46 protein-coding genes and 6 pseudogenes (1 of these 52 running past the window's edge) are annotated in these 57,671 nt (G+C 39.7%); 46 read left to right on the plus strand and 6 right to left on the minus strand.

Annotated elements, in window-relative coordinates:
- Positions 1-545 precede the first annotated feature (545 nt).
- From BLW54_RS21020 to BLW54_RS15570, 18 genes and pseudogenes are all read left to right on the plus strand, one after another.
- Positions 546-777, plus strand: a pseudogene (locus BLW54_RS21020) (ArdC-like ssDNA-binding domain-containing protein); the annotation flags it as partial.
- Complete coding sequence (locus BLW54_RS21025; protein WP_244153535.1) at positions 766-1,083, plus strand: zincin-like metallopeptidase domain-containing protein; 318 nt, start codon at positions 766-768, stop codon at positions 1,081-1,083. The pseudogene BLW54_RS21020 and the gene BLW54_RS21025, both read left to right, overlap by 12 nt.
- A gap of 496 nt (positions 1,084-1,579) precedes the next feature.
- A pseudogene (locus tag BLW54_RS15495) lies at positions 1,580-1,849 on the plus strand (phage major capsid family protein); the annotation flags it as partial.
- Between the two features lie 20 nt (positions 1,850-1,869).
- Positions 1,870-2,271: a hypothetical protein gene (locus tag BLW54_RS15500; RefSeq protein ID WP_035508000.1), complete on the plus strand. Its 402-nt coding sequence runs from the start codon at positions 1,870-1,872 to the stop codon at positions 2,269-2,271.
- Positions 2,272-2,275: 4 nt separating this feature from the next.
- Complete coding sequence (locus tag BLW54_RS15505) at positions 2,276-2,611, plus strand: phage head-tail connector protein (RefSeq protein ID WP_035508002.1); 336 nt, start codon at positions 2,276-2,278, stop codon at positions 2,609-2,611.
- Positions 2,611-2,922, plus strand: coding sequence for a hypothetical protein (locus BLW54_RS15510; protein WP_035508003.1), 312 nt, complete (start codon positions 2,611-2,613; stop codon positions 2,920-2,922). The genes BLW54_RS15505 and BLW54_RS15510 overlap by 1 nt, the downstream gene beginning before the upstream one ends.
- Positions 2,913-3,260, plus strand: coding sequence for an HK97-gp10 family putative phage morphogenesis protein (locus BLW54_RS15515; protein WP_035508005.1), 348 nt, complete (start codon positions 2,913-2,915; stop codon positions 3,258-3,260). Before BLW54_RS15510 ends, BLW54_RS15515 begins: the two co-directional genes overlap by 10 nt.
- 8 nt (positions 3,261-3,268) lie before the next feature.
- Positions 3,269-3,658, plus strand: coding sequence for a hypothetical protein (locus tag BLW54_RS15520; RefSeq protein WP_035508006.1), 390 nt, complete (start codon positions 3,269-3,271; stop codon positions 3,656-3,658).
- 11 nt (positions 3,659-3,669) lie between these two features.
- Entirely contained in the window at positions 3,670-4,218 is a 549-nt protein-coding gene (locus BLW54_RS15525; protein WP_035508007.1) for a phage major tail protein, TP901-1 family, read from the plus strand.
- A gap of 67 nt (positions 4,219-4,285) precedes the next feature.
- Positions 4,286-4,675, plus strand: a complete 390-nt coding sequence (locus BLW54_RS15530) for a tail assembly chaperone (RefSeq protein ID WP_074735703.1) — start codon at positions 4,286-4,288, stop codon at positions 4,673-4,675.
- 65 nt (positions 4,676-4,740) lie between these two features.
- Positions 4,741-5,040: a hypothetical protein gene (locus tag BLW54_RS15535; protein ID WP_167358828.1), complete on the plus strand. Its 300-nt coding sequence runs from the start codon at positions 4,741-4,743 to the stop codon at positions 5,038-5,040.
- Positions 5,041-5,044: 4 nt separating this feature from the next.
- The gene (locus BLW54_RS15540) at positions 5,045-7,543 is read left to right on the plus strand and encodes a phage tail protein (RefSeq protein ID WP_074735705.1); all 2,499 of its coding nucleotides are present in this window, start codon (positions 5,045-5,047) and stop codon (positions 7,541-7,543) included.
- Positions 7,544-7,554: 11 nt separating this feature from the next.
- Entirely contained in the window at positions 7,555-9,090 is a 1,536-nt protein-coding gene (locus tag BLW54_RS15545) for a distal tail protein Dit (protein WP_035508011.1), read from the plus strand.
- A 44-nt stretch (positions 9,091-9,134) separates the two neighbouring features.
- A complete protein-coding gene (locus tag BLW54_RS21205; protein WP_035508012.1) occupies positions 9,135-11,888 on the plus strand; it encodes a phage tail spike protein in 2,754 nt (917 codons plus the stop codon).
- A gap of 315 nt (positions 11,889-12,203) precedes the next feature.
- Positions 12,204-12,350, plus strand: coding sequence for a hypothetical protein (locus BLW54_RS20780; RefSeq protein WP_155996984.1), 147 nt, complete (start codon positions 12,204-12,206; stop codon positions 12,348-12,350).
- Between the two features lie 102 nt (positions 12,351-12,452).
- Complete coding sequence (locus BLW54_RS15560; protein ID WP_035508016.1) at positions 12,453-12,689, plus strand: hemolysin XhlA family protein; 237 nt, start codon at positions 12,453-12,455, stop codon at positions 12,687-12,689.
- Positions 12,690-12,980, plus strand: coding sequence for a holin (locus BLW54_RS15565; protein WP_244153530.1), 291 nt, complete (start codon positions 12,690-12,692; stop codon positions 12,978-12,980).
- Entirely contained in the window at positions 12,980-14,074 is a 1,095-nt protein-coding gene (locus tag BLW54_RS15570; protein ID WP_051744098.1) for an N-acetylmuramoyl-L-alanine amidase, read from the plus strand. The genes BLW54_RS15565 and BLW54_RS15570 overlap by 1 nt, the downstream gene beginning before the upstream one ends.
- A 334-nt stretch (positions 14,075-14,408) precedes the next feature.
- On the opposite strand, the gene BLW54_RS15575 is transcribed toward BLW54_RS15570, so the two are convergent.
- Positions 14,409-15,896, minus strand: coding sequence for a potassium/proton antiporter (locus tag BLW54_RS15575; RefSeq protein WP_035508017.1), 1,488 nt, complete (start codon positions 15,894-15,896; stop codon positions 14,409-14,411).
- A gap of 948 nt (positions 15,897-16,844) precedes the next feature.
- Here BLW54_RS15575 and BLW54_RS15590 point away from each other — a divergent pair.
- The 8 genes and pseudogenes from BLW54_RS15590 to BLW54_RS15630 all read left to right on the plus strand — a co-directional run bounded on the left by BLW54_RS15590 (position 16,845) and on the right by BLW54_RS15630 (position 26,338).
- A complete protein-coding gene (locus BLW54_RS15590; RefSeq protein WP_035508022.1) occupies positions 16,845-17,378 on the plus strand; it encodes a hypothetical protein in 534 nt (177 codons plus the stop codon).
- A gap of 69 nt (positions 17,379-17,447) precedes the next feature.
- The gene (locus BLW54_RS15595) at positions 17,448-18,506 is read left to right on the plus strand and encodes a hypothetical protein (RefSeq protein WP_035508024.1); all 1,059 of its coding nucleotides are present in this window, start codon (positions 17,448-17,450) and stop codon (positions 18,504-18,506) included.
- A gap of 1,269 nt (positions 18,507-19,775) precedes the next feature.
- Entirely contained in the window at positions 19,776-20,339 is a 564-nt protein-coding gene (locus tag BLW54_RS15605; protein ID WP_035508027.1) for a tyrosine-type recombinase/integrase, read from the plus strand.
- 55 nt (positions 20,340-20,394) lie between these two features.
- Positions 20,395-21,900 (plus strand): DUF1538 domain-containing protein, encoded by a 1,506-nt coding sequence (locus BLW54_RS15610; RefSeq protein ID WP_074735708.1) that lies wholly within the window; start codon positions 20,395-20,397, stop codon positions 21,898-21,900.
- Entirely contained in the window at positions 21,884-22,552 is a 669-nt protein-coding gene (locus BLW54_RS15615) for a P-II family nitrogen regulator (RefSeq protein ID WP_035508030.1), read from the plus strand. Before BLW54_RS15610 ends, BLW54_RS15615 begins: the two co-directional genes overlap by 17 nt.
- Positions 22,553-22,820: 268 nt before the next feature.
- Positions 22,821-23,069 (plus strand): annotated as a pseudogene (locus BLW54_RS21395) (tyrosine-type recombinase/integrase); the annotation flags it as partial.
- A 521-nt stretch (positions 23,070-23,590) separates the two neighbouring features.
- Positions 23,591-25,446 (plus strand): annotated as a pseudogene (locus BLW54_RS15625) (cation:proton antiporter).
- Positions 25,447-26,062: 616 nt separating this feature from the next.
- Positions 26,063-26,338: a hypothetical protein gene (locus tag BLW54_RS15630; protein ID WP_035508037.1), complete on the plus strand. Its 276-nt coding sequence runs from the start codon at positions 26,063-26,065 to the stop codon at positions 26,336-26,338.
- A gap of 298 nt (positions 26,339-26,636) precedes the next feature.
- Here BLW54_RS15630 and BLW54_RS15635 read toward each other — a convergent pair whose 3' ends face one another.
- Both BLW54_RS15635 and BLW54_RS15640 read right to left on the minus strand, forming a co-directional pair.
- The gene (locus BLW54_RS15635) at positions 26,637-28,133 is read right to left on the minus strand and encodes a potassium/proton antiporter (RefSeq protein WP_035508040.1); all 1,497 of its coding nucleotides are present in this window, start codon (positions 28,131-28,133) and stop codon (positions 26,637-26,639) included.
- A 73-nt stretch (positions 28,134-28,206) separates the two neighbouring features.
- Complete coding sequence (locus BLW54_RS15640) at positions 28,207-28,386, minus strand: hypothetical protein (RefSeq protein ID WP_392387199.1); 180 nt, start codon at positions 28,384-28,386, stop codon at positions 28,207-28,209.
- Between the two features lie 517 nt (positions 28,387-28,903).
- On the opposite strand from BLW54_RS15640, the pseudogene BLW54_RS21040 reads away from it, so the two are divergent.
- Positions 28,904-29,047, plus strand: a pseudogene (locus tag BLW54_RS21040) (IS5/IS1182 family transposase); the annotation flags it as partial.
- A gap of 284 nt (positions 29,048-29,331) precedes the next feature.
- Here BLW54_RS21040 and BLW54_RS15650 read toward each other — a convergent pair.
- Entirely contained in the window at positions 29,332-29,718 is a 387-nt protein-coding gene (locus tag BLW54_RS15650; RefSeq protein WP_035508043.1) for a hypothetical protein, read from the minus strand.
- Between the two features lie 102 nt (positions 29,719-29,820).
- On the opposite strand from BLW54_RS15650, the pseudogene BLW54_RS15655 reads away from it, so the two are divergent.
- The 4 genes and pseudogenes from BLW54_RS15655 to BLW54_RS20505 all read left to right on the plus strand — a co-directional run bounded on the left by BLW54_RS15655 (position 29,821) and on the right by BLW54_RS20505 (position 36,001).
- Positions 29,821-31,328: pseudogene (locus tag BLW54_RS15655) on the plus strand (spore germination protein).
- Positions 31,321-32,436, plus strand: a complete 1,116-nt coding sequence (locus tag BLW54_RS15660; protein WP_074735710.1) for a GerAB/ArcD/ProY family transporter — start codon at positions 31,321-31,323, stop codon at positions 32,434-32,436. Before BLW54_RS15655 ends, BLW54_RS15660 begins: the two are co-directional and overlap by 8 nt.
- Complete coding sequence (locus BLW54_RS15665; protein WP_035508045.1) at positions 32,426-33,508, plus strand: Ger(x)C family spore germination protein; 1,083 nt, start codon at positions 32,426-32,428, stop codon at positions 33,506-33,508. Before BLW54_RS15660 ends, BLW54_RS15665 begins: the two co-directional genes overlap by 11 nt.
- Before the next feature lie 2,286 nt (positions 33,509-35,794).
- Positions 35,795-36,001, plus strand: a complete 207-nt coding sequence (locus BLW54_RS20505) for a hypothetical protein (RefSeq protein ID WP_139254205.1) — start codon at positions 35,795-35,797, stop codon at positions 35,999-36,001.
- A 105-nt stretch (positions 36,002-36,106) separates the two neighbouring features.
- On the opposite strand, the gene BLW54_RS15675 is transcribed toward BLW54_RS20505, so the two are convergent.
- Positions 36,107-37,435 carry an MmgE/PrpD family protein gene (locus BLW54_RS15675; protein WP_074735713.1) on the minus strand — a complete coding sequence of 443 codons (1,329 nt, stop codon included), beginning with the start codon at positions 37,433-37,435 and terminating at the stop codon, positions 36,107-36,109.
- A gap of 41 nt (positions 37,436-37,476) precedes the next feature.
- Complete coding sequence (locus BLW54_RS15680; protein ID WP_167358829.1) at positions 37,477-38,334, minus strand: MurR/RpiR family transcriptional regulator; 858 nt, start codon at positions 38,332-38,334, stop codon at positions 37,477-37,479.
- Positions 38,335-38,517: 183 nt separating this feature from the next.
- On the opposite strand from BLW54_RS15680, the gene BLW54_RS15685 reads away from it, so the two are divergent.
- The 15 genes from BLW54_RS15685 to galT form a co-directional block, all read left to right on the plus strand.
- Complete coding sequence (locus BLW54_RS15685) at positions 38,518-39,570, plus strand: ornithine cyclodeaminase family protein (protein WP_074735719.1); 1,053 nt, start codon at positions 38,518-38,520, stop codon at positions 39,568-39,570.
- Between the two features lie 69 nt (positions 39,571-39,639).
- The gene (locus BLW54_RS15690) at positions 39,640-41,187 is read left to right on the plus strand and encodes an L-glutamate gamma-semialdehyde dehydrogenase (RefSeq protein ID WP_074735722.1); all 1,548 of its coding nucleotides are present in this window, start codon (positions 39,640-39,642) and stop codon (positions 41,185-41,187) included.
- Positions 41,188-41,211: 24 nt separating this feature from the next.
- Positions 41,212-42,366 carry an aromatic ring-hydroxylating oxygenase subunit alpha gene (locus BLW54_RS15695; protein ID WP_074735724.1) on the plus strand — a complete coding sequence of 385 codons (1,155 nt, stop codon included), beginning with the start codon at positions 41,212-41,214 and terminating at the stop codon, positions 42,364-42,366.
- A 20-nt stretch (positions 42,367-42,386) separates the two neighbouring features.
- Positions 42,387-42,716 carry a Rieske (2Fe-2S) protein gene (locus tag BLW54_RS15700; protein ID WP_244153531.1) on the plus strand — a complete coding sequence of 110 codons (330 nt, stop codon included), beginning with the start codon at positions 42,387-42,389 and terminating at the stop codon, positions 42,714-42,716.
- A gap of 10 nt (positions 42,717-42,726) precedes the next feature.
- Positions 42,727-43,962 carry an NAD(P)/FAD-dependent oxidoreductase gene (locus BLW54_RS15705; protein ID WP_074735727.1) on the plus strand — a complete coding sequence of 412 codons (1,236 nt, stop codon included), beginning with the start codon at positions 42,727-42,729 and terminating at the stop codon, positions 43,960-43,962.
- 26 nt (positions 43,963-43,988) lie between these two features.
- On the plus strand, positions 43,989-45,548 hold the full coding sequence (locus BLW54_RS15710) for a BCCT family transporter (protein ID WP_074735729.1): 1,560 nt from the start codon (positions 43,989-43,991) through the stop codon (positions 45,546-45,548).
- Between the two features lie 682 nt (positions 45,549-46,230).
- A complete protein-coding gene (locus BLW54_RS15715; protein WP_074735732.1) occupies positions 46,231-47,271 on the plus strand; it encodes a LacI family DNA-binding transcriptional regulator in 1,041 nt (346 codons plus the stop codon).
- 140 nt (positions 47,272-47,411) lie between these two features.
- Positions 47,412-48,644: an ABC transporter substrate-binding protein gene (locus tag BLW54_RS15720; protein ID WP_074735735.1), complete on the plus strand. Its 1,233-nt coding sequence runs from the start codon at positions 47,412-47,414 to the stop codon at positions 48,642-48,644.
- Positions 48,645-48,763: 119 nt separating this feature from the next.
- Positions 48,764-49,597, plus strand: a complete 834-nt coding sequence (locus tag BLW54_RS15725) for a carbohydrate ABC transporter permease (protein WP_074735894.1) — start codon at positions 48,764-48,766, stop codon at positions 49,595-49,597.
- Complete coding sequence (locus tag BLW54_RS15730) at positions 49,597-50,421, plus strand: carbohydrate ABC transporter permease (RefSeq protein ID WP_074735738.1); 825 nt, start codon at positions 49,597-49,599, stop codon at positions 50,419-50,421. The genes BLW54_RS15725 and BLW54_RS15730 overlap by 1 nt, the downstream gene beginning before the upstream one ends.
- 22 nt (positions 50,422-50,443) lie before the next feature.
- Positions 50,444-52,633 (plus strand): alpha-galactosidase, encoded by a 2,190-nt coding sequence (locus tag BLW54_RS15735; protein ID WP_074735741.1) that lies wholly within the window; start codon positions 50,444-50,446, stop codon positions 52,631-52,633.
- A 95-nt stretch (positions 52,634-52,728) separates the two neighbouring features.
- Entirely contained in the window at positions 52,729-54,048 is a 1,320-nt protein-coding gene (locus tag BLW54_RS15740) for an alpha-glucosidase/alpha-galactosidase (protein WP_074735743.1), read from the plus strand.
- Between the two features lie 380 nt (positions 54,049-54,428).
- Positions 54,429-55,601, plus strand: coding sequence for a galactokinase (locus BLW54_RS15745; protein WP_074735745.1), 1,173 nt, complete (start codon positions 54,429-54,431; stop codon positions 55,599-55,601).
- A complete protein-coding gene (galE, locus tag BLW54_RS15750; RefSeq protein WP_074735747.1) occupies positions 55,598-56,587 on the plus strand; it encodes a UDP-glucose 4-epimerase GalE in 990 nt (329 codons plus the stop codon). The genes BLW54_RS15745 and galE overlap by 4 nt, the downstream gene beginning before the upstream one ends.
- A 22-nt stretch (positions 56,588-56,609) precedes the next feature.
- Positions 56,610-57,671, plus strand: partial view of a UDP-glucose--hexose-1-phosphate uridylyltransferase gene (gene galT / locus BLW54_RS15755; RefSeq protein WP_074735749.1) — the 5' portion only. It continues 450 nt past the right edge of the window; the window shows 1,062 of its 1,512 coding nt (coding positions 1-1,062); the start codon lies at positions 56,610-56,612; its stop codon lies beyond the right edge, outside the window.

Consider the following 57,671-nt stretch of genomic DNA (forward strand, 5'->3'; position numbering starts at 1 on the left):
AAGTTAGATGGAGGAGAGTCTTTTTTGGCTATAAGCTAGAGCGAAGGAGCACAGACCATGACACTCCTGCGGAAAAACGGGCGATCCGAGACCCCGCAGTGTGGGTTTCACGAGGAGGCTCGGGCGTTCGTCCGCGGAAAGGGAATGGTCTGTGCTCCTGGAGGCAAGAAAAAAGCTTGTAGAAAAACACGGGGTTTCTCTACAAGCTGAAGCAGACATACGTCTGCTTTTTTATTTTGGTTATTTTTCCTTTTGCACTCCGAATCGTACAACGCCCTTGAATCTTCTAACCTTCCAATGGGGCAGGAACCGTATGCCTTTCCCCATTGGAAGCTAAGAAGATTAGGAAACCATCAATAAACTTTCACGGCATAGCCTTCACTTCGTTTCGGTATTCCATGGTTTTATTGACGTTTCCCTATAAGGGGTTGTGAGATTCTCCATAGCAAAAGGGAAAAATAATTCCCTTTTGGGGAACAAATTTCTCTTCGGAGTTCCAAAGGAAAAACAAGGAGGAAAAAACCATGAGTAAAAAAATCTATGAAATGATTACAAACCAAATCATCGAGAAATTGGAGCAAGGGGTTATTCCTTGGAGAAAACCTTGGGTGAATGGCATTCCGGTGAATTGGAAGACACAAAAACCTTATCGAGGAATTAATACCATGCTTTTAGATGGTGGAGAATATGCAACATTTAAGCAGATCAAAGAAGCAGGAGGAAGTCAAAAAAGGAGAAAAATCTCATATTGTGGTCTTTTGGAAGATGATAAAAGTTGAAGATGAAAAAAAAGAAGAAGAAAAAAACATTCCATTACTGCGGTATTATCGAGTTTTTGATGTAGGCTCTCAAGTGGAAGGGTTAGAAACGAAACGAACCTATGAAATTTTCGATCATGACCCTATTGAAGAAGCCGAGAAGATTAAAAAGGAATATTTTAATGGTCCATCTTACAGCTTTCAAAGTGGTCGAGCTTATTATGTACCTTTTGAAGATCGTGTTAATGTTCCACCTAAGAAAGACTTTCCAAACGTCCACGAATATTACAGCACCCTTTTCCATGAAATGATAGTGCGTCCATAAGGATGTGTTTGGGATTGCTGTCGTAGCAAACAGCTGATGTGGTCATACCATCATAAGGTCAAAGTCTTATTGATATTTCTAAAATATCAAGACACTCGTGTTGGGAAACCAACAGGGGGACCATAGCATGTCTATAAAGCCATAAGTTACTGGCGTGTTACAGTACGACTGAATGGCAAGACCAAAGTAATAGACAAGGATGAAAGCTACACTGCTTAAACGATAGCCAGAGGGGTTATATCATGGACCATAATAAACAGCACGTGAAATATTATGCAAGTGGGAATTTTAATGGATGTGTCAGGCGTTGAAATATGACCTCCCACTGACCAACATCTATACGATGATAAATGGCGAAAGTCGCATCCGATACTATTACGAGCTTCCCTGCACAATCTAAATGGAGATTGTCTAAGTCGATATGCCCTTACGGGCTATGTCCTCTTGGAACTGAATAATCGATAGGACAACGGAGTCTTCGTAGTAGTTTGAGATAGGGAAAACCTATATAAACCTTAAATCCACTAACATGGAAAAAGGCACACTATACGCTGGTAACTTTGACCAGCTACGCTATGGTATTCCGTTCAATATTGATTACAAGATTGATGAGTCTGCACAGCTTTCTACAATCACAAATGAAGACGGCTCTCCAATCAACCTATTTGAACAGGAAATGGTAGCACTACGCGCAACTATGGATGTAGGTTTGATGATCGTTAAAGATGGAGCCTTTGCCAAGTTGACGCCAGCCCCTGAAGTTTAATATGGAAAGGATGAAGTTAAATGACCTATCGAGTAATTAGAGCATTCAGAGATAAAGAGAATGACCATCACACCTATAAAAAAGGTGATGTTTTCCCGGTAAGTGGAGAGGAATCAGAAGAACGTATTGAGTATCTTATGAGCCCCGACAATAAATTAGGGGAGCCTGTTATTGAAAAACTAAATCAGGCTCCTGAAGAAGGTTTGGGGGAGTGGGATTCGCAAGAGAATTCCTCTAATACTGAAAGTGACGGTAATGAAGAAAATGCTAAGGAAGACTCTGGTGAGGGCGAAAGCGATACTGACAGTGAGGACAAGGGTGAATTCCCTATACACACAGGCGGTGCCTGGTTCGAACTTTCTAATGGTGAAAAGATCCAGGGTAAAGAAGAAGCTGTTCAAGCTGAAGAAGAGTTGAAGTGATGGTATGGCTACTACTAAAGATAATGTGAAAACGGTCCTGGGGCTACAAGATAATCTCCAGGACAACGTTATAGATATTATCATCCGAAACATTGAATCACGTCTCACGGTTTGGTTTAAACAGCATACTGATTTAACAACTATCCCTGATGAGCTTCAGTTTATTGTAGAAGAAATGGCGGTCAATCGTTTTAACCGTATCGGAAGTGAAGGAATGGAGTCCGAGTCTGTAGAAGGGCGATCCGTTTCATTTAAAGAGGATGACTTCAAACCTTATCTCAATATCTTGGAATCTTACATTCCTAAACAAGATGGTTCTGGAAAGGTGATGTTCTTCTGATGAGATATGCAGAGCGCCTCACCTTGCATCAGACCATTGGAAGTGGGTATAACCCCGAAACAGGAAAAACCGAAGTCCAAGTCGATGAAGGGGTAACTCTCCCTTGTAATGCTTCGCCTGTGAGTTTGGAAAGAGTAAAGACGATATTCGGGTCCATCGACAAGGAAGTCACTTCAGTAAGGCTCCAACGTCCATTTAAAGATAAGGCCGATAAAGCCATGATGGACGGAAAGAAATATAACGTTCTTCGGCATGTATCTCATCGTTCGGAGAGCGTTTTTTATTTGGAAGAGGTGAGCTCATGGAACTAGATGGGTTGGATGCATTGCTTGCCAAATTGGAGCAGATGGAAGACGGCATTGACGATGATGTGAATACCATTGTTAAAAATAATACGATCGAGATGACTGGTGAGACGAAAATGAATGAAAGGGATCGCTTTGATAAGGGTTATTGGACGGGTCACACTATAAGGAATACGAAGACTCAAAAGCTCGGAGCCTTGCATTATCGAACATTCGCAGACTCTGAATATGCTGGGTATCTGAACTTTGGTACCCGTTATATGGACCCGACGTGGTTCCTGAGAGATGCTTTTTATAAGCAAAGAGAGAAGTTCAAAGAAGATCTCGATCGACTCGTAAAGTAGGTGGATGAATGTTATCACCACAAATTCAATTATATAACGCCATATTCGCTGCATCTTTAGAGCAGGAATATGACACTATTGATTATTCGCCGACGACTGACGATAGCTTAGATTATCCATTTGTGTTTGTCGCAGAAACTAATAGTGATGATGTAATCAGTAATAAGGACGTTATTACAGGAAGGCTGAGGCAAACAGTGCATGTGTGGGGCTACGCTCATAATCGTGCGTTGTTTACAGATATGGTTTATCAGCTCGAAATGAAGATGAGGCACTTAACACGACTTCAAAACTATTATTTGGAGCTTGCAGGGTTAAATTCCAATCAGATATTTGATAACACGACGACGGATAACCTGCTCCATGGAACGATTGAAGTCGAATATAAATTAACTTAGGAGGAAAAGCCATGAGTGAAATTGCAAAAGGCGTACACAAGGTTTTGTACTTCCGTAAGCTTGGAGAAGCTGCAGAAGGTGCGAAACTTGTTTTTCAAACAGAACACTCCAAATCTTATTCCAGGGAACGTGAAAAAACGGAAACCAAGGATGGGGCCGTATCAGGTTCATCTACATTGGAGAACGAAGTGAGTATTTCAGCGCTTCAATCTACCAATGATCCGACGTTTAAAATGTTAGAGGATTCCATTGTAGAAGACTTTCCTGTGGAGATGTGGGAAGTAGACCTCTCCACCAAGGAAGTGGATGACAGTGGCACTGAACCGGTAACGACGTTTGATTCTGAGTATCGTCAAGGCTACGTTACCGAGTGGGAGCCAGCGAGCCCGGCTGAAGGAGATGCAACTGTTGAAGGGACATACATGACCGAAGGGACACGACAAAAAGGAAAGGTGACTCTGCCAGATGGTGACCTTGAGACCTTATCATATGTGTTCCACGATTTAGTTTCAGATGATCCTGCAGATGATGGACTAGCACCTGAAGAACCGGCTGTATAAAGGAGAGGGAGAAAATCCCCTCTCCTCTTTTTATGTAAAAAATTAAAAACGAAGGTGGAATTTTTTTATGCATATCAACTTTAACGGAAGAGACATTCAACTTGTATTCGGACTACGCACACTTACAGAAATTGACCGTGAACTAGGCTTTGAAATCGAAGGAGCGAGCCTTGGAGAGGGACTGGAAATGCTTATTCCTAAACTGCAAACCGGTAACATTGTGGGCCTATCTAAGATAATTAAAGCAGCATCTTCCCACGATAAGAAACCTCCGAAAACGTTTGATGAATTAGAAGAGGTATTGGATGGCATTGCGGAAAGCGAAGGTTTTGAAGCGTTTGGTGAGCAGGTTATCGAAGAGCTGGGAAAGCGACCTATGACCCGAAGTCTTCTACCCGACGATCTAAAAGAAGATCGAGAGAACGAGGAGGAGAAAACCAATCTAGAGATGGTTTAACCTACGATGAAATTGTCATCTATGCTCTACGCAAGTTAGGCATGGAACGCTTGCGGGATGTTGAAATGATGACTTTATCGGAGTTCCACTATAAGTACTATGCTCAAGAATATAAAGAAATCGACAACGAATATGAACTTCATAAAATGGCGTTTTTAATACGTAATGCCAAAGCTACGAAGAATGTCGGCACGGAGAAGAGTCCAAAAGAAGAGTTTGTGTTCAAAGACTTTAAGGACTTCTTTAATTACGAGAAGGCATTAAAACTCATTGATGAACCTATTGAAGAGAAAAAAGAAGAAGTGGCTAAAGAGAAATTATCGCCTGCTCAAATAGCTGCTAAACATAACAGCAGAAAGGGGTGAGGGAATGGCAGAGTATTCGATTGGAGCTGAGTTAAAGGCAAACGCCAGTAAATACAAAAGAGCGATTCAATCAGCAAAAAGGGTAACTGAAAAGTTTAAGCGTGAGTCTGAGTCAATTAAAGATGCTCGCTTAGGTGCAGACACAACACCTTTGAAAAGGAACCTGAAAAAGGCGCGTCAGATGATGAATTTGTTTTCGCGTAAGAAGTCAAAAGCTGAAATCAATGTCGGTGTCGATGACTCTGAGGCTAAACGAAAGATGGGGCTCTTGCAAGCCGTCAAAACAGCCCTCAATAAGAAAGTAGTTATACCGGTAGAGGCTAGGATTAACAAGTTCCAAAAAACGATGGGACGAATAGCTAATTCCATTCAAGCATTTGACACGGTAGCCAGTAATACATTTCGCGGACTTGGAATTATGGTTTCTTCAAGCCTAGTACCGATTATCGCTTCTTTAGTACCTGTAATTATGGCTGTCGGTAATGCCATCGGAGTTGTTGGTTCAGGTGCAGTCGCCATGGCTGCAGCGTTCGGAATCGCTGGTGGTGCAGCTATTGCCTATGGTGCAACTGCGGCACCTACAATTAAATCAATTATCGATGGAACTGCTGAATCAACAAAAGAGAATATTAAAGCGGCCAAACAATTGAATTCCCTTAAAGATGCTTGGAGTAAAGTCCAGGAAGTCATTGCCCCCCAAGTAGCGGTAGCTTTTGGCAATGCGATGAAAGGTTTAGAGACAGTAATCGAGTCTTTAAATCCAATGTTTACGAACATAGCAGACACCGTAGCAAAACTATCCGAAAGATTTAACACGTTTTTTGAGTCTTCTTCAGCTCAAAGTTTCTTTGACTATTTAAATGGAAGCGCAGCTCCTATTCTTGAAAAAATAGTCAATGGGGTTACTGGATTCATAGAAGGGCTCATGAACCTTACGGTAGCTTTTGCCCCATTAACGGACTTCATGGCTCAAGGCTTTGAAGATATGGGTGGATCATTTGCTGAATTCACTGAGAAAGTAGCTGGTTCACAGGAATTGCAGTCTTTCATTCAATATGTGAAAGAGAATCTTCCAAAGATAAAGCAGATATTCGGTGATGTATTCCGAGGAATTATAAATTTATTCACAGCTTTCAGCGATAATAGCTCTACTATTTTCGATTCATTATCCACAATGGCCGCGAAGTTTAGAGAGTGGTCTTCAACAATCGCTGAGTCAGACGGCTTCCAGAAGTTTATTCAGTACGTGCAGGAGAACGGCCCTAAGGTAGTCGCTCTTATCGGGAATGTAATCAAGTTTATTATTAACCTGGGTATAGCGTTAGCACCTATGGGCGCTAAGATTCTAGACATTGCTAACAAATTCATTAGCTGGACGAATTCCATGATGGAAAGTCATCCGATTATTGGCAAGATCATCGCTATTGCCACAGTTTTAGCCGGGGCATTTATAGCATTAATACCTAATATTTTAGCCGTAATCAGTGCCTTCCCTGGCTTAGGTGGCGCAATCATGAAAGTGCTACCTATAATAGCTCGAATTGGCGGAACCCTCATGCGGTTCGCAGGCGGTCCGATCGGACTCGTTATTCAAGCTGTTATTTTGTTGGCCATGATTATTTATAATAACTGGGATTCCATTAAAGTCTGGACGTTACAGGCGTGGGGCGCAGTAAAAGACTTCCTTCTAAAAACATGGCGACAGATAAAAGCTTTTGTAATTAAATATGCTTCTCTTTTGTATGTGAAAGCACGTTATTATTTCAATTTAGCGAAGACTGCAATCGAATTAGCCATGTCTACAGCTTGGAGCATTATCCAAGGAATTTGGCGCAGTATTAAATCGTTCTTTACCGAAACTCTAGCTGGTATCGTTCGGACAGCCAAGAGAAAATTCTCTGAATTTGTAAGTGGCGTTCGCCAAAAGATGAACGATGCCTGGAACAAGGTAGAAGAAATCTGGGGGAAAGTTCAAGGTTTCTTCGAGGGAATCGATTTAATGAGTATCGGACAAAACATCATTCAAGGGTTAATTGATGGAATTGGCTCTATGTTCGGTTCAATTAAGAACATGGTTTCGAAAGCTGCCAACCTTGTGCCTGATTGGCTCAAGAAGAAATTAGGAATCGCTTCTCCTTCCAAAGTTACAACTCAATTAGGTGAATTTACTGGAGAAGGAATGGTCGTTGGTGTTGGTAAAATGCTGCCGAGATTAGCTAAGAAAGCGAAAGAAATGGCTGGTGCTATCACGCCTAAAGAGAAAGATATGACCATAAACCCTGCGCTTCAGATGAAGTCATCAAAGATTTCTTCCAGTTTAAGAAGCTTGAAGAGGAAGAGCATGGGACAGGTGGAGAGTGCTGTCCATGCAGATGTACGTTTCAGTAATCGACAACCGGCAAATATCAATCTTCATTTAGGTTCAAGAAACTATCGAGGGTTTGTGAATGACATATCAGACCAACAAGAATTAGAAGTAGATTTAGAGGATGAATTTGCGTAAGGAGGTACGCTATGTACGATTTTGTTGATTTTTCAGAAGTAGGTACTAGACGTGCCTCTTCTTCTATTCAAACCATATTTAAAGGCATTAACTTAGATGAAGCTTTAACCGATCAAACAGGAAAGTTTCAAACCCTAACAGTATCGGGGCGCAGTGACACCACGAATCGAATTAATACTGTTGAGATCCCTGGTAAAGATGGGTTGCTTGAGGTTGAAGGTAACACAATGAAGGAAAGAGAAATTACCATCAAATATCAGATTTCTGATCAAACGAATGAAGGATTCAGAAACAGATGTAATCGACTTAATGCTTTTCTTGCTGGTTCTGGTGAAATTGTAGAATTCACGGATGAGGATGCTCATTTCATAGGCACGGTGTCATCCAATGTCCTACCAGAAGAAGACAGCAATACGTTGGTTGGTACTCTAACCTTCTTGTGTACGAACCCTAGGAAATATGGAAAACAGAAAGAAGAAAGCTTTAATGATGGTTATTTAACTCTGAATAATGAAGGGACGGCCACAACAGATCCCATCTTTGAAATTGAGGTCCTCGAAGATCTGACTCATATCGATTTAGTCAAACAGCTGCAGGATGACATTGAATTTATTCGAATAGGTAGACCACCTCTGGCATCAGAAAATGTGTACGAACGTGAAACCTTGGTGATGCATGATACTTGTTCGACGACCAATGGTTGGACGGAAGCGGGTTATGTAGATAGTGGATATGTAGAGGGGAATATTGTGTCTGAAGGCGGGCGTTTCACACCGGAACTATTCGGTGGAGCAATTTCTCCTTATAAATGGCAAGGGCCCAGTATTAAAAAATCCATAGGAAAGCCCTTGGATAGTTATAAATTGGACGTCTCACTTGAAATGCAAAACGTAGGAAAAGGAACCGGGATGATAGAAGTTTACCTGCTAGATGCAGATAATAATACGGTTGCAAAAATCGGCATTGAGGATATATGGAGAACCCTTGATAAAATTCAAGCGAAATTCCAATTGGGTCCTGATGATGACGATCGATTTCATCATTATCGCGAAGCAGATTATGTTTGGGGATGGAATGACTTTAAAGGAGTCCTTAGAATATGGAGTCATGATCATTATGAGGGAGGAAAAAGGAGAATTCGTCCCTACTTTGCCATTGTAGAACCAGACGGCACTCATAACTGGGTATCATCTGAGTTTATCTATATAGGTCCTCGAGGGTTGCATGACACCCCTATTACTCAAGTGCAAGTAGCATTTAGAATATGGGCGCCTACATCAAATAAAGCAGACATGTTCATAGATGATATTAAGGTTTCAGAAATTAACACTCAACCAGCTGAAGGTATTCAATATTTGGCTAACGCTGGGGACAAAATCATTATCGACACAGCTAAAGAAGAGATGTTATTAAATGGAGAGTCTATACGCAAGGACCGTTCCTTTTGGTCGGAGTACTTTGAACTTGATCCGGGGGGCAATGTTTTATATCAATACCCAGCAGGTGCCCTGAATACAAAAGTGAAATACTCGCCGGCATACAGGTAGAAAACACAGTCCCCAAAGGGGATTTTTTTAATGGAGGTAAATAGATGAGAAAGGGAGCTCAAATCCATGTTACGGACAAGAAAACGGGATCATTCCTAGATACACTTTCGAATAAGAAGAAAAATGTCTTTTGGGGAGATGAGCACGAAAGAGCTTTGAAAAACAATGCAGAAACTTTTAAATTCATTACACTGCCAAATGCAAGAGCAGCTAAATATCTGCACGGGCGAAATCGATTATTAATTCCAAATGAAGATAACCGTCTGCGCGAATTCATCATTCGTAATATAAAACAGAACCGTAAGGAAAGGCAGGTTCATTCGGTTGCTTCCTTTACCGAATTGAAACGAGGTAAACCCATCATGCCTGGCACTTACACAGGGGCTACGCTCAATACAATGATGGACCATGCGTTATTTGGCACTCGTTGGACGCGAGGGTTTACAGAGTATGCCGGGACAATGGAATTTACGATTGAAGAGGTCATTACTCCTTATGATTTATTAAGGAAGATTGCTACTGAATTTGGTAGAGAGCTTAAGTTTTACATTGAGGTGGATGATGGAAACAACGTCATTGCTCGAAAAGTTGATGTAGTGGAAAAAGCCGAGGAGTGGAGAGGCAGAGAAATCACTTCTGGCAAAGACTTGATCAACGCGGAATGGGAAGAAACCAATGCCGATGTAGTTACAGCTTTATATGGTCTAGGACCAAAGCGTGCTGACGGTTCAAGAGTTATCGTTGAGGTAAGGAACGAGGAAGCTCGGCAAGTCTGGGGTATCGACGGTGATCATGAATGGGGCATCCATTTTATTGATTCTGAGAATGAGGACATGACTGAGGAAGAAGTGAGACGCTATACCAAACAAGAATTAGATAAAAGGATAACTGCGAAAGTTCAGTATACCGTTGATGGGGCAGATTTAGAGTATATTCTCGGTCGTTCTCATGAAAAAATTCGATTAGGGGGTCGTCTATGGATTAAAGCAACAGAATATAAACCAGCGCTATATCTGAATGCTAGAGTCATCAAGATTATAAGTCCAATTACAGATCGAAGTAAGAAAAAATATGTGCTGGGTGAGTATATCAGATATCAAAAAGAAGACTTGTCATCTTTGAAGAAATCTCTTCAAAAACAAATCGAAAAAAAAGCACGGGTGGTATTTTCAGATACACCCCCTCTAGATGAAAATTTGATCTGGATTGATACTTCTGGTGAGAAAAATATAGCAAAGGTCTTTAACGAGAGTAGAGGATTATGGGAAGCCGACAGCATGAAAGGACCTAAAGGAGAGCGCGGCCCTCAGGGATTGCAGGGGATTCAAGGAGAAAAAGGTGACCAAGGAATACAAGGACAGCCGGGAGAAGACGGCCAACCTAGTTACACACATATCGCCTACGCAAATAGCTCAGATGGTTCCAATGGTTTCTCTGTAGGGGATTCGACAGGTAAAACCTATATCGGTATGTATGTAGATTCGAACCCGACCGATTCAAACACCCCGTCTGATTACGCCTGGTCGAAAATTAAAGGTGAAAAAGGTGATCAGGGTGTTCCTGGGCCGGAAGGTGACGATGGTCAAACGCCGTATTTCCACACCGCATGGGCTGATAGTGAGGACGGTTTTGTTAACTTCTCCACCACTAACGCAACTGAGCGTGATTACATCGGTACCTATACAGACTTTGCGCAGACGGATTCGAATAACCCAGAGGATTATAAATGGACAAAGATTAAAGGAGAGAAGGGCGAAAAAGGTCCGCAGGGGCCACAAGGTATCGAAGGTCCACGTGGTTACCAAGGACCCGAAGGCGATCAAGGGCCTACCGGAGCGACTGGCCCTGAAGGACCGACAGGACCACAGGGTCCGAACATCGTTGACAGTACGACGGAAATCGAAGCTAACGTAATCACTTCGAACCATATCACCGTATCGAACCTGTCAGCGATCACCGCAGATCTAGGCGATGTAACCGCAGGACGTTTACTTTCCAATACGGAAATTAGTGTCACAACCGACCTGCATGTCGGAGATAACATATACCTAGGGGACATTGACGACACGGCCACGACGAAGTATTTCTACTTCTCGTCAGGTGCAACAGTGGCTAGTGGCCCTGTTACGACAGGCGTTCCGTATATCAGTCTATCTGCGTATGAGCTCCGACTAGGAGACTTCGTAAAAATCGCAGGCGACGTAAAAATTGATAACGGGGTATTAGACGTCAATATCGGCGGTTCTAGTGTGGACTTGCACACCTTCAATGGGGGCGCTTCGTTTACAGGGTCGGTAAGCTCCGACGTGGGTATAAGCGCTAGTGGAACGTTAAGTGGAAGCCGTGTTGACGCAAACCATGCAGACATTAATGGTGACGTTGATTTCAATAACAACGCTCTTATCTCCGCAGGGAATAGTGGAGGCACTAACGTTGACCATATATGGCACGATGATTCACCTAACGAGTGGCACATGGTTTCCGACGGTTCCTACAAGGACAAAGGTAACACTACGTTGGTTGTCGGTGAGGTTATTACGACAGAGTCCGAGACAGGTTTTTGTGGAATCGGCGCTTATAGTCCGTACACCTCTGCAGGTTCCATGCTAGCCGGTTACGTAGTTCAATTTAAAAACAAAAAGGACTACACACCTTCTTCGGTTTCGTTAAGCGCACGGAGCACCTACGGAACCTACGAATATACCGCTGACATTACGCCGGACGGTTTTTGGTTCTATATTCAAAACGATAACGATTCACAAAACTATAAATATTGGCGTGGTAATTACACGGCATAAGGAGGTTCTTCATTTAATGCTAAAGGCGATTAAAGGAAATGAAATCAAAGTCGAATGCGTTGATTGAGGGGCGTTGACGTCTCACGATGCCCTCGACATAGAGGTTAAATTCCTCGAGGAATTTAACGAATATCAAAACGTAGGGCTTCGCTGCCCATGCGGAACAAAGGAAGTTTTTAACGTCAACATTCCCGTAAACGACACGGATGAAAGCTTCCAAACAGGAGACCTTCCTATTAAGGAGGAAATACAACGGCATTATGTACGCATCCTTCAACGATTAGTTCGAGCAGATTTTAAGTGAGGTGATTCGTAATGAACGATCAAAAAATCAATGTGAATGATTTACTAAAGGTTTATAAACAGAAGATTGCGGATTTAGCACATCAAAACGTAATTCTAGAAGCGAGACTAAACGCTCTCCAAAATGAAGGAGATGATGATAAACGAAGTAAAAAATGATATTTGAAAAGAAAATTTAGAACGCCAGTTAAGGCGTATTTTTTATGCTTGAAAAGGGGCAATTCAATACGGGTCTCTTTACTAGATTTTAGGGGGGTAAATATGGAAGGACAATATGTGACACGTGAAGAGTTTAGCAAGTTGGACGATAAGGTGGATGAGTTGCAGAAGGAGCAAACTCAAACCAAGCAAAGAGTCCGTCACGTCGAGCAGAAGTTAGACAAAATTGAAAGTAATACAACATGGATCTTGCGCCTAATTTTAGGCGCATTTATTTTGGCCATTTTAGGTTTGGTATTCAAATCACCAGACCAGGTGACATCTTTAGGAGGGTTCTAAATGGAGAATGAAATCATGACACAGGTATTAATGTTTGCGACAGTAATCAGTCCCTTTGTTGCAGGGTTGCTCGAAGTAATTAAGCGACTTGCTGCATTACCAAAGAACTTCATTCCACTGATTGCAGTAGTGATTGGGGTGATTTTAGGAGTTGTTGCTTACCCTTTCACAGAAATGGATGGGACCATGCGATTATGGGCCGGAGCTGGCGCAGGACTATCAGCAACCGGTCTTTTTGAGTTGGTGCAAAGGCGAGATGGTCGGACCACAAAAATTAAGGAGGATGCCTGATGGCTAAATTGCTTAAGCCGAATGGAAGTTGGAACGGAAAGACAGTCGCCCTTGATGATGGTCATGGAATGGGGACACCAGGAAAACGAACGTCTTACATTCCGGAGCTCGGCCGATCCATTCGAGAAAATGAATTTAACCGAAAAGTTGTAGCTTTCTTAACTGAAATGCTTTTAGCGCATGGGTTTAGAGTTTTGCTTGTCGCGCCGACAGACGCAGATACCTCATTAAATGACAGGACCAACGCAGCCAACCGTCATAACGTCGACATTTATGTATCTATTCATTTTAACGCTATGAGTTTTGAATTTGATTTCTCAACAGCGGACGGAATCAGCACCCATGTATATTTAGGCAACATGAAATACAAGAGCGGCGACCTTGCCCGATGTCTGGCGAAATATTTAAGACAGGGAACGAAACAGGACTGGCGCGGATTTAAAGAAAATAACTTTCATGTACTACGCGAGACAAACATGCCTGCCGTATTGACGGAGAATGGTTTTATGGACGATCCGCGCGAGGCTATGCTAATGATTAAAGAATCGTATCAAATAGAAACTGCTGCTGAACATGCACAAGGTATTTGTGATTACTTTAATATTGCTTGGAAAGGCGCAAATGTCACGGAGAAAAACTGGCTAGAGCGTGGCGATACTGGTGCTAAAGTGTTGGAGGCACAACGCGAATTGAAAGAGCTAGGACATTATAAAGGAGAGCTTGATGGATCTTATGGTCCAGCTACTGAGGACGCCGTGAAATCATTTCAAAAGGAGCAAGAAATTAAAGAGGACGGTATTTTTGGACCTAACACTCAAAAACACATAAACGCAGCTATGGACAAATACACTGCTGCGCAGGAGGATGAAAAACAAATGGAGAAAAATTTAAAAGAGACAGGCTTCAAAGATGTTGAAAAAGGTTCAACACTTCAACAAGAAATAACCAAAGCAAAGCAATTAGGGATTACAAAGGGTGTAGGTAATGACTTGTTTAATCCCAATCAAAATGTCACTCGTGCTGAGTCTGTAGCTTTTGCTGTTCGCGCTTATGAGAAAGCTTTTAAGGACGCTAAACAGTCGTTTGATAAGTAAATTAAATAAAATATATGCATAAAATTGAAGGTGAAGAATAAATTATTGGTGTGGTAAGTAATACTCAATAATATATCGTAGAGAAAGTCCCTCTAACTTAATGGTATTTGTGAACATGCCCACCCTATATCCACAGGTGGGTTTTTTTTTATTTCTTTGAAAAGTGCGAGATGTTAAAGTTAAGTTGACCCTAAAACATTAATCATATATAAGGAATGTGATGTTTTTGTTATAGGGAAACCCCTCACCATCTTTTAGGAATGGTGAGGGGTTTTTATTAGGATAGTCAGGATTGCAAGATGTGTCCCTTCCTTATATTAAAAGATAACTACACCTAAAGGAGACTGGTCTCACGCTTTTTTTCTAATACTTTAGTAAGATGATTTTTATATCTTGATTCAACAAGAATATAAAGAAAATCCCCAGCTTGAACCTCAGTTTCACCGTAGGGGGTAATAACTTGATTGTTTCTGATTATTGCGCTGACATTAGATTTGTTAGGAAGAGATAATTCACGTAATTTTTTCCCCACTACCGCGGATTCTTCATTAGTTTGAAATTGTATCATTTCTGCGGCTACTTTCCCCATGGATATCAATTCAATAGAATGATGAGGTACATCTTTCTTTGGCCCTACCAATTTAAGTTTGTTTGCAACCCAAGAAATGGTTGACCCTTGGACTAAGGCTGAAGTTAGGACAATGAAAAATACAATGTTAAAGATCGTTTGGCTATTTTCCAGGCCTTCGACTATAGGGAACGTTGCTAAAACAATTGGAACTGCACCTCGTAAACCCGCCCAGGAAATAAATAGCTTTTCCTTAAATGAGTAATTCATTTTTATTAAGGAAAGGAAAACGGCAATTGGTCTAGCTACTAGGATTAATAATACAGATAGTATCAATCCATCTAGGATGACCTTAGAAGAGAAAAGCTGCTCCGGAAACACTAAAAGCCCCAAAATTATAAACATAATAATTTGAGCCATCCATGCAAACCCTTCATTGAATTGGAAAATGGAATAACGGTAAGTTAATTCTCTATTGCCGATAACTAATGCTGCTATATACACCGCTAAGAATCCACTTCCTCCAATGAAAGCTGTTACACCATAAGTAACAAGGGCAAAAGCCACAGATAAAATAGGATAAAGAGCGCTTGAGCCTAACTTAATTCGGTTAATTGAGAAGGAAGCTAGCCGACCAATAAGTATTCCCATGATTAACCCAAGTCCCATTTGCAGAAAGAATGTAGGAATTAACATCCAAATCGATTGATTCTGCATAGTAATTAACTCTATAAAGGATAAAGTTAAAAACACAGCCATAGGATCATTGGTGCCAGATTCGGCCTCAAGAGTAGCTCCCATTTTAGCCTTAATATTTCTTTCTTTTAGAGTAGCAAATACTGCGGCTGCATCCGTGGAACCTACAATAGCACCTAATAACATTCCTTCTAAAAGTGTTAAATCAAATATTAGATAAGCAGAAAATCCGATTAACGAGGAGGTTAACAATACTCCTATAGTAGCTAGTGATACAGAGGGAAGAGCTACGGAGCGAACCGTTGCCCACTTTGTATGAAGGCCACCTTCAAATAAGATAATCACTAAAGCAAAAACCCCTATTACTTGCGCTAAACTTGCATTATCGAAGTATACAATGCCTAACCCGTCACTTCCTACAAACATCCCTACAATGATAAACAAAATAAGTGAAGGAACGCCCCACCTATTAGAAAATTTTGCAGCGAATATCCCACTAAAAAGTAAAAAGGCAGTGAGTAATAAAAAAGCATCTGTGCCGAAAGCATCAAAAAACATCCTAAAATGATTCTCCTTCTATTTTTAATAATTTTTAAAAGGAAGACAGTGCCCATAATAAGGGCACTATCCAATTTATAATCCGATAATTTGCTTTAGCTCTTCTATATTAAACATGTTCCACGAAAAGTCGATCCAGTAAGAACTCCACTCCACACCAGCAAATATACCGGAAAAATAAATCCCACCAAAAAAACAAACATATATAGCGAGGTTTATTATTACGTATTCCAGTATTTCTTTTGTATTTTTCAATTTCATTCCCCTTTATTCTTTAATAAAGTTTGTGCGAACTTTTGGGGGAATTATGTATAGTTGGAATGATATTGCACCGGTATTAGAAAGCCAAGGACTTCACCATTTCCATCATATATATTTTTTGCTTGACTGACCCCCTTTTTCTCTTTTAAGGAAATAGGGGTGTCTAAATAAAATGAAGGATCTGGTGGGTCAGTAATAACAGGAAAGAGGGGTGGTGTTTTGTTAATGATGGCTTTAATACCAGCATGGGATTGCTCAGATGTAATTTTTTCGTCTGATGTGTATTTGATCGTTAAACTATTTAGCTTTTCGGTAGGTATATTAACCAGAGTGAAAAGCAGTAATAAGTTTACCAATAAAACTTTAATTAGCTTAATGAAAATCCCCTCCTTCCACAAACATTATAACAATAAAATTGTCCTTGAGAGTAAAGAAGGTACTTCAAAAGTTCCTTTGGAACTAAGGAACTTTTGTGAACTTCATATAAATCCATTTTATGGTAGACGGTAGAATAATAGTTCAAAATAAAAAATTAAGTGATTTGAAATAGGATTAATTAATTATCTGAATTTACTGCTAACCTTTCTTCGGTTACATAAGACTCATTTGAGGTTATTTCTATTATAATAAATAATCATATATGATAAAGTTTCATATGTACCAAAAATTAGAAAGGATGTATATTTCATGAAAAAAAGTAAATTATTTTCTTCTTTAGGTATTGCATTATTAGCTTCTGTTACGATTTCTGCAGGTGTTAGCGCGGATACGGATGAAGGTGAACAGTTAACAGAACAACATGAAATTAACTGGGAAGATGCTTGGAGTAATCAAAAGAACCTTGATGCATCAGTTGAATTTGGTAACAGTTCTGAAACAAATGGGGACGGAATGGCCAGGGCTAGTAGTTGGGGGTCATTATCAACTGGTAAAACAGACGTATCCTCTAACATCATCACAGACAAAGTCTCTAGTACAGGAACCTCTAAAGGTAAAGTCTATACAACTACAACATCAGCAACTACCAGCTTAAGAGACGTTGATACTGGTTACACAGTGAATGGAGATAAAAGTATTGCATTGGCTAAGTTTACAGCTGAATCTTCGGCGGAAATGTCAGCAGCAAGCCTAAACGTTTATTCTGGTCTTACTATACATACTGCAACAGATTCTGGCGTGTTGTACGAAGCAAGAACTGGAGATAGCGTGGTACACTACTAATAAATAATAGAGGTTGCACTAGGCTTTATAAAGCTTAGTGCAATTTTAGTTAGAGGGAGTGTTTATGAAATGAAGAGAGTATTTTTTATGTTGCTAATAATTTCTTTTTTGGGAGTGGGGTGCTCTAATGATGTACTAAATAAGCAATTTGACGAAGAGGATGTTACATATTTATCTAATGAAAACAATATTTTTGACAGTGGTAAAGAACTAAAGCTACTTAATCAATCTGACCAGGTAGCAACTTCATCTATCCCATTTACTTTAGTTAAAGCATTTATTCCAGATGATAGCTATGTGAAAACCATGAATATACAGGGGAGTGAAAGTTTTACTTATCTTACGTTGGCACATGGCAAGAGTGCAATTAGCGGGAAAGTTGTTGTTGAAAATTCTACTGATGAAGCTATTGAATTTCAAGCGGTTTTTCTGCAGGGAAATAAAGCAACAGAATTTAAACCTAAAGACTCAAAAGAATGGTCTAAATCTCTTAATTTTTCAGTACCCTCAAAAACTTCAATGAGTCTTCCAGTGGAAGTTGCAATTAATAAAGAAGGCATGCAAGAGTTATCTTTCGTGCCAATAGAAAAAGTGCCTAGTAACGAAAAATTAAGTAATGAAACAATAAACAATTTCCGCTTTTTTTTGCAGTTGGATGATGTTAATATAGATAATAATTCTTTAGAGGAGCAATCGTTTGAATTAAATAATGAACAGATTGCATCTTTAAAAAATCCTCTTCCCTCCCCTGAATGGTATGGAAAAGATAAAAAAGAGGTAACGTTTATCGAGGAGGATGGCGAATTTTTCAGTAAGCAGTCAGTTGAAGGAATTAAACTTAATCAAATTCCATACAGCACTAGTGTAGATGTAGTTCTTTTTGATGAATATGGTAACTCCTCTTTAATAAAAGAAAATGTTTCTATAAAGAAAAATGAGGAATCATACATCTCATTAAATGAAGATTTAATCAATGAAATGTACGATGAGAAAATGCGACAATACATAATGGTGACTAATAATAGAGAAGAAGACATACTTGCTGACATTAGAGCACTTAAGGATAAACAAAAACCATTTCCTACATCTTACCAGGGAATTATTGAACTGCATCCTGTGAAGAAATAACATAAATAAAAGAAGGTGTCCCTCATCAATAGATGGAGTATATATCAATTGTTAAGCATAATAGGATTATTTGCTTTTTTCTTTTCAGTGGAGACAATTGGATCTGATTTATTTACATCCTTCGTATCAAATAATAACTCTACATTTATACAATTTAGTGTGGGCTTACTTATATTAGTCCTTTTAGGGTTCAGCTTTTTCTTAACTTCTTTTCAAAATAAGAAGTATGAAGGTAATATATTTAAAAGTAACTTTTGGAGAAGTGCACCATTTATCTTTGTAATTGCTGAAACGTTGCTTATAGTTCTTTTTATTGTATTTGGTGTCACCGGAGATCTTTTCGTGTGGGTAGAAAATCAAAGGTGGATTATTTACCTTTTCATGACATCATTTATCTTAATATTGTACCTCGCAGTAGTTTCCATTGTTGCACGATTCAATGAATCTTCACAATCAATTTTAAAAGTTAGCTTTTATGGTTCATTTCTTTTTTTAATAATATCTATTCTTATGATGTGAATGCGAACAAAAACCAACAGCTATTAAAAGCTGTTGGTTTTTGTTGGCGAATTGTAGACCAAACTCGTTAACTACGGTCAAACCCAATCTTAACTTCGGAAATGTCAGTCTAAACTAAATTTATTCAGTTTAGACTACATTAAATGAAGAAACTTTTTTAAGGTGATAGCTCCTGTGGGGCAGAGTTTTATTATTACTGCCTCATTTTTAATGGTAAAGATTGTTTTTAATCCTTAAGAACGTTAACCTAATGGTGTTTAAACATGCATGGGCGTTAGCTATCTTAAGGGGGTCAAAGTTTTTTACACTGTTGGTCTTTTTGAATGTAGAATTGTTAATCAAACTGGTGAAGTAGAATGTGACTTTTTAAAAGTCACAAGATAAGTCACGAGGAACAAAAATAATATGAAGTTAAGCAAACCGAATTTTAATTTTGAAGTGTTTGAACGATAAAACTGTAACCGAAAAAAGTGGAGGGAAGGTCCAAGAAATATACTGATGTATGGGCGGCATGATGTGATAGCGCCCAAAATCCTTTCGCCATAAGGTTTGAGAATGATTTGACTGGTTTTTATAATCGTTTACTAAATCTAAATGCCTCTCAAGAGTTCATAAACTTTTGAGAGGTTTTTCTTTTATGCTCTAAAATAGGGCTCTACTGGTGAATAACAGAAAAGTGCAAAATATTTGTGATGTTACTTAACCTAATATAAAATGTATTTAAGTAACATTAATAAAGGAGGCAAAATTTTGGAATTTGTCGAGCCGATTCGTGGTATTAAAGATATTAATAAAATGAAAGGAATATTAAAACAGCACTCCCAAAGAGATTTGTTGTTTTTCGTTCTTGGCATTAATACTGGCTTGAGAGTCAGCGATCTTCTTTCCTTGAAAGTCAAGGATGTATGGGAGGATGCCAAGCCTAGGGATTTTTTATATGTAGTTGAATCTCACAGTGATCAGGAACAATCCTATTATATTAACAGAAGTGTAAAAAAAGAATTGAAAGCCTTCCTTTCCTGCCTTGACCCTAATCCACAGGACTACCTCTTTAAGTCCAAAAAGAATAATAACCCAATCACACGCCAGCAAGCTTACCGGATTATTAATCTGGCCGCAAAGGAGGCTGGGTTAACAGGAAAAATCGGTACCCACACATTACGCAAGACATTTGGCTATCATGCTTACCGTAAAGGGATTGCTATTTCATTTATCTCTCAAATTTTCCATCATCATTCAAGTTCTGAAACGTTACATTATATCGGTATCGATAAAAGTGAAAAAAGGGCGGTGAAAGTAGATGTTAATTTATAGTAGCTAAAATAGTATTTCAGTTATAAAAATTAAAAAGAAAGGGCTGAGAAAATAATTGAATGTATTGGTTTCAAAAGTAAAAGAAGTCTTATTTGCTGTCCTTCCTATAACTGCAATAGTTCTACTCCTTCATTTCACTTTAACGCCACTTGACCCTACTCTGATCATTCGCTTTATTATTGGAGCTATCCTGATCATTCTTGGACTGTCTGTATTTCTTATTGGAGTCGACATCGGAATTACACCTATTGGACAGACAATCGGGAAAGCAGTCGCCAAATCAAATAAAATTTGGATTGTTATCGTTGCGGGTTTACTGCTGGGCTTTTTCATTTCGATTGCGGAACCTGATTTGCACATTCTGGCCGGACAAGTTGAAATGGTTACATCAGGACTGATATCGAAAGTAATTCTAGTGATTGTTGTATCAATAGGAATTGGCCTGCTTATTGCTACCGGGCTTGTGCGAATTGTCTATAATTTCCCGCTTTATAAGCTGTTGACAATCTTGTATCTGATTATTTTAGTTCTTGCAGTATTTACCTCTCCGGAGTTTCTGGCAATTTCTTTTGATGCCTCAGGAGCGACCACGGGGGCCTTGACCGTACCTTTCATTCTGGCGCTTGCTTTAGGTATTTCCACATTAAAGAAAGACAGTAAAGCTTCCGAGAAGGATAGCTTTGGTTTAGTAGCTATTGCTTCAACGGGTGCCATTATTTCCGTGATGATCATGAATATTGTGATGCAAACTGACAAAATGACAGGGAGTTTAAATACAGAAGCACATGACTCAAATTCTATCTTTGGCCCTTTTTTACATGAAATTCCGATTATAACGTTTGAAATTATAATCGCACTGATACCGATTTTAATAGTTTTTCTTGTATTTCAGAAAAAATCGTTCAAAATGACTAAGAAGGCCGTCAGGAAAATTTTAATGGGAATGCTATTTACATTTATTGGGCTTGTCCTGTTTCTTGTAGGGGTAAATGCAGGATTCATGGACGTCGGGAGTGCAATGGGCTATAACCTGGCCTCCTTGGATAATAATGCGTATATTATTATGATATCCTTTGTTCTGGGTCTTGTTACAATTTTGGCTGAACCAGCTGTGCATGTTCTTACAAATCAGGTTGAGGATGTAACAAGTGGTTATGTGAAAAGGGCGGTCGTATTGAGTACACTGTCACTAGGTGTTGGGCTGGCGATTCTTTTATCCATGCTGAGAGTGCTGATTACAGACCTGGAGCTGTGGCATTTTCTGTTACCCGGATATATTATAGCGATTACGCTAACGTATTTTGCACCGAAATTGTTTGTAGGAATAGCTTTTGATTCAGGCGGGGTTGCTTCTGGGCCGATGACCGCAACTTTTATACTGGCGTTTGTCCAGGGAGCTGCCGGGGCGACTTCAGGAGCTGACGTTCTGGTGGATGGATTTGGCATGATTGCACTAGTTGCCATGACACCTTTGATAGCTTTACAGATTTTGGGGCTGGTATTTAAAATGAAATCAAAAAAGAGAAAAGGAGGAGTAGAGCACCATGTCGAGCAAAACTGATAGAGTGGAACTTGAATTAGTTTGTGTGATTGTGAACGTCGGCCTGGGAAGTAAAATAATGAAATCGGCTAAGAAACACGGGATCTCAGGTGGTACTGTGCTGGTTGGCAGAGGTACAGTAAAAAGTCGTGTTCTTGGTATGTTTGGAGTTACTAATGTGAAGAAGGAAATCATTTTAATGGGTTCCAATAAATTAACGGCATCTCAGGTTCTCGAAAAATTAAATGAGAAATTCAAGTTTAACAAGCCAAATCACGGCATTGCGTTTACTACTTCAGTGAATCAGATCTTTGGTGCAAGCAGTTTTAAAAGTGATCGTTTAATAGGAGGCGGAGGTGCAGATAATAAAATGTATCATGCTATCACGGTGATTATTGAAAAAGGAAATGCGGAAGAAGTCATTGATGCAGCAACCGAAGCTGGTTCAAAGGGCGGTACAATCATCAATGCAAGAGGCTCAGGGATACACGAAACCAGCAAAGTTTTCTCAATGGATATTGAACCCGAAAAGGAGATCGTGTTAATCCTTTCTGAACAGGATAGCACCGATGCGATTGTCTCATCAATCAGAAGAAAGCTCAAAATAGATGAGCCGGGCAACGGAATTATTTTTATACAGGATATTAATAGCACGTACGGATTGTATAAGTGATGTATTTGCTATCAGTATCTGCTTGCAAATTAAAAAGGTCACTGACTACGGTTGCAATTCGTGTAATCCGTAATCAGTGATCTTTTTTTATTAACCAGCAAAAGTATGGTGGATAATTCGAAAAACTCCTGGTATTTTTCAGGATGGTGGGCAAGTATTTCTTTCACTGCATTTTCATCCTAATCTATTCAATTCGTTTGCTGAAGTCTTACCTTAAGCAAAATAAGACCAGTTTCCCATGAATAATTGTGTCTTCCCCCATGCCTTCAGTATTGAGATTATCCGATATATTATTAAGATATATCCATACGCGCAGCTATTAATAAAGAAATACATCCTCATCAATTAAGGCGCAGTTATGCTACCCATATGCTTAAATAATGGAGCGCCAATCGAAGTTATCCAAAGCTTGTTAGGGTATGAGAAAAGTGAAACAACAAAAATTTATGCTCAATTAATTGGTAAATTAATTCTATCAAATGGTGTCAGGGAAAACGGGGAGACTCCTGTGGGATGAACATGATAGGTGAGCTCTCGGAAGACGAAGTCTGAGAAAGCTCACCACATGCCCACGGAAAGTGTTCGAATACGGAATCGCCCTGGTAGACACGACTGGCATAAGCAAAACAACCACGGAATGTGCTTTTTCATTCCTTGGATGTTTTGCTTATGACGCGAGTGTCTGGGCGATGGAGCTGAACGAGCCGTTTCCCTGACACCATCCCTGCATGCAAAAGTCTCGAAACTGAGTCTTCAAGAATAGGGAGCGATTGTTCAATATAAGCAATCGCTTTTCTACTAATGAGCAGTTACCGTGAAGACTTGTTCATTATGCAAAGTGTTTACATCCCACAAATTAGATTCGCTTCGCTTGTCATTTATCATTGTTGAATATATTTTTTAATGGTACATTTTGTGAAGTCTACTTTACACTATATATAAGCTAATAACTGCACTAATCATAGTGATTGGATAGAGATGAAAAACCACATTATTATAGGGTAGCTCCTGCTCTAATGAAAAGAAGGTGATAAACTGATGATCGATTCTCTTTTACTTGAATTTATGTTAATAGGGCTCCTAGGCGTAGGGTCACAATTGGTCTCCTGGAGGTTCAGGTTTCCTGCTATTGTACTCATGTCCGTTGCTGGTTTATTAGCTGGTCCTATCTTTGGATTGATAAATCCTGAAGAAGACTTTGGAGAATTATATAAACCAATTATTTCTTTGGCAGTTGCAGTTATCTTATTTGAGGGTAGTTTAAATCTAGACTTTAAGGAAGTAAAAGGTTTAGGAAGACCTGTTTTCCGAATAGTAACGTTTGGGGCTTTTATTAGTTGGAATTAGGGTCCCTCACTGCTCATTATATTGCAGGGTTGTCCTGGGCGGTCGCATTTACCATTGGGGGCTTATTCATTGTCACAGGGCCTACAGTCATCCTACCCTTGCTTAGACAGGCAAAGTTAAAACCAAGACCTGCAAAAATTTTAAAGTGGGAAGGAATCATTGTAGATCCGATTGGAGCGTTGCTTGCCGTTTTTGCTTTTGAAATTATTGTGTTTTTAACAGGTAATAATGAAAGTGCAACCAGTCTACTTTTATTCTTTGCAGCCTCATTATTTGCTGTTTTTTTAGGTTGGATATGTGGACGTTGTGTTGGATGGATGTTTGAAACTGGGTATGTTCCGGAGTTCCTTAAATCGCCTACCGTTTTGTCTATAGTTATTGCATGTTTTACAATTGCTGATGAAATCATGCATGAAACAGGGCTCCTATCCGTAACAGCAATGGGAATGACCCTTGCCAATATGCATATTTCATCTATAGCTGATATGCGACATTTCAAAGAGAATATCTCTCTCTTGTTGATTTCGACCATTTTTGTAATGCTAACAGCATCGCTAACTGTTGATACTCTCTTACAAATATTTAATGTACAAATCATCGGTTATGTCGCTTTAATGCTATTTGTTGTCCGGCCGATTTCAATATTCCTATCCACTATAAGAACTGACTTGTCAAATTCGGAAAAACTACTCGTTGGATGGATTGCTCCTAGAGGGATTGTTGCCCTTACTGTGGCCGGTTACTTTGCAAGTGTTTTACTGGGGGAAGGGTATGAAGACGCATCTATTCTTATTTCCCTGACTTTCGCGCTAGTATTTACGACGGTAGTAGCACACGGGTTCTCAATCGGCTGGCTTGCGAAGAAATTAGGCTTGTCATTGGAAGGCCCTCCGGGGGTTTTAATTATAGGCGGAAGTGCTTTTACAACAGGTTTAGCTAAAACGCTTGAGGAGTTGAAGGTCCCTGTATTGTTGACGGATTCATCATGGAAAAAACTGTCTCGTGCGCGGTCTAGAGGAATTAAGTCTTATCATGGAGAAATTTTATCTGAGCAGACAGAATATTATTTAAACATGACTCCTTATGATTACATGATTGCTGCTACAGAATTGGATTCTTATAATGCTCTTGTTTGCACAACTTTTGTTCCGGAATTTGGAAGGAACAACACCTTTCAATTAAGCTTAAGTAACAGAAAAGAGGATGACCTAGAGGAACTTGTCCATACTGTTCGTGGAAGGATTTTATTCAAAGAAGGGGCTTCCTGGGAAGAGTTAAATGCTAGAGTAGAGAACGGCTATGTATTTCGTAAAACGACCATTACCAATCAATACACGTTCGCACATTACTTGGAAGGTATTGATAAGCATTCTCTGTTGCTATTTGTAAAACGAAATACCGGTAACGTGGAATTTTTCAACCCTGAAACTAATCCTAAAGGGGAAAATGGTGATATTATTGTATCACTCATGCCTCCAATCAAGGAATTTGAAAAAATTCAAGAAAAGCTGAGGAGACATCATAAAGCTAACAATAGTAATATTTAATATAAGAAGGTCCGATGGGTTTATTGTTTTAGTAAAAACTCTGAAGCAAAAAATACAGGGAGGGGATCAATGAATAACTCAAAGTTGTGCTGCTGATAGAGAGCACGGAAATGGATCAATATGGGTGCATATCTTTTTGTTAATAGTAGGTATATGCATTAGTTACTTTTAATGCTAAAGTCGATCCTTTTTCAGATGTTTACTGTCTAAAAAATATTTCTAAGTCCAATTTATCTTGAAACCAAGTCTTAAACAATCGGGGGCATTACTGTAACTCCAAATGTGAATAAAGTGTAAGGAGGCTCTTAAAGTTTGGGGTTAGATTCTCAAGTCCATTTCTGTTATAGCATTAGGACCCATTAAACGACTCACCCCCTTGAATCGAGAAATCTGACACTACGTTATGTTATATCCCGAGAAAAGTTAACCATTTCTAATTATAAAGCTCAAACCCCAGGTGAAATAAATTCTATTTAACAACGTTTACATAGGAGAAGGTAGGATTTCTAAGAATTATTAAAACCTACTTCAGGTTTTGGTTCGTATACTATATACTGGCAGGAGATAAACCCATATTTAGATGGCAGAGACTGAAGTAGTTATAGGAGGGAATGTTATGAGAAAAGTAATTAAGGGGAAATTGTATGATACTGAACGTGCTACCCTTATTCATGAATATCAAAAATATGCGAATGTAAATAGCCCTTACGGACATACAAAAACATGGGTGAACGCCAAGTTATATAAAACGCAGAAAGGAAATTGGTTTGAGTTTGTTGAAGGGAAAAACACTTCTGATGTATTAAATAAACTAGACGAAGATAATGTGAAAGAGATTCTCTCCAATGACCCTGAAAAATATGAGAAGTTTTTTGAACTGGAAGATGCTTAAAGGGTTATAATATAAGATTCATCAAAATGAGGGTGTGGCGGGTAGTATTAATTATTGTATAAGCTGCGATTTTATGTAATTCCATCGTCGGTTCTATTATAAAAGCCTTCGGAAAAGAATTCGTGGTAAAATTCTATTTCGAATGTCTAAATATAAGCTTCTTACTTGAACCTTTCTTGGTTACCAGATTACAACCTCTATCCTGATAAAAACAGAAGCAGGGACTTCCTATAAGGAAGTTCCCTGCTTTTTTGAGCTGTTCCAATCTAACTCTTATACTCTATAACATTTTTTGGCTTCAACCTTTTTGTATACCAACATCCTTAGACCTTTTTTCCAATACTTTAGTGAGTTGTTCTTTATATTTTGACTCAACAAGTATATAAAGGAAATCCCCAGCCTCTACTTCTGTTTCTCCATAGGGTGTAATAACTTGGTTGTTTCTGATAATTGCATTTACATTTGAGTGATTAGGAAGAGATATCTCTCTCAATTTTTTTCCGACAACGGCAGATTCCTCGTTCGTTTGAAATTGAATCATCTCGGCGGCTACTTTTCCCATTGATATCAATTCGATCGAGTGGTGAGGTAAGTCTTTCTTCGGGCCAACTAAGTTCAGTTTTTTAGCAAACCAAGAGATAGTTGATCCTTGTACTAATGCGGAAGTTAATACAATAAAAAATACTATATTAAAGAGGGATTGACTATTTTCTAAACCTTCGACTATTGGAAATGTGGCTAAAACAATAGGAACGGCACCTCGTAAGCCTGCCCAGGATATAAACAGCTTTTCTTTTAAGGAATAGTTCATTTTTATTAAAGAAAGAAATACGGCAATCGGCCGAGCCACAAGGATTAACAACACAGATAGGATTAACCCTTCCAAAATGACCTGTGGAGAAAAGAGTTGCTCTGGGAATGCCAATAGCCCTAAAATGATAAACATAATAATTTGGGCCATCCAAGCGAATCCTTCGTTAAATTGGAAGATCGAGTAACGGTATGTTAATTCTCTGTTTCCAATTACTAACGCGGCTACGTAAACAGCTAAAAAGCCACTCCCACCGATAAATGCTGTAACTCCGTAAGTGACGAGCGCAAAAGCCACAGACAATATAGGATAAAGAGCGCTTGAACCTAATTTGATTCGGTTGATTGAAAAAGAAGCTAACCTTCCAAACAGGATGCCTAGAATTAATCCAAGCCCCATTTGTAAAAAGAATGTCGGAAATAACATCCAGAACGATTGATTTTCAATTGTTATTAGTTCTATGAAGGAAAGCGTTAAGAAAACAGCCATGGGATCATTGGTACCAGATTCGGCTTCGAGAGTGGCTCCCATCTTTGCCTTTATATTTCTTTCTTTTAGTGTGGCAAACACGGCGGCTGCGTCCGTTGAACCTACAATAGCGCCAAGTAACATTCCTTCTAAAAGTGTCAGATTAAATAACAGGTAAGCAGATAGTCCAATTAAGGAGGATGTAATCAAAACTCCTATGGTTGCTAGTGAGACAGATGGCAATACTACGGAACGGACAGTTGCCCATTTAGTATGAAGCCCACCTTCGAATAAGATAAGCACTAAAGCAAAAACTCCGATTACTTGTGCTATACTCGCATTATCGAAGTACACGATGCCTAATCCATCACTTCCAACCAGCATCCCTACAATGATAAAAAGTATGAGAGCAGGGACACCCCATCTGTTCGAAAACTTTGCTGCAAAAATACCACTGAAAAGTAAAAAAGCAGTGAGCAATAAAAATGCGTCTGTTCCAAAAGCATCAAAGAACATCTATTATAATAACTCCTTCAAAAATTTATTTTTAGAGCATAAGGTAGTACCCTTTAAAAGGTACTACCTTATTTTATAAGCCAATGATTTGTTTCAGCTCTTCTACATTGAGCATAGTCCATGAAAAGTCAATCCAATAATTTGTCCAATCTACACCGGTATAAACTCCAGCAAAATAGATTCCACCGAAAAGAATGAGGTATATTGAAACGATTACTGAAATGTACTCTAACAATTCTCTATTGTTTTTCACTTTCATTCCCCTTTGAATTTGGATTTTTTAAATCAAATCCATCGGGTGCTATGTAAAGTTAGATTGATATCTTACTGGCAACAAAAAGCCATTTACTTCCTTAAAGTCCTCGTATAAAGCATCTGGATTAATAGTCCCTGTTTGTTTTTTGAAATGTACAGGATGACTAATTGGGAATAAAGGATCAGAAGGGTCAGAAGTAATAGGAAAGAGGGGGAGAGCTTTGTTTATAATGGCTTTATGTCCAGCATAGTATTGATTGGATGTGATTTTTTCATCTGATGTGTACGTGATCGAAAGACTATGTAACTTTTCGATAGGTACATTAACCAGTGTGAAAAGCAGTATAAAGTGGACCAGTAAAACTTTGATTAACTTAATAGAAAACCCCTCCTTCCACCACCATTATAACAATAAAATGGTAGTTTAAGATACGTTTGCTATTGAATGTTTCCTTTTAGATTACCTTTCAAATCCTGGGAGAATTCAGTTCCTATTAGAGAGGTATTAGATAGAATATTTTATGTTGAATAATGGCCGTCACAGAAAAGGACCAAAGGGTAAGATGACTTTTCAGCTCGTGACGTTGGTTTATAATGCATCAAAATTAGTTGTCGACCGCATAAACAGCAGGAAAAATCAGAAAGTGATTGCCTCGTAAATTAAAAAATGCATTTATCCAAATTCTGAAGGACTGAACTAAATGGATGAAAGTATCCTTTTCCTTCAATAACTTCAAATTGATTTTCAACTTCAATTTAAGGTGGCCATGTATATATCCCCTGTCCATGCCTGTATTGGTACAATGGTTGTAAAGTTAATCTTGCTTATTCATTCTCCCCGTGAAAAAAGGTGCACATCCTCCCTTGCTGATGTCCCTAATGACAAACCATCAGATGTAAGACCTAATTTCCCCCTATGTTCGATAAAAGCTTCTGTAAATCTTCAAAAAAATCTGCATTGCTGAACACCATTCTCTCTAATATCCCTTGCTAAATTAATGATGGGCTCCAGTGTCTTATCTTCATTAATCAACTTGGAATATTCCTGCAGTGAAAGCGCCATGCTATTCTGAATATATGGCGTCCAGAGCAGGACTATTTCATTAGCTGTTAACATTTTTTTCGCATGTCGGTTTTCCTCCTTAATTATTTGTGGCTGTCTCATATCCTTATCTTTCGCCTCTTCTTTATACAGCAGCAGCCCAGGCAGAAGCATTAAATTCACTAAAAATATATAGATCAATACTTTGGTTAACCAATCGATTATGAAAATTATGGATATTAATATCAGGGTGACAATATGTAATGGAGATATATAGACATATATCATACGTGACCTCCCTGTATTTTTAGAGTTTCCAACAAGGTATAAATCATTTACAGGATGTGGATGATAATAATTAGAAGTCACACGAGAAGTAAGGGGTTCATCATGTGGAAATGGAAAAGGAAAGAAAAAAGCTCTACGGAACAAACACAGCAAAAATCGAATCAAAAAAAGTCCCTTACTGAATTCATTCAATCCCTACAAAAATCAGAGGACTTCATACGCTATAGTCTTGGGGGAGAAGAGTGCACGGTCTATTATATAAAGACAATGAGTGATTCAAAAATTCTGAATCGGAGTGTACTTCCAATCCTTAACGATGAGACCTTTCAAAGTTTAGAAGGTATTAAGCAACATATACCTGTAGAAAATATGACAGTGACGGAAGATATTACTCTTATTCAAGAGAAAGTGATGTTTGGTTATATTATGGTCCAGCTCCACCATTCTGCTCAAGAGGTTCTCCTTATTCCGGCCGTATCCCTTGAGTCGAGAAGTGTTAGTATCCCAGAAGTGGAATTCAGTGTGGTCGGACCTAAAGAGGCATTTGTCGAAAACATTAACACGAATATAAATCTCATTCGAAAACGAATGCCTTTGCCACAGCTTACTATTAAAGAACTCAAAATAGGAAAAGTAACGAAGTCTCGTGTTGCTGTGATCTTTCTGGATGGGGTGGTTGATCCAGAAAATGTCGAAACCGTAACTCAACGTTTGAAGGATATTGAGTACGATCAGATAATTGATAGCTCATTCATTACACAAATCATTGACGATAACTCTAACTCTCCTTTTCCGCAATTTCTTGACACAGAGCGGCCGGACCGGGTGGTGTCGAACTTAATTGAGGGAAAAGTGGCAATTATGGTCGATGGCGCTCCTCATGCGTTAACTTGCCCAACAACGGTTGTTGAGCTTTTCGGAGCCTCCGATGATTATTTTCTTCCATGGCATTTAGCGACTGTATTTCGTTTAATTCGATTATTTGCGGTAATATTTTCTGTTTTGAGTACACCTCTTTATGTAGCTGTACTTACCTACCATCATGAGATGATTCCTGGTGAGTTGATGGCGACAATCGTTTCTAGCAGATCTGATATTCCATTTTCACCGATATTAGAAGTAATTGTATTAGAACTAACGATTGAGCTATTAAGAGAAGCAGGAGCAAGGCTCCCGACGAAAATCGGGCAAACGATCGGTATCGTAGGTGGTATTGTCATCGGAACAGCTGCCGTCGATGCGGGTCTGACAAGTAATGTCTTACTGATTATCGTTGCCTTAAGTGCACTTGCCTCATTTACGACGCCTATTTATCAGATTGGTAACACCATTCGCTTGATCCGGTTCCCATTTATCATTGGTGCCCAGATGTGGGGATTGATCGGTGTGTCCATGTGTATGGTTTTTTTATCGGCCATTTAGTCAAATTACAATCGATCGGTCGTCCATTTTTCGAACCGATCTATCCATTACGAATCCATGATTTGAAAGACTCGTTCATACGGTTACCTTTCAGTAAGCAGACAGAACGGCCAACTTTATTGCGTACCAAAGATTCTCAAAGGATGGATGCATCCCGTGTGAATGCAAAGAGGGATATTGATGAATAGATTAAACAGCACTCCTGGCTGGAATATTCCCATTAATTATTTAATAACCCCTATGTATGTACTCTTTTTGATTCACAGTATGCAAATCGGGGTCGGAATTCTTGGGTTTGAAAAGTACCTGGTAGAAAAAGCAGGATACGATGCCTGGATTTCTTTATTGATTGCCGGAGGGTTCATGCATATTATTCTTTGGATGATCTACCGCTTCCTTCAAAATGGAGGTGGAGATATTGTCCAAATTCATAAGAATGTTTTTGGAAAGTATATCGGCTGGTTCTTAAGTCTTGTTTTTAGTTTGTATTTCCTCTTATTAACCTTTAACGTCATCATCACATTCACAGAGGTCATTAAAGTATGGGTGTTTCCTGATCTGCAAGTTTGGATATTCTTATTTTTCCTCCTTGCTCTTGTCTACTATCTTGTCTCAGGAGGAGTCCGGGTGATTACAGGGATTTGCCTGATCAGCGTTTTCATTGGGCTCCCACTCTTTCTATTGAAATACTTCCCGGTTCAGGCAGGTCATTCGATGAATGTATCTCCGATGATCAGTCATAGTGTTACAGACATTTTAGCGGCAACAAAACAGAGTGTATTGAGTTTTCTTGGTTTTGAATTCCTGTTGATCTTTTATCCATTTATTAAAGAACCAGCTAAGTCCAAAAAATGGGCGCATTTTGCAGTTTTTTATACGACGATGATTTATTTGATTAGTCTACTTGTTACATTTGTTTATTTTAATGAAAAACAACTGAAACAGGTGGTATGGGGGACAATATCAACCTGGAAAATCGTTGAACTTCCTTTTATTGAACGATTTGAGTATATAGGGATTGCGATGTGGTTGTATGTCATCTTACCAAATATTTGCCTAGGTTTATGGGGAGCGACGAAGATTCCGAAACGCGTGTTTAATATAAAACAGAAATACGTATTAATTGTGTTCCTCCTTGTAATTTTCTTTCCTGCGGCGATGATCGATGGCCGTTCAGTCATTAATATGGTAAATAATTTTTCCAGTCAGGCTGGCTTTTATGTTTTACTTTATATCCCTGTCCTGCTTGTACTCAAAACTATCTCAGACAAAGTGAGGAAGAGACGTGAAGGCTAAAAATTTTCTTGTATTACTAATTTCAATGTCCTTACTATCAGGGTGTATGCAGCATACAAGTGTAGAAGAGAATGCGATAATCCAAATGGCAGGGTATGACAAAGGGGAAAATAAGCGAATCCGAGGGACTATGTTGATTCCTCAATATGGAAGCAGCGAAAGTAAGTCCGCTACAAGCGAAGTTTATTTGACAGCTAATGGTGACGGAGTTAAGGAAGTGGAAAAGGAGATTCAAAAGCAATCTTCAAAACCGATTTCTATTGGGAAACTTTCTGTAACGCTTTATAGCAAGGAGCTGGCTGAAGGGGGAATATCCGATATTATTGACATTTTGAGTCGTGACCCACGAATGAGCCGAAACATGTATCTGGGAATTGTGGATGGAGAGGCGATAGATTTAATTGAAAGTCAGTATCCCCAGGAAGACACAACCTACAAACAATTGGAAGATTTAATTAAAAATAATGCGCGTTTCAATTTTCCTATGACGAATCTCCACGATTTTCTCTACTCCTATTATGCTCAAGGGATGGATGCATTCCTCCCGCTTATTACAAAAAAAGAAGCAAATGTTGAACTTTCCGGACTAGCTTTTTTTAAGGGGGGGACCGTAGTAAGTACCATACCAGATTCCAATGTCTTTACGTATAAAATGCTTAATGAAAACTTTAAAAGAGGAATGCAGAATATCCCCTACAAAGACGGAACGATTATGTTGGATAATATTGGTTCATCTGTAGAATACGAATTGAAGAATGGGTTGGGTGAACCCAAATTCGATATCAGGGTCAATATTAAAGCAGAAGTCAATGAAATGGTCGGAGTGGACAGGGAAGCAAATCCTTCTTTGATGAAAGAGTTGGAAGAGGTATCTGTGGAATTTTTCGAAACCAATGCCAATGAGCTGATACAAATGTTCAAAGAGAAGGAAATCGATCCACTTGGGTTAGGGAACTTTGCGAAAACAAGAAAAAGGGATTTTGATCTTACCAAATGGAAGGATAATTATTCTGACCTTAAAGTCAATGTGAAAGTAAATGTAGAGATTACGGAATACGGCATATTCTCCTAAGAAACATGCCTGATAGAAAATACAAGCTACTTAACTTCTGATAGCGAACCAAGGTTGGATTGTGTTACTTGGCTAAATCCAATGGAGAGGAGATTCTCCATTGGATAAGAGCAAAGTTCTTTAAGCAATTTTTTGAAGTATTGCATTACTAGGGTTTGTACAAATTCTAAATGGGAAGATAATAAATGGTTTCATGTTTATTGTTCTGGAAATTTTTATTAACGTTAAATCTAATTTTAATGAAGTTATTTAAGTTTACCCATGCGCGTATATGTTTGCAATGTGGGATGCATATAAAGATGCTGTTGGTGGAAAGGAACCATTTGCATTCTTTTTATTTGTTTTTCCAGCTTTTACAATTACAGACTGATATAGTTAAAGATAACACCAAATTTTTTAGAATTTTTCAGATAATATATCCAAAATGTTTAATTTTTTATACAAAGGGTACAAATAAAGAGACACAGGATTGGGTTGGGGCTTTCATGCCCTTTTTCTTATGTTTAAGACCGTTATCCCAGTTTCATTATCAACACTTCCTTCATCCTGAATGACAAGGATGTCTTATTTGTGAAGTTCATTTAATGCCATGTTTGGGGGGCGATGCCTCTGACTGGATATTCTTCAATAATACTGATATAAGTGAGCGAGTACATTTTCACTTTCACCATTGAAGTTGATGCTCAATAATATTCTGTTGCACTATATGGAAATTCCTCGACCTTAACCTCGGCGGGGATCTTTTATGTATTTATTAAATCTAAGATCATCAATATTGTAAAAATTCCACAGGTGGTACATAGAAACATTCGTGTTGTGGAAGTCTGCAAAAACCATGTCCTTAGGTGAGTCACAATTGAAATGTTTGTTGGTGCCCACTTGAGATTAAGAAAAGCTTTAATATTCACCAGCGTAACTCTTCATGTTCAATAGCCTCGGGATCCCAGAAACAATTTTAGCTCATTATGAAGAAAGGCATATTATATTGGGGTCACTTTCCTTAGTGCTTCTTTCATCCATCACATTAACCTCCATATCACAATTCAGTTCTTTAATTCCCTCCACAAAGCTTCCTCTGAAGACTCGCGGTCTTTAAGTTTCCAATCTGGAAATTCCCGGTTAAGCCCAAGTGACATTGTTGGAGTACTTAAAGCACATAGAATATGTTTGTCCCTTTCAATAACTTCCCAACTGCCCCTATACTTTAATAATTGGATTTAATGCATTCCCTACTTTGGTAATAAGAATGAAGTATTCTTATATATAATTAATGAGTGAATGGATATGTTTTTAAAGATGGACAGTTTAATGGAAGAAACTCGAGAAAATAGAAGTGGAAACGGGGTGGTTGGGGCAGAAAATGGGGCAGAATTTCATTATTATTGCCCCATTTATAACTTAAGATATCCATTTTAATCATAAAGAACGTTGACTTAATAGTGTTCTGTCATAGTCCATCTTATGCATTCCTACCTACTCCAACAGCCTTCTAAGCTGTTGGTCTTTTTGTTGACGGCATTCTAAACCAATTCGTCAAGGAGAATGTGACTTTTAAAAAGTCACAAGAAAAGTAACGGGGGACAATAATCACTCGATGTGTATGGTGGAGTGATTGTGGTTTTGCTTCATTAATAAATTCTAAGTGGAGGATACTTGTGAGGTTTTAGAACCTCACAGAAAACCTCACGAATCGGAAAAGTTCTCTGAAATTACACGAACACATGTTCTGTTTTGCCTGTGTGATTAACACGAATTTAAGGTGAATCACGGAGATGAAAAGTGGGGGAAAACTCTTTCAAGTATGGGCGGCATGATGTAATAACGCCCGAAATCCTATTATGAAGGGATTTATACCCTTATGTAATCTTTGATTGACATACTTCTTGTCATTCTAAATAGACAAAACATCATATATTCTAGTTACCCTCTCATGAGTTCGCTGAACTTTTGAGAGGCTTTTTCTTACATGGTTTCAGTAATTTGCGAATAAATCGTGGCATGATTTAAGATTGGTTGATTTATATCCAATTCCTGATTAAGAGGGAAGTTGCAAGGGAGAGATTTAAAAAACACTTATCATATTAAATATAATTAAATACGAGCTGTGAATTTGTGAAGGATTATTATATATCAAGCACATAACTATTTCTAATGTATTGAAGTGATAATATTACTTAGTATCTATTTTCATAAGTGAAAATTTGTCCTCAAATTTCTCCACCAGTATTTTGCTAAGTATGAACATTACATACGTAAGTTCCTTTTTCCAGAAGTCCTAGCAAGTCATTGATATCATTTACTCCTACATTCTTTTCTTCGATTTCCTTACTTGTAATAATACCAGTAACCGATGCCTACTGTGGGATTGGTATTTTTGCCAATGAGAAAGCTAGAAAGGTGGTCCACGTAGAGGCAAATAAATATGCGGTTCGAGATGCTATCCCGAATACAAAGCGTAATGGTGTGAAAAATTTAGCTAAAATTGTAGATTGACGTCGAACAGTGCTTATAATCATTCATTAGTTGCAGGGAACGTATGGTAGAGTATCATCATTTTTTTACAGACATATCGTCTTGTGAAGGAAACGATTGTCGTTTCTACAACGATCTAATCAGTTCATTTAAATCTTCAATATCTTCAAGATTACGAATAGAATCAATGATTTGTTCACGTCTATTTTGAGCGTAATAATTGTGGGAGCACATGTGAAACTTGTCTTCGATATCCTTCCAGGAAAACGGCCTTTCCGGATCACCCTTTGTATGATAGATTTCCTCTGTAAAAGTTGTGCCATCCTTTATTTTTATGATGACCCTTGCTGGACGAGTTTCTGGAAAATGGCGTTCTAAGTCAGGGGCATGAACTAAATGTACTTTATTTATAAGAGACATGATATCTTCATCATTTAAGTGATCCTCGGCTACATGAATAGGAGCAACATCCCCATGAACAAGAGCGCAAGCAAGTGTATAGGGGATGCTGTATTGTGCTTCGACACTTGTGGTAGGCTTTTTATGATCTAGGGTTAGTGCCTTGTCAAAACTCTGCACAGTAATGGTTTGTACATCTGAATGAGAAAAAGGGTTATTATTACGAATTTTTAAGGCAGCGGTGATAGGGGAGTGCGTCCACTTGCATGAAGGAAAGGGTTTGAAATATACATGATTGATTTCATATCTATCTCCTAAGTCTCGGAAAACTTTCGTACTATTTTCCTTGTAAATATCTTTGTCTAACAAAATATCATCGGGTCCTGTAAAGCCCTGGTTCGATAATAACAACGATGATAATGCTGTAACAGAGCCCCATCCTACGCTCTCCTTCGTCATAGAACCGTTTGAAATAGATTTTCCACATTGAGCCGTAGGTCCATGAACTTCACATATGGTAAGAGCGTTTTTAGTACTTTCTTGATTCAACTTCATAAGTTTTGCACCAGCAGCTGCGGCTCCAAATAAAGCCCATCCTCCAGATCCATAAAAACGACTGTCATGATGAGAGTTCATTACAATGCCACAGCGAATCGCAATTTCATAACCGCAAATAATCGAAAGCAGCCAATCCCTGCCGTGAACTTTCTCTAATAGATCACTAATTGTCCACAATGTAGAGATTACAGTAGACCCAGGATGACCTACAGGCTGGCGATGACCATCATCATAATCAAGAGCACTAGCTTGGGTAGCATTCGTAAAGACAGCTGCAAATGGTGAGGTTTTCTCCTCCTCTCCAATCACCTTGCATCTGCCTGCTCCCTGTGTTGCTTTGAAAGCTTGTCTACTTATCCGATAGGCTTTTTCATATTTACCAGCGTAAACACACCCCAACCAATCCAACACACACTTTTTGGCTGTCTCAATAGAATCTTCGGATAAACTTTTATACTCTGTATTCTGTAAAAAGTTTACGATATGTTGAACGACCAACTCCTATTCCCCCTTCTTTTGAAGTATGCTAGAAAATTCCTTTAAGAGCTAGTAATATTCCTTTCTCTTAAAACTTTCCCCAATTCATCGAGATGACTGATGGAAGTGTCAGATTTATTTCGACCAAATTCAATGACAAGAGATTCTAATAGGGCAATGGCAGGGAGAATAGTGTATTGGTTTTTGCTACTTTTTGTGTTGAGAACAATAGAACTATATGAAGCAGCTGGGCATGATGGGAGGTCGGTGATGAGGATAATGGATACACCTCTTTCATGCAGAAATTTTGCTACTTCTACACTTTGTATGGTGTAAGGGGCGTTAGCAACTAGAACGAGTGTATCTTTTTCTGTGAGACGGGAGGCACGATCATAAATAAAATCACTCTCGTGGCTGAGCTGGATGATATGGGGATAAAATTCTTCCATCAAATGACCAAAATATACAGCTGGGGCTTTAGAAGTACGTAATCCGAGTACACTGATTTTTTCAGACTGCACCATTAGCTCAACGGCCTGGTCAAATTCATACATAAGGGACTTCGTAATGGTTTGCTCTAATAATTTTGTAATCTCACTCCATACATCAGTCAAAATATGTTCTTTTTGATTATCCTCAAATGATTTCTGCATGTGCCACCAAGTAGCACGGGTTGCCACAACTTCTTTGTGGATGGCTTTTCTTAATTCTAGATAGCTTTCAAAACCTAAAGCTTTCACTACTCTCATGATAGTAGAAACGCCTACATCTGCCTTATGGGAAAGGTCGGATAGCGTATATGTTTCAATAGAATCGTAGTGTTCTACCAAGTAATCACAGACCTGCTTTTGTTTTTTGGGCAGTTCTTCTTTGATATCAATGATATTTTTCTGGATGTGCTTTTTCGTGGGATTGCTCACTTTATCACCTTTCATATTTATAAATTTGAAAAGCTTCCTCATTCTCTATTCCCAGTATACCAAAAGCATGGCTAGGTGTTAAGGATTAAAATTGTTCATTTTTAAAATTTATGGTTGCATACACTCCTTATGGCTAGTATTCTAAAGGTGTTAAATATTTCTGTAAATTTAGGAGGCGCAAATATGAGTACGGAAACGGCTACGAATCAGGAAGTAAATGTGCGTTGGTTGTCACAGGAAGAGTGTATTGAAGCCGGGGCGAAAAACATGGATATGATTCTTGAGTATGTGGAGAAGGTAAATTACTGGTTGGCTGAGGGGAAAGTGGTAGAACCTGAATTGCTGCATCTTCTCTGGGAAGAGGGCAATTACTCAGGTAAACGAATTGGTGTCCACGCAGCGTTGGTGCGTTCTGAAGAAATGAAAGTGGCGGCTGTTAAAGGGATTCCAAGTAATCCTATGAATCCAGTTAACTATCAGTCACCACGATCCAATGGCATGATCATTCTCTACAATGATGATACAGGATATCCTTTCGCTGTGATGGATGACACGATTGTAAGCGCTCTCAGAACGGGAGCTTCCAGTGCGTTGGGAGCTAAATATTGTGCCCGTCCTGACTCAGAAACAATAGGACTCGTGGGATGCGGCGTTATTCAAAACGCTCATATTGAGGCAACCAGCAAAGTCATGAACCATATCAAAACCGTTAAACTCTATGATCTCAATCAAGATAAAGCTCGTCAGTTTGCTGATAAATGGGAACACTTAGGCTACAATTTTGAAATTTGCGATGATATCGAACAAGCCGTTGCACCTTCTGATATTGTTTATACAGCGACCAACGTTAATTTAGGAAATGAGTATATACCTAAGGAATGGATAAAGAAGGGATCCTTCCATTCAGGTGTATCGATGTGGGATCACACAAATGAGGCTATTCTTGAAGGATTCAATAAATATTGTATGGATTATAAGCTGAGGCTTAAAGATGATAAATATCCACTTTCTGAGCTGACTAAAGCCGGCAAACTTAAGGAAGATGATATCTCTGAATTAGGGCAAGTGATGATGAAAAAACAAGTTTGTCGGGAGCATGAAGATGATGCTGTCTTCTTTGTTACCCTCGGGATTTGTGCCACGGACACAGCAAACAGCTATCGCATTTATCAGAATGCTAAGGAAAGAGGATTAGGTACTAACGTTAAGCTCTGGTCAACTCCAGCTATGTTTTAGATCTCAACATAAAAGGAGGGAGCGTTCGATCCCTCCTTCCATTATCAATCTAGTAAAGGGGTGAAGACGGTGGCAATTGCATCGTTTGTGAATGAAACAAACATAAATTGGAACGAAGCGGAGAATGAAAAGGTTCTTAGGGAAAAAATTTATGAAGTTCAGGCACGCTTTTCTGCCCATTATCCACTAGTGATCGGTGGAGAGCGGGTATATAAAGAGGATGAAAAACTTTCCTATAATCCTTCCAATCATGAGCAGGTCGTAGGTTATGTGAGTCAAGCTGCAAAAGAGGATATTGATGAAGCGATATTTTCGGCAAGAAATGCATCGCTTTCCTGGGGGTTGAAATCTTTCAGAGAGAGGGCCAGCTATATTTTTAAAATGGCTCAAGAGATTCGAAAAAGAAAATCCGAACTAATTGCTTGGCATGTGATGGAAGCAGGAAAGAATTGGGATGAATCCGAAGGTGACATTAATGAAGCCATTGATTTTCTTGAAATGTACGGAAGAAAAGCCATTGAGCTTGGAGAAGAAACGGATCTAAAGAAGGAGCAGCGTCTTGATAATCGAATGGAATATTTGCCACTTGGAACGGGTGTGATCATCCCTCCGTGGAATTTCCCTTTTGCCATTCTTACAGGTATGACAGCCTCAGCCATTGTGACGGGAAATACGGTTCTTGTCAAACCTTCTTCCGCGACACCGGTCATCGGTTATCAGTTCATGGAAATTCTAGAGGAAGTAGGCTTTCCTCCTGGTGTTGTTAATTTTGTCCCAGGATCTTCAAGAAAGATTGGGGACTATATGGTAGGTCATCGTGATGTGAACTTTGTGTCCTTTACGGGTTCTAAAGAGGTCGGGGTTCACATCGATGAAGTAGCTCATAGGAGAGTTGAAGGGCAACGATGGATCAAACGAGTCATTTCTGAGATGGGAGGAAAAGACGGTATTGTCGTTGACCAGTCTGCAGACTTGGAGGAAGCAGCCCAAGCCATTGTAACTTCCGCGTTTGGGTTTCAAGGTCAGAAATGTTCAGCAGGATCTCGGGCGATTATTCATGAGGACGTATATGATTCATTAACTGAGAAAGTGGTTTCCTTGACGACGCAATTATCAAAAGGTTCTCCAGTTGAAAATAATGAGGCTGGACCAGTCATCGACAGAGCCTCCTTTGATAAAATCTCTCAATATATTGAAAGAGGTATGAAAGAAGCAGACCTCATCGAAGGGGGAGGGACGGATGATAGTTATGGATATTATATCGATCCGACCATTTTCACTAATGCCCCTTATGAATCTGCCATCATGAAGGAAGAGATTTTCGGACCCGTACTGGCTATGACAAAAGTTTCTTCTTTTGAAGAAGGAATCGATGTTTTTAATAATACTGAATATGGCCTGACAGGATCGTTGTTCACTCGCAACCGTGATCATATCGAGTACGCCAGACGCTTTATGACATGTGGGAATTTGTTTTTCAATGGGAAATGTACAGGAGCCGTTGTTGGCGTCCAGCCTTTTGGAGGTTATTATATGTCCGGCACTGGAGCCAAAACAGGAACGCTTGATTACTTGAAACATTTTGTACAAACGAAGACCACCTCTGAAATTTTATGATAATTGCATGAGAGGAGAATGACCATGAAGACCATTGAGGGTGGATGGCCGGCGCACGCGAAGTTTGAGCCAACGTTTCTAGGTTACGAGTATAAGGATGAAGAGAACTTTCGTAAAGAAATAGAAAAAATTTGGATGAAAACTTGGCTTTTGGCAGGGCGAAGTGAAGAGATTCCTAATGTAGGAGACTACTTTACCATTCAATTGGAAAACGAAAATTTGATCTGCATGAGGACTCAGAGCGGGAATGTGCACACGTATTTCAATGTGTGCAGGCACCGGGGTTCAAGACTTTGCGAAGAAGGCACGGGAAATATGTCTAAAGGATATATTACTTGCCCTTATCATAGCTGGATGTATGACAGTGAAACCGGGCAGTTGAAAAGTGCACCTAATATCCCAAGAGACACAGAAGAATTCTCCTGTAGCCAAGTTCATTTACATTCCGTAAAAACGGAACTTTGGGACGGGTATATATGGATTAACATGGACGAAAACGCTCCTTCATTAGCGGAGAGTTTCCGCTTACCTGAGTCCTGGGTACCCTACGAAAAATATAATATGGAAAATTTGAAAATAGGGGCTCAGGATACCTATAAGGTAAAGGCTAACTGGAAGCTGCTTATGGAGAATGCTTCAGAGTGTTATCACTGCGGGAATATTCATCCAGAGCTAAGCAGGGTTACTCCTCCGACAAGCCAGCGTCAATGGATTGACGAAAGCATTCCGGAAACAGAGGTATTAAAACATGTAGGGGCCATGAAATTAAAGAAAGGCTTTGAAAGGGTCAATATGGATGGGAAAGCCTATCGGAAGCCTTTTTCCCAATTAACGGCAGATGATGAATCAGCGATCTATTATGTACACATCTTCCCGCATTCCTATATTTGTATGGCTTCGGATTATGTGTTTATCGCTGCCATGTGGCCAATCAGCGTATCTGAAACTTTAGTAAAAGGGTATTGGCTTTTTGACCCTGAAGCCCTCGAGAGTGGAGAACCTATTCAGGATGCGGTAGATATTTGGGATGTGACCAGCCAAGAAGACTGGGCAGCTTGTGAATGGGCACAAAAAGGGAATCAATCGAGAGTATATGAAAGTGGAGGCATCCTTACGCCGATTGATTGGCGAGTGGCAAATTTTAAACAATTCGTATACAACAAAATGGAAGATCTCTAATAAATGGAGGGGTGAAAGAGGTGAGTGAAGTGGCAAATAAGAACCAATTGTTCTATGTAGATGAGTTAGCGGCTATTGAAGAAGAAGAACCCAGAGAAGTTTTGGCTGGAACTATGACGCTGGTGGTTGGTAAATGGAATGGGGAAGTCTATGCGGTTGATGGCATTTGTACCCATGCTTATGCGGAGCTTGCAGAAGGAGATATGGATGAACACTGCTTATATTGTCCTCTTCACCTTGCTGCTTTTGACATACGGGATGGCAGCGTGATTGATGGACCTACAGACCAGCCTCTTTCGACATATGAAGTCGTAGTGGAGGACGGACAGGTGTGGATTAACTTAGGATAGGAGCGTGAGCATGTTGGATCATAATAGAGTTGTCATTGTAGGGAGTGGAATAGCTGGACACAGCGCTGCACGCGAATTGCGCAACCAAGGTTACGAAGGTGAAATACTTTTAATTGAAGGAGAAGCGGGCGTTCCTTACGACCGTCCGCCTCTTTCTAAAGAATTTCTTGCCGGAGAAAAGGAAGAAGGTCAGTTTACACTTTATAACCCTGATGATTATGACCAATTGTCGATTCACCTCTTATCAGGAGTTTATGCAGATTGGATCAGCAAGGAAGAAAAAGCAATCTATCTTAAGGATGGGAGTAAGATTGAATACTCTTCTCTTATTATTGCTACAGGTTCTTCCCTTCGTAAACTCTCTGTAGAAGGGGATCATTTACAAGGGGTTCACTATTTGAGAGCGCTTTCTGATGCGAAGAAATTGAGAGGTTCTCTGCCTAATTTGAATAGAATTGCCATTGTCGGAGCGGGATTTATAGGGCTGGAAGTCGCCTCTGTTTGCCGTGAGAAAGGCATTGAGGTAACGATCATTGAAAAAATCAAATGGCCAATGTCTCATATTTTCGGAGAAAATGTAGGCCAATATTTCCGCGAAATGCATGAAGCAAAGGGAGTGGAATTTTTGACAGGAGATTCCCTCCATACTATCCAGGGAGAGCAAGAAGTAGAAGGAGTCATTACGGCAGAGGGCAAACAAATTACTTGCGATGCAGTACTGATTGGAATTGGAGTTGTGCCGACTATTACTTTCCAACATCCCGAGCTGGATGTTAATAAAGGAATTGTAGTTGATGACTATGGTCGAACTTCTATAGAGAATGTCTATGCTGCAGGGGATTGTGCAGAGTGGCCCTATTTAAATAATAACGTAGTGGTTTCACATTGGGATCATGCGGTCCAGCACGGGAAAAGTATAGCGAAAAACATTGTAAATAACCTCTCAGAGCCTTACAGGAACATTCCTTATTTCTGGTCGAACCAGTATGATCGACACATTCAGTTTTTAGGAAAACCTGTTAAGAATTGTGAGATCGTCGTGCGCGGAAGTCTTAGTAATTCTTCTTTTAGTGTCTATTATTTAGATAAATATCAAATCGTACAAGCAGCCTTATTAGTCAATGAACCCAAACATATCATTAAAGCTAGAAAGATGATTCAAAAACAACAACCTATAGAAAGGAAAGAGTTAGAAGATCCGAAGATCCCGTTGAAGAAGGTTCAAATGTATCAACGTGTACAGTAAGCAAAACATAATGAGGAGGAGGTAGGTTGAAAAATCCAGTATTAAAGCTCTCAATTTTGGTGTGCGGTTTGTTTATTTTAGTTGGTATCATTTGGACTAGCTGGTTGGCGAGTGCCGCCAATACTCTGCTTAGTATAGCGCTAGACTACTTTGACTGGTTCTATCTTTTCGCTGGATCTGCTTTTGTAGGATTTTGTTTGTTCTTTATGTTTTCTAAGTACGGAAAGGTTAAGCTTGGTAAAGATTCAGATGAACCGGAGCATAGCACCCGTTCGTGGATTGCCATGTTGTTTAGTGGCGGAATGGGTGTGGGGCTGGTATTTTGGAGTGTAGCTGAGCCCGTTACTCACTATGCTAACCCTCCTTACGGGGAAGCCTCTAGTGCGGAGAGCGCAGCTCTATCTATGAAATATGTGTTCTTTCATTGGGGACTGCACCCGTGGGCAATTTTTGCCTTGCTAGGTCTAGGACTCGCTTATTTTCAGTATCGAATAGGATTACCTGCAACGATTAGTTCAATCTTTTATCCCATTTTAGGAGACAAAATTTATTCTCCAATAGGGAAGACCATCGATATCCTTGCTGTATTTATTACAGCGATTGGTGTTGCAAGTACGTTAGGATTAAGCGCCCTTCAAATCACGGGTGGGTTAAATTTTTCCTACAGCATTCCAAATACGACGACCTTCCAAATAATAGTGATTGTAACGGCTACGGTTTTATTTTTAATATCCGCTTTATCTGGTCTTAATCGCGGCATCAAGGTTCTCTCAAATATTAATATGGTGTTAGCTGGAGTCTTGATGCTCACTCTTTTTATGATTGGACCTACCAAACAAATTCTTCAAGTCTTCTTGAGTTCTTCTAGCGGATATATAAGTGACATATTGAATTTAAGCTTTCGCTTGAATGCATTTGCACCTTCTGGCAACCAGTGGATCCAAGATTGGACCGTTTTTTACTGGGCCTGGTGGATGACATGGGGGCCATTTGTAGGGTCATTCTTTGCACGAATTTCAAAAGGCCGAACTATAAAAGAATATTTAGCAGGCGTATTAATTGTTCCAACACTCATCACATTTATTTGGTTCGCTATTGTCGGGGTTTCAGCTATTCACCAAGTCCAGTCACTTGGAAATAATCAGCTGGTGGAAGAAATTAATAACAATATCACCTATGCATTATTTGCCTTCCTGAATTTTTACCAAATTGGACCTATACTTAGTATCACTTCTTTCATTATTATCCTTGTATTTTTCATAACTTCAGCTGACTCGGCAACTTATGTTCTGAGTATGCTGAGCTATGGAGGAGAATTAAATCCATCCAAAAAGCTGAAAGTCCTCTGGGGATTGATTATCGCAGGATCAGCCGTTGTCTTTCTACTCGCAGGGGGATTAGATGCTGTTAAAACGGTGGCTATCGTAGTAGCATCACCATTTACACTTCTATTGGTTCTCATGGGATTTTCAATATTGAAATCTCTTCAAGACGAACATAGGGTTCCTGCTTCCCTGACTAAGGTGCATAGGGTTGGTTATTGGAAAAAGGATCAAGCAGCTGAGAAGATTTCGAAAGATGGATAGAGAAGTAATTTTTCTTTTATTGGTGAAGAGAGGAGTACTTTTAAAAGGAAGCTTCTCAGTACTATCTAGATTATGTATGTACAGAAGAGATTTCCTTTTATAAGAAACAAGGGGCGACTTTCGGTGAAGTGAATAAAATGCTAATGATGCTGAAGCTGGCTCCCAAATGAATGACATACCTTTTGACATACTATTTCTCATAAGTGCTTAAGGTTTATTTAATATTTTGCTTCATGTGAACAGATTACAAGCTTCTACTTCCAGATATTAAGGATGTCACTATTCTCTATTTTCTTAGGCGAATCCATGGGCGGCATTATGTAAGGTCCTCCTTACACATCCCCTTATGTAATAAAGTTACCAAACGAAAGAGCTTACTTCCTCAATGGGGGGAAGTAAGCTCTTTTGTTTTAAAAACATTTCGCGCTATTGTTTAGTAGAGTGGTGGAGTATAGGCACCGATCCCCTTATTTTATTTAGTGAATTTTAGTAAATAAAATACCGAGTTGTTTCACTGTTTTATAATTGGATGTAATCTTAGTGTCGTATATATAGGGGTTATTTGGATATTAAAAAATTCAAACAATTTTACTGATTTATGTTGAAAGCGATAATATCAAGTGATAGTATAAAAATATAATACTGAAATTTACTGAAATTTTAGTGAGGAGAAGGATTGATTATGACTACGATTAAAGAAATTGCATTGAAAACAAATTTTTCTAGTACAACCATATCTCGTGTATTGAATAACGATCAATCTTTATCAGTTGCCGCTGATACGAGGGAAAAAATCATGCAAGCGGCCAATGAATTAGGTTATAAAACGCTCCAAGAACGTAAGAAACAACAACACATACCTGCGCAGGATGCATCCGAAAAAGTAGGTGTTTTATTATGCCACTCAGTTGAAGAAGAAATGAACGACCCATATTTCTTATCCATAAGACAAGGAATTGAAGAGGAATGTCGAAAAAGGGATTTTATAATTACTGAGCTATTTAGACTTACGAACTTGCGTAATGGACAAATCGATAAAGAGATTAAGAATTTAGTCGTCCTCGGAAGGATTGGTTCAGAAACGCTTCATCAAATTAGTGATCAACTGGAGAATGTTGTTTATATCAATCACACAGTTGAAGAAGAACAGTATGATTCTGTCATTTTTGATTTTGAAAAAGCGACAAAAAAAGCGTTAGACCATCTTCTAGATCTCGGTTATGAAAAGATAGGGTTCATTGGTGGGGAAGAGACAGAGCATTTCCGTAATGAACAGAAAGAGTTTGAAGATGAACGAAGGGTCACTTTCAAAACGTATATGGAAGAGAAGGGAGTATTCGATTCCAGTTCTTGCTACGTGGGTGAGTTTACCATGGCGTCTGCCTATAATCTTATGAAAAAAGCGATCCAGAAAGGTGATTTACCCGAAGCCTTCTTTATTGCAAGTGATTCAATGGCTATCGGCGCGTTAAGAGCTTTGCAGGAAAGTAATTACAAAGTGCCTGAAGATGTAGCAATCGTTGGTTTTAATGATGTTCAACTCGCACAGTTCGCGAGTACTCCTTTGACAACAGTTAGAGTCCATACAGAAGAAATGGGAAGAATGGGAGTCAAGTTAATGGAGGACCGTATCAATGGAAGGCAAATTCCTGTGAAAGTGACTCTACCTACAGAACTTGTGGTGCGAGACAGCTGTGGAGCAAAAGTGGCATCCGTTCAATAAAACGGGTTACGAATTAACAACTTGGTAGTTCAATATTAGGAGGTGATTCGATAGGACAAGGTTAGGGGCCATTTGCTACAAGGTGAATGGTTATAAAATGTTTTGAAATCGATTTCAATCTAAAGGTAGGAGGAGAAATTATGTTTAAAAAAATAGGTGCTGTTATGGTGACTGTGTTGGCTATATTGCTCTTGTTAACTGGGTGTGGTGGTGATGAATCAGCGAGTCAGGATGGAAAAGTACAGTTGGAATTCTTCCAATTTAAAGGAGAAGCTGTAGAAGATTTTGATAAGCTAATAGAAAAATTTGAGGAAGAAAATCCGGATATAGATGTCGAACAAAATAATGTTCCTGATCCGGACACAGTTCTTTTTTCTCGATTATCTCAAAATGATGTACCAGATGTAATGACTATCAACGGCGGTGCTACTTTTGGAGAAATCGCTCAGTCAGGGGTATTTAAGGATCAAAGTGAAAATGAAAACCTAGACAGTGTCATTGATGAATATGAAGACATGTTGAAACGATTGAGTGGTACGGAAGAATTGTATGCGCTTCCGCACACAGTAAATGCCAATGGAATTATTTATAACAAAGATAAATTCGAAGAGTTAGGTTTAGAAATTCCTAAAACTTGGGACGAGCTTATCTCACTTGCTGAGGAAATTCAGTCTCAGGGAGAGACTCCGTTCTATTCTACCTATGGCGAATCATGGACGATCTTGCCACCTTTGAATACTCTAGCGACCAATATTCATGGGACAGAGTTTTTTGAAGAATTAGAAGCCGGAGAAACCTCATTCAGTGAGGAATACGGAATCATTGCAAAAAAATTAGAGGAACTTCTTCAATACACAGACAATGATGTATTCGGTGAAGACTATAATATTGGGAATAATGCATTTGCAAATGGAGAATCTGTGATGTACATGCAAGGGGTTTGGGCCCTTGGTCCAATTTTAGACGCTAATCCGGATATGAATTTAGGTGTATTCCCAATGCCGGCAACTAATGAAGAGGGAAGCAATGATATCATTTCAGGAGTTGATGTAGCTTTGGCCGTCGCTGGAGACACAGAACACCCTGAAGAGGCTCAAAAGTTTGTCGATTTCTTGTTGAAACCTGAAAATATTGAAATTTACTTAGAAAGTCAACGGATGTTCTCAGCGGTAGAAGGTGCAGAGCAAAAAGATGAATCCTTGCAAGAGTTGGGTGCTTATTTTGAGCAAGAACAGATTGCCCCTTTTGCGGATCATTATTACCCACAAGGGTTCCCTGTAGACGTGATATTTCAAGACTATCTGTTAGATGGAACTCTTGAAACCTTATTGAGCGAACTGGATTCCGAATATGAACGTTTAACTGAGGAATGACTGAAAGCGCTGACATAGAAGGGGGTGTGTGGTTTTCCCCTTTTTATGCTCACCGTTCTAAAGGTACTTTGAAAGGAGAAGATCGTGTGCTAAAGAAGAAGCCCTCTGTGTATTTTTATATGATTATACCGGCCCTCGTCTTGTTTTTCAGCTTTCATACCCTCCCTGTCCTACAAGGGATATTTTATAGTTTTACTAACTTCAAAGGATATGGAAACTGGGATTTTATCGGATTTCAGAACTATATTAATATATTTCAAGATGACAGAGCGTATAACGCTTACTTTTTCACTTTCAAATTTGCTATTGTTTCCACGGTTCTAGTGAATGTAATCAGTTTGATTATCGCACTCGGGTTAAATGCGAAAATTAAATTCAAAAAGACCTTACGAGGCATTTATTTTATGCCGAACATACTCAGTATTCTTATCGTAGGTTTTATCTTCAATTACATTTTTGCCGTATTCATACCTGACATCGCGGAAAATATCGGCTTGACAGCTTTAACGACAAGTATTTTAGGTAGCCGGGATTACGCCTGGGTTGCCATTGTCATCGTCGCTGTCTGGCAAGCGGCTGCTTTCAACACCATTTTATATTTAGCGGGGCTTGCAACGGTACCTCATGACCTTTATGAAGCTTCCAGCTTAGATGGAGCCAGTACATGGCAGAACTTTTGGCATGTCACTTTCCCTTTGATCGCTCCATTTTTTACAATCAACATGGTACTCGCAATGAAAAATTTCTTGATGGTGTTTGATCACATCGTTGCTTTGACTGGGGGAGGTCCAGGGAGATCAACACAGTCCATTTCTTTATTAATTTATGAAGATGGGTTTGCAGGTGGACAGTTTGCATTACAGTCTGCTAACGCTGTGATCTATTTTGTTATCATTGTGACAATTTCTATATTCCAAATTCGCATCTTACAGAAGAGGGAGGTTCAATTGTAATGAAGGAAAAACGCTATAACTGGCCAGTCACCACTTTGTTGATTATTGGGACAATTCTTATCCTGTTTCCGATTTACATTACGGTTGTGAATGCATTTAAGACCCCAGCAGAAACAGCACAATCCATTCTGTCTCTCCCTGGTACATTTACATTCGCCAACTTCTTGCAGGCGATCGAAATGACTAACTTTTTTAATGCGTTTGGAAACAGCTTATATGTGACAGTTTTTACGGTTATATTCACGGTTCTCTCTAATTCTTTGGTGGCTTATGCGATCGCGAGGAATATGCATAAGAAAACGTACCGTGTGTTGTTTTATTATTTTGTCAGCGCTATGTTTGTCCCGTTTCCAATTATTATGCTTCCAATCGTCAACCAAATGAGCAGTATTGGGTTAATGAATTTGAATGGCCTGGTGTTGTTGTATATCGTTTATGGGCTGGCGTTCAATGTCTTTCTATATACCGGGTTTATAAAGGCGATTCCTAAGGAACTGGAGGAAGCGGCGATCGTCGATGGATGTTCTCGATGGGGCGTCTTTTGGCGAATCATTTTCCCACTTTTGTCACCGATTAATGCGACGGTAGGTATTCTGACGGCTCTATGGGCTTGGAATGACTTCCTGTTACCTTTGGTTATTCTATCAGACAAGTCTGATCATACACTGCCCTTGGTGCAATACGTCTTCCAAGGACAATTCGCAACGAACTATAACTTGGCTTTCGCATCCTACTTAATGGCGTTACTTCCAATGATCATTCTTTACTTGTTCTTACAGCGGTGGATTATCAGTGGTGTAACTCAAGGTGCCATCAAGTCGTAAACTTTATTGGAGGGTCTGATTTATGTCTATTCACTACGATTCAAATAACAAGATATTTCATTTGAAATCTAAAAAATCAAGCTACATCATGCAGGTCGTGAAAGAAGGTTATTTAGCCCATCTTTACTGGGGGAAGAAAGTAAGGGAAACTCGAATCCCTAATCCTTTACGTTTTATGGATCGGGGATTTTCGGCTAATCCTGATAAAAGAGATCGTGCATTTTCTTTAGATACATTACCCCAGGAATATCCATCATATGGGAATACGGATTTTAGAAACCCCTCCATACATATCGAACTCCCTAATGGAGCATCGATTACGGATTTACGCTATCACCATCATGAAATCCTTTCTGGCAAACCCGATCTGGAAGATCTTCCTGCGACGTATGTAGAGGACGATAGCGAAGCAGAAACATTGCGGTTACAGTTGAAGGATGAAGAAACAGATTTATATGTCTCTCTTTTTTATACCGTTTATCAGGAATTAGATGTGATTACTCGAGCGGTATTTGTAGAAAACAATGGAACAAATGAACTGCTACTCTCCAAAGTAGCGTCCATGAATGTGGATTTTCGCGAAAGTCAGTATGAAATGATCAATTTGCCAGGAGCACATGTGCGAGAGAGGGATATGGAACGACTTCCTCTCAGGCGAGGGAAGCAGTCTGTAGAAAGTAGCCGCGGAGCCAGCAGCCACCAGCAAAATCCTTTTATTGCGCTCGTGCGACCAGAGACCACGGAATGTACTGGTGAGGCTTATGGATTTAGTTTTGTATATAGTGGAAATTTTGAAGCCTCGGTTGAAGTGGACCAAACTTCTCAATCAAGAGTGACGATGGGGATCAATAGTTTTGACTTCAGCTGGCTTTTAGAGCCAGGGGAAACCTTCCAAACTCCAGAAGTTGTTATGGTATACAGTTCGGAAGGCCTTGGAGAGATGTCTCGTACTTATCATAAACTTTATCGAGAAAGGTTATGTCGAGGGGCTTTCCGGGATCAAGAACGGCCCATTTTAATCAACAACTGGGAAGCCACGTATTTTGACTTTAATGAGGAATCGATTTTGGAAATTGCTGATCAAGCATCCAAAACAGGGATAGAATTGTTCGTTCTTGATGATGGGTGGTTCGGGAAAAGGGATGATGACCATACTTCCCTGGGAGACTGGTTTGTCAATAAATGGAAACTACCCAATGGATTGAATCATCTCGGGAAAAAAATCAATGAAAAAGGCATGCAATTTGGGCTGTGGGTTGAGCCGGAGATGGTATCTGTAAATAGCGAGCTGTATCGAAAGCATCCCGATTGGTGTCTCCATGTACCTGATCGAAGGCGATCGGAAAGCAGAAATCAGCTGGTATTGGATTTTTCGAGATCTGACGTTTGTGAGGAAGTGCTGTCTAGGATTACATCGATATTGGAAAGCGCTCCTATCCACTACGTCAAATGGGACATGAATCGCAGTATGACTGAAATCGGTTCCAAATCTCTCCCTGCCAAGCGTCAAAGAGAAACGGCCCATCGCTATATTCTTGGTTTATATTGGGTGTTGGAAAAGTTAACGACAAGGTTTCCTAACATTCTATTTGAAAGTTGTTCTGGTGGAGGGGGAAGGTTTGATCCTGGAATGCTCTATTACATGCCGCAAACATGGACAAGTGATAATACAGATGCCATTTCACGCCTGCGTATTCAATACGGAACAAGCCTTGTTTATCCGTCTGGTTCCATGGGATCTCACGTTTCAGAAGTACCAAACCATCAAGTCGGTCGTGTGACACCGTTTGAAACAAGAGGGCATGTAGCAATGGACGGAAATCTAGGTTATGAACTAGATGTAACTAAATTATCTGATGAAGAACTCCAACAAATTAGTGAACAGGTGCAGGTTTATCAATCGATTAGGAAAACTGTCCAGTTCGGCGATCTTTACCGTCTAGTAGATCCATTCCAATGTCAAAACTACTCTACCATTCATGTGAATGAGAATAAATCAGAAGCCGTTTTCTTTTATGTACATGTTTTGGCTGAGGCAAATGGTCCTTTTGACAAGGTGAAATTGGATGGATTGAATCCTGATAAAGATTATCGAATCATAGAAACTGGAGAAGTCTTTGGTGGTGATGAATTAATGTATATGGGATTGAACGTGCCTTATCCCGATCATGATTTCAAAAGTGTCATGTGGCGGTTGATAGAGCAACAATAGAAAGTATTTTTGATACGATTTTGTTCTTGTTTTTACAAAAATATTTTGTGGCAGGTCTCTCTTCAGGATCTGTTAAAGGGTAAAGGAGCGTATATATGTCAAAAATTACATTTTTAGGTGCTGGAAGTACGATTTTTGCTAAGAACGTGTTAGGGGATTGCATGTTGACGCCGAGTGTTCAGGACTTTGAATTCGCCCTGTTCGATATCGATGAACAGCGTTTGGAGGATTCAGAAAACATGCTGAACAACTTGAAAAAAAGCCTTGGTGCTAATGTCACCATTAAATCTTACAAGGATAGGAAAGAGGCTCTACGTGGTGCTAAATATGTAGTCAACGCGATTCAGGTTGGTGGCTATGAGCCTAGTACGGTGATTGATTTTGAAATTCCGAAAAAGTACGGTCTTCGTCAGACGATTGGGGACACGATCGGTATCGGCGGGATTTTCCGGGCGCTTCGGACGATTCCTGTCATGCTTGATTTTGCCAAGGACATTGAGGAAGTATGTCCTGATGCCTGGTTCCTGAATTACACGAATCCAATGGCGTCCTTGACAGGGGCTATGCTTAGCTATACAAACGTAAAAACAGTGGGGCTTTGTCATAGTGTACAGGCTGCAGTTCCGGAACTATTTAAGTCGCTTGATATGGATGATGAAGGCGTGCAATGGAAGATTGCCGGAATCAACCATCTGGCATGGCTGCTTGAAGTTACTAAAGACGGCAAGGATCTTTATCCGGAAATAAAAAAACGTGCTAGAGAGAAACAAAAAGAGAAGCATGATGATATGGTACGGTTCGAATTGATGGAACGCTTCGGCTACTATGTCACGGAATCATCCGAACACAATGCCGAATATCATCCATATTTCATTAAGTGCAACTATCCGGAATTGATCGAAAAATTCAATATCCCGCTGGATGAATACCCAAGGCGCTGTGTCAATCAAATTAAGGATTGGGAAGAAATGCGGGAAGACATCGTTAACAACCAGAACCTTACGCATGAGCGTTCCCATGAATATGCTTCCTATATCATTGAAGCAATGGAAACCGGCCAGCCGTTCCGCCTCCATGGCAATGTGCTGAATACAGGAGGCTTAATCAGTAATCTACCAAAGAATGCCGCCGTAGAGGTACCGTGCCTGGTGGACCGCAGTGGCATTACACCTTGTTATGTTGGTGACCTTCCTGAGCAGTTAGCTGCACTAGATCGCACTAATATCAATACACAGTTATTGACGATCGAAGCGGCTATGTCCGGTAAAAGGGAACATATTTACCAGGCAGCAATGCTCGATCCGCATACAGCGGCAGAGCTATCTATCGATGACATCATCGCGCTTTGTGATGACCTGATTGAAGCCCATGGTGACATGCTGCCGAACTTCGATAAGCCAAAAGCATTGGTATAAAATTAACTAAAATCTCCGTATCCTCCAATTTCTTAAGGGTACGGGGAGATAAAATTTTGACTAAACATCGAAGTCTATCTGGAAGATCAACGGGTGTTTTCTGCAGTTGAAGGAGTTAACAAGCGGATGAGGCACTAGTTGATCATGAGTTTTGAAAATGGTGGATTATTATTACCCTCAGAGATTTAAAGGAGACGTTATTTGCCAGAAACATTTGCTGGATGGATCGTTAGATAACTTTTAGAAGGAAATAGATGCAAAGTAAAAGCGTTTAGCAAAAAAGTAGGTATTAGTCACCACAGAGGGAGGGGGATTATTTTTATATAATGATTAAATTAAACAAATTAACTAATTATTACGGTTAGAAATGAGGTGGACCATTGAATAATTTATTTGATGAATTTGAGAAGAAGTTTGGAACGCTTAAGTGGACACATTCATTTTACGCGCCTGGAAGAGTCAATCTGATTGGTGAGCATACCGATTATAATGGCGGCCATGTGTTTCCGTGTGCCTTAAGTGTAGGGACCTATGCCGTTGCAAGGAAAAGAGAGGATACAAAACTGCGCTTTTATTCTATGAACTTTCCGGATCTAGGAATCATTGAGGTAGATATAGAAGACCTTATATATGAAGAAAGCCACGATTGGGCGAACTATCCGAAAGGTGTCATCACTACTTTCAGAAACGCAGGCTACGAGATTCCCAGCGGCTTGGATATAGCTTTTTACGGTAATATCCCGAATGGCGCAGGGTTATCATCATCTGCTTCCATCGAACTTGTGACGGGAACTATCCTCGAAGAACTCTTCAATCTATCAATTGATCGGTTGGACGTGATCAAATTAGCCCAGAAAGCAGAAAATGAATTTGTGGGCGTCAACTGCGGAATTATGGACCAATTTGCTATCGGGATGGGGAAAAAAGATCATGCCCTTTTGTTGAATTGCGACACTTTGGACTATAAACAAACCCCTATAGACTTAACGGATCATACGTTAGTCATTGCAAATACGAATAAACGTCGAGGTCTCGCGGATTCCAAGTACAACGAACGTCGTTCCGAATGTGAAGAAGCTCTGGAACAATTAAAACTATCTATTCCGATTCATAGCTTAGGTGATTTGTCGACCGAACAATTTGTATCCCATCAACATGTCATAACAAACCCAGTGGTACAGAAACGGGCCAAGCATGCTGTTTTTGAAAATCAGCGGACGCTTGCAGCGGTTGAGTTTTTGAGTCAAGGAGATATTGATAGTTTTGGCAAGCTCATGAATGACTCCCATATTTCTTTACGGGACGACTACGAAGTGACCGGAAAAGAATTGGACGCTCTTGTAGAAGCTGCTTGGGATGAAGGAGCAATCGGCTCAAGAATGACAGGTGCCGGCTTTGGCGGCTGTACGATCAGTATTGTGAACAAAGATGATGTAGATTCATTTATTCATAATGTTGGGGAACGTTACAAGGATAAGACAGGCATTGAGGCTGATTTTTACGTCGTAGCAATCGGAGATGGAGCAAAACGATTGGAAGGGGAGAGGATATGACGGTTCTTGTATGTGGAGGAGCAGGATATATTGGAAGCCATGCAGTTGCTCAACTTCTCGATCGTAACGAAAAAGCGGTCGTAGTGGATAATTTACAAAAAGGACATGGAGAGGCGATTTTGGACGGGGTCACCTTTTGTCACGGTGACTTGCGTGATCAAGCATTTCTTGATCGCGTCTTTCAAGAAAACGAGATTCACTCAGTCATACACTTTGCGGCAGACTCCCTTGTCGGAGAGAGTGTAGAAGATCCTTTACAATACTATGATAACAATGTTTACGGTGCCACCTGTCTTTTGAAAGCGATGGCAAGACACGAAGTGAAACAAATAGTTTTTTCCTCAACAGCTGCCGTCTATGGGGAGCCAGAGCATGTACCTATTCAAGAAGATGATCGGGCTGTACCAACCAATCCGTATGGGGAAACCAAGCTTGCCATTGAAAAAATGCTTCAATGGGCAGAACAAGCTCACGGTATCAAACATGTTGTGCTTCGTTACTTTAATGTGGCAGGTGCCGATCCGGACGGCAGGATTGGGGAAGACCACCGACCTGAAACCCACTTGATCCCGATTGTCTTACAAGTTGCCCAAGGAAAGCGTGAGAAGATCATGATTTTTGGCGATGACTATCCGACGGAAGATGGGACATGTATTCGTGATTATATCCATGTCAACGATTTAGTGGATGCACACCTTCTAGCCATTGATAAACTGGAAAGTGATGGGGAGAGTGCAATCTATAACCTCGGGAACGGCCGAGGATTCAGCGTGAAAGAGGTCATTGATACAGCACGAAGAGTTACCGTCCATCCCATCCCTGCTGAAGTTTCTCCACGTCGACCAGGCGATCCTGCTCAGCTTGTTGCATCCTCAGAAAAAGCGATCAAGGAACTTGGATGGAAGCCAAAGTATAAAGGATTAGATCCAATGATCCAAACCGCTTGGGATTGGTTCCGGGCACATCCCGATGGATACGAAAAATAAGCGAAAGGCTTGGTGAGCGGAGATGACCATCTATCAAGACATCGAACGATTAATTCAATATGGTTTAAACAAAGAGATGATTTCAGTTTGGGATATCGATTACGTTCGCAACCGTTTGTTTCAACTATTCGAACTTAATGGGAAAAAGCCGGAACCTTTAAATGAGGGGCAGAAGCCTAATAACCCTGTCCCTATTTTGGAAAAAATGCTCGATTTTTCCATTGAGCAGGGCTTGCTTGAAGATCATACAACAACAGATCGGGACCTTTTTGATGCGAAAATCATGGACACTCTCGTTCCAAGACCATCCGAAGTGGTTAGGAACTTTTATCATACGTTTGAGAAACAAGGACCGGAATCGGCCACGGATTATTTTTATCAACTGTCTAAGGATGCGCATTATATTAGAACGGATCGCATCGCTAAAAATAGGCATTGGTACAGTGAAACAGACTATGGAAATTTGGAGATCACTATCAATTTGTCAAAACCGGAAAAAGATCCAAAAGCGATTGCAGCTGCCAGGGCGCATACAGGTACAAAATATCCCGAGTGTCTGTTATGTAAAGAGAACGTTGGGTATGCAGGGCGGCTAGACCATCCTGCTCGGGATAATCACCGGATCATTCCGATCGATCTCGAAGGAGAGCATTGGTTTTTACAATACTCCCCTTATGTCTATTACAATGAGCATGCGATTGTCTTCTCTCGCGAGCATCGTCCGATGGAAATATCGCAAGAGGGCTTACAGCGTTTACTGGATTTCACTGATCAACTTCCTCATTATTTTGTGGGTTCAAATGCGGATCTTCCCATTGTCGGTGGTTCGATTTTGAGCCATGATCACTTTCAAGGAGGCCATCACGAATTCCCAATGGCGAAAGCGGCGATTGAACAGGCATTCACGGTCCCACATTTCGAAGACATAACAGTAGGGATCGTTCGTTGGCCGATGTCAGTGATCCGTCTTCGTGGAGACGACCGACACCGCCTATCCGAATTGGGGGGATTAGTCTTGAATTCCTGGCGCTCCTATTCGGATGAAGATGCGGATGTGTATGCTGAAACAAATGGTGAACCCCAT

Source organism: Halobacillus karajensis (assembly GCF_900108515.1).
Lineage (GTDB): Bacteria > Bacillota > Bacilli > Bacillales > Halobacillaceae > Halobacillus > Halobacillus karajensis.

Bases quoted from the DNA above. Each gene is read 5' to 3' on its own strand.
- BLW54_RS21025 (WP_244153535.1), top strand. From the start codon at position 766: ATGATAAAAGTTGAAGATGAAAAAAAAGAAGAAGAAAAAAACATTCCA.
- BLW54_RS15500 (WP_035508000.1), top strand. From the start codon at position 1,870: ATGACCTATCGAGTAATTAGAGCATTCAGAGATAAAGAGAATGACCAT.
- BLW54_RS15505 (WP_035508002.1), top strand. From the start codon at position 2,276: ATGGCTACTACTAAAGATAATGTGAAAACGGTCCTGGGGCTACAAGAT.
- BLW54_RS15510 (WP_035508003.1), top strand. From the start codon at position 2,611: ATGAGATATGCAGAGCGCCTCACCTTGCATCAGACCATTGGAAGTGGG.
- BLW54_RS15515 (WP_035508005.1), top strand. From the start codon at position 2,913: ATGGAACTAGATGGGTTGGATGCATTGCTTGCCAAATTGGAGCAGATG.
- BLW54_RS15520 (WP_035508006.1), top strand. From the start codon at position 3,269: ATGTTATCACCACAAATTCAATTATATAACGCCATATTCGCTGCATCT.
- BLW54_RS15525 (WP_035508007.1), top strand. From the start codon at position 3,670: ATGAGTGAAATTGCAAAAGGCGTACACAAGGTTTTGTACTTCCGTAAG.
- BLW54_RS15530 (WP_074735703.1), top strand. From the start codon at position 4,286: ATGCATATCAACTTTAACGGAAGAGACATTCAACTTGTATTCGGACTA.
- BLW54_RS15535 (WP_167358828.1), top strand. From the start codon at position 4,741: ATGATGACTTTATCGGAGTTCCACTATAAGTACTATGCTCAAGAATAT.
- BLW54_RS15540 (WP_074735705.1), top strand. From the start codon at position 5,045: ATGGCAGAGTATTCGATTGGAGCTGAGTTAAAGGCAAACGCCAGTAAA.
- BLW54_RS15545 (WP_035508011.1), top strand. From the start codon at position 7,555: ATGTACGATTTTGTTGATTTTTCAGAAGTAGGTACTAGACGTGCCTCT.
- BLW54_RS21205 (WP_035508012.1), top strand. From the start codon at position 9,135: ATGAGAAAGGGAGCTCAAATCCATGTTACGGACAAGAAAACGGGATCA.
- BLW54_RS20780 (WP_155996984.1), top strand. From the start codon at position 12,204: ATGAACGATCAAAAAATCAATGTGAATGATTTACTAAAGGTTTATAAA.
- BLW54_RS15560 (WP_035508016.1), top strand. From the start codon at position 12,453: ATGGAAGGACAATATGTGACACGTGAAGAGTTTAGCAAGTTGGACGAT.
- BLW54_RS15565 (WP_244153530.1), top strand. From the start codon at position 12,690: ATGGAGAATGAAATCATGACACAGGTATTAATGTTTGCGACAGTAATC.
- BLW54_RS15570 (WP_051744098.1), top strand. From the start codon at position 12,980: ATGGCTAAATTGCTTAAGCCGAATGGAAGTTGGAACGGAAAGACAGTC.
- BLW54_RS15575 (WP_035508017.1), bottom strand. From the start codon at position 15,896: ATGTTTTTTGATGCTTTCGGCACAGATGCTTTTTTATTACTCACTGCC.
- BLW54_RS15590 (WP_035508022.1), top strand. From the start codon at position 16,845: ATGAAAAAAAGTAAATTATTTTCTTCTTTAGGTATTGCATTATTAGCT.
- BLW54_RS15595 (WP_035508024.1), top strand. From the start codon at position 17,448: ATGAAGAGAGTATTTTTTATGTTGCTAATAATTTCTTTTTTGGGAGTG.
- BLW54_RS15615 (WP_035508030.1), top strand. From the start codon at position 21,884: ATGTCGAGCAAAACTGATAGAGTGGAACTTGAATTAGTTTGTGTGATT.
- BLW54_RS15630 (WP_035508037.1), top strand. From the start codon at position 26,063: ATGAGAAAAGTAATTAAGGGGAAATTGTATGATACTGAACGTGCTACC.
- BLW54_RS15635 (WP_035508040.1), bottom strand. From the start codon at position 28,133: ATGTTCTTTGATGCTTTTGGAACAGACGCATTTTTATTGCTCACTGCT.
- BLW54_RS15650 (WP_035508043.1), bottom strand. From the start codon at position 29,718: ATGATATATGTCTATATATCTCCATTACATATTGTCACCCTGATATTA.
- BLW54_RS15660 (WP_074735710.1), top strand. From the start codon at position 31,321: ATGAATAGATTAAACAGCACTCCTGGCTGGAATATTCCCATTAATTAT.
- BLW54_RS15685 (WP_074735719.1), top strand. From the start codon at position 38,518: ATGAGTACGGAAACGGCTACGAATCAGGAAGTAAATGTGCGTTGGTTG.
- BLW54_RS15695 (WP_074735724.1), top strand. From the start codon at position 41,212: ATGAAGACCATTGAGGGTGGATGGCCGGCGCACGCGAAGTTTGAGCCA.
- BLW54_RS15705 (WP_074735727.1), top strand. From the start codon at position 42,727: ATGTTGGATCATAATAGAGTTGTCATTGTAGGGAGTGGAATAGCTGGA.
- BLW54_RS15715 (WP_074735732.1), top strand. From the start codon at position 46,231: ATGACTACGATTAAAGAAATTGCATTGAAAACAAATTTTTCTAGTACA.
- BLW54_RS15720 (WP_074735735.1), top strand. From the start codon at position 47,412: ATGTTTAAAAAAATAGGTGCTGTTATGGTGACTGTGTTGGCTATATTG.
- BLW54_RS15725 (WP_074735894.1), top strand. From the start codon at position 48,764: ATGATTATACCGGCCCTCGTCTTGTTTTTCAGCTTTCATACCCTCCCT.
- BLW54_RS15730 (WP_074735738.1), top strand. From the start codon at position 49,597: ATGAAGGAAAAACGCTATAACTGGCCAGTCACCACTTTGTTGATTATT.
- BLW54_RS15735 (WP_074735741.1), top strand. From the start codon at position 50,444: ATGTCTATTCACTACGATTCAAATAACAAGATATTTCATTTGAAATCT.
- BLW54_RS15740 (WP_074735743.1), top strand. From the start codon at position 52,729: ATGTCAAAAATTACATTTTTAGGTGCTGGAAGTACGATTTTTGCTAAG.
- galE (WP_074735747.1), top strand. From the start codon at position 55,598: ATGACGGTTCTTGTATGTGGAGGAGCAGGATATATTGGAAGCCATGCA.